We start from the raw sequence: 57,671 nt of genomic DNA, 5'->3' as shown, positions 1-57,671 counted from the left end.
ATCGTGTGCATACGGTTCTCCGCCTGATCGAAAGCGATGCAGGCTTTTGATTCGAAAACATCTTCGGTAACCTCAATGCCGTTGCGCAGCCCGAACTGCTCGGATACCTGTTTTCCGACTTTGGTGTCCGCGTTGTGGAAAGCCGGCAGGCAGTGCATGAACTTCACGTTCTTGTTGCCGGACTTTTTCATGAGCACCGGATTGACCTGGTAGGGTTTCAGCAGCTTTATGCGCTCCGCCCACACTTCCTTGGGTTCGCCCATCGAGACCCACACGTCGGTATGTATGAAGTCCACGCCCTTAACGGCCTGGGCGGCCTTATCGGTGACGGTAATGCGGGCGCCGGAAATCCTGGATATTTCTTTGCAGGTAGCTACAAGCCCGGCATCGGGCTGCAGGCCCTTGGGCGCGCCTATACGCACATCCATGCCGAGTATCGAGCCGATCACCAGCAGGGAGCGGCCCATGTTGAAGCGGGCATCTCCGACATAGGCATAAGAGATTTTCTCAAGCGGCTTGGGAGAGTGCTCCGTCATGGTCAGCACATCGGCCATCATCTGGGTCGGGTGCCATTCGTTCGTCAGTCCGTTCCATACGGGAACGCCGGCGAACCTGGCCAGTTCTTCCACTATCGCCTGACCGAAACCGCGGTATTCGATGCCGTCATACATCCTGCCCAGAACACGGGCGGTATCCTTAACCGTTTCCTTGTGTCCCATCTGGCTGCCTGTCGGTTCAAGGTAGGTCACATGGGCTCCCTGGTCGAGCGCGGCCACTTCAAAAGCGCAGCGCGTGCGGGTGGAGCTTTTTTCAAAGATCAGGGCTATGTTCTTGCCGGTAAGTCTCTGCTGTTCGGCGCCCGCGTATTTCGCGGCTTTGAAGTCTTTGGACAATTTCAGAAGGAAAACCAATTCTTCCTTTGTAAAGTCAAGTTCTTTGAGGAAGTTCCTGTTTTTCAGATTGAATCCCATTTTAATTCTCCTTAGGCGGGTAGGCCGATGTAAAAATTATATAAAACTTTGGCTTTGGGGAGGAAAAGCGTATGGCTTCCGCCTGAACCTGACCGCCCCGGGCATGGCGGGGGCGGGCGATGTCGTGAAAAAATTACAGGCCCTTACATTCCCGGTAAACTCATCTTTAGCGAGCCTTTTCAGGGCAAGCGTCAGAGAACTCCTCCCGCCGTTACCGTCCAGGCCGATAGCCGCTTCAACTCGGGTTCTGTCTGCGGCTCATATTATTCTGACGCGAACCCTAAAGTCCGCCCAAAGCCTTTTTAGCCATCTCGAAACCCGGCTCGATCTCCAGGGCCCTGAGATATGCGCCCTGCGCTTCCCGCTTATCCCCAAGCTCAAGCAGAACATTGCCAAGGTCGTAATAAGCCTGGTAGTTTTCCGGGAACAGTTTGACCAATTCCGTGAAAACCCCGCGCGCCGCGGGATAGTCGCCCATCTGAGCCAGGACAACGCCCAGGCGCAAGCGCAAATCCTCCCGATCCGGGGCAAGCTCAACGGCCTTCGCGTAAAGCAAGGCCGCTTCCTTAAAATCATTCCGCTGGAGGAACTCCGCCCCACCCGTTGAATAAGCCTGCAGGAATCCCAGCTTCATCTCTCTGCGGATGTCATTGATAAGCCGGCGCTGGTCCGGCCGTCTTTTGCGGATCAGCGTTTCCGGATCATGGAATTTGAAGTCCCATTTCCATGCGGGCTCCTCAATATGAGTTTCGGATATCCGAAAAACCATCCCGGCCGGACTAAACTGAACATTCGGCTGAGAACCCAGATGTTTGGGGATCAGAATGTAGGCGGGCCTGCCCGGGTTTCCGCGGATCAGGGCCATGGCATAATCTCCGGGGGAGTAATCCGAACCGGGAGGCGGCGCCCTGAGCCGGCCCCAGGAGAGATGCAGGTTCTTGTTCATGTGGTCGCGATACCACGGCGCCCAGAGAGCGTCTATATTTACCGCCGCCACGTCGCGCCGCAAATCCAAGGCGGCCTGTTCGTATAAGACCGTGCTTGATGGATTGTCTCCGCTGATAAAGAAGATAGCGCCGGGTCCGACCCCGCGCAGGATATTGGTCGCATAATCTTCAGCATCCCAATCTTTCGCGCGGTTCACGTCGGGCAAAGCTATGGTCAAAAGCAAACCCGGATAAACCAGTGCCAAAGCAAGCAGGAAGGCCCAGGGCATCCCCGGACGATCCGGCCATCGGGCATTGATCCTCTGGATCGCTTCGAAAGTCCCCTGGCCTGCCGCGATAGTAAAAACAATATAGGCAGGTATGAACCAACTCTCGAATTCCGCGGTCTGGTGATATAACATAGGCAGAAACAGGGCAAAGCCGCAGGCTATTGTAAGGCACCAGAACCAAAAATATTTTTTCCTGTGAAGGGCTATGCCGCCTATGAATCCGAGGGGTATGGCAACAGGCCCGAATTGAAGAAAAAAGAGCCGGAATAGATCAACGACCCGCATCCAGAAATCGTGGCCGAAAAAAGAATAAGACGCCTTTTCAGCGGTCCAATGAGTGGCTGAAATCAGATGGATGAATTTACCGAGCGTTTCCGGGTCTCCCCAGTCGGTCAGGGGATTGGCCCTTGACCGGAATGGAAAGTAAGCGTAAGGCAGAAGCCCGGCGAGCAGGAACACGGGAAAGACTTTCAGCCATGTCCTTGCCTTGTCCTTATGCTTCCATATGGCGAAACAGAGAACAGGCAGCATGCCCACTATCATGGGATGATTGGCAAATCCAAGACCCGCCACGCAAGCCAGGGGCCAAAGGGACCAGGCCAGGGAGGGATTTTCATCCAGCCTGAGAAGGAAATAAAGCATCAGGGCCACGATGAAAGCGTGGAGAGAATAAACCTCGGAGTTGACCGCCTGGCACCATAGGGCGAATGAAAATCCGGCGCCAAGCGCCATGATAAACGCCGCGCTTCTCTCCATCAAACCCGGCCGCTCCCCTTTAATTGACAATCTGACTACGGTCAGGTAGACGGCCAGGCAGGTTCCCGCGCCGGCTAAAGCGGAAACTGTATGGACCCGCTGGGCGAAAGTCCCAATAGGAACGAGTCCGGCCAGGTACGTCATGATCACATAAAGGGGGAATCCCGTCGGATAGGGAATACCGAATTCTCTGGCGGCAGCCAGGTAAATGCCTGAATCCTGCCAGAAGGCCGTCGGCGCCAGGGTGAGCAGGTACGCGGCAAGCGGCACAAAGAAGGCCGCGCAGGCGAACAACGCGGGGACGGCGGCGTTTCCGGGAGAAATGCTCAAAACCGAGAACGCCATGTCAAATCCGTCGCGAAGCATCCTCACCCGGGTCTGCTCGCTGTTTTCCCAGGTCACAGGGATCTCGACTATCTTTACGCCGGCCCGGCGGCAGAAAACGAGGAATTCCACGTCCCAGGCAAAGCGGTCGATCTTCAGTGAGGCAAAAATCTTTTCAACCTCCTGTCTTTTAAACAATTTAAACCCGCATTGCGTGTCCGTATAAGGCAGCCGGGTTAAAGCGCGGACAAGCAGGTTGAACGATTTTCCCAGCCTTTCCCTGAAAAAAGATTGGTGCTTGAGGATGTTGCTTTCCGGTAAGCCGCGGGAGCCGATGGCTCCGGAGGCCTTTTGTTGAAGGCAATGCAAAGCCAGCCGGCGGGCCTCGGTCCAGGGGGTCGACATGTCCGCGTCAGCCACCAGCACCCAGTCGGCGCTGGCTTGAAAAAACCCGGTCCTGACGGCATGGCCCTTTCCAAAATTCCTTTTGCTCTTTATGAGTTTCAGGTTCGGCAGGGAGGGCTTGAACTTTCGGACGACCGCCTCTGTCTCGTCGTTGGACCCGTCATCCGAGATTATAATTTCGCGAATGTCCAGCGGCTTGAGCGTTCCCTGCCTGATATGAGACGTCAAAGCCTCCAAAGTGGCTGAAATGCGCTTAGCTTCGTTATAAGCGGGAATGACAACCGCCGCGGTCAGGTGAAAGTTTTCAGGCATGGCAATAGAAGCGGCCGCAGTCGTGATGTAAGAAAGATAAAGACGATAACCGGATAAAAATATCCATGCAAGCCTGTGTCCGCGCCGTAAGGGCTGATCGCCGTCAAACGGCCGATTTTCGGGAATTCTTACTGATTTACGGCGCGATTTCCGTCGCAACCAGTATCGGGTTCCTTATGGGGGCTGCCCAATCATGCAGTTCCTTGTCGTTTATCCTGCACGGCAGCTTTGGTATCGCCTTCAGATATCCCTCCGTGGTAAGCTTGGGAACCGTCAAAGATTCAAAGTAATATTTTTTGCCGTCAACGCTTATCAGCCTGACGAATTTTATATCAGTCTCGTCTTCGATCGGATTTTGTTTTGCCTGTCCCGGAGCAAGCTCCTTCAGATTTTCTTCTATGAACGCGGCTTCAAAAGGCGACCACCTCTCCCAGGGCGCGGCTCCCGCCGCGGTCTGGGTATCCGCTTCCAGCGAATATGTCGCGGAGGAATAGGCGACATCCGGCGCCGAAGCTATGTCTTTAAACGGAACTCCTTTTACCACGTCCGTTGAGATTTTAGCGCGCAGACCATACGCCTTCTCCTGAACCTTGGGGTTGGACTTCACGAACTCGTGTATAAACTGCTGCACAAGAATGGGCCTGATAAATATCCTCTTGTAACGGCCGGTATCATCGCCGAAGTGCTTTTTTATGCAGGCAAGAATATCCGGAGCGCGGGTTTCGGAGTCTATTCTCTCGACTTCTTTTTTATAGTCTTCGGGAGTCAGGGGCCGCGCCGCCTGTTGCCGCAGCACTTCCTCCAGTATAGTGGCTTCGAACATCCGCATGAAACCCGCCCTGCGCGAAGTTAACGCGTCTTCCCCGTAGCAGGCCTGCGCCGCCTGCCAGTCCAGAATGTCCTGCTGGAGCACCGTGCCGCCGCCCGCAAGCGCGATTATCTCCGAATTGCCGGGCGTGGTTTGCCCCATAGCTTTTTTTGGGAAAAAAACTCCGCTGCCTAGAGCGTATAAAAAGAGAAATACTATGACAGTCGAGTTAAGCGCAAAAACTTCTTTTTCATTTTTCATGGAAAGCTTTATAAGCGGCAACCCCCTTTGGTACGCGATATTATATGAACGCGCGTATTAAATGAAGTTTAACAACATCTCACCCCATAAGTCAATTTGCGCGGCGGCAAACGCCGCCCGACGGTTTCTTTAAGGTTTTGAATTGCTAAAATATCACTAACGATTAAGACGAATAGCCGGGAATCGGTTGAACAGCCGCTAAGGGTCCGAAAAACCGTCATTTCGCGTTATCCGCCAATGGAGGGATATATTGTGAAAAATACAGCTTTCATGGTTTTTGCAGCGGCGGTGTTCGTATCCTGCCAGCCTGCTCACACTGACAGACCGGCTGCGGTTCCCGGTGTTCCGGCTTTTACGCTGTTTTCGGAGGATGTTAAAGACGGAGACGCGCTGGATGCTGTTTTTACCTGCGACGGGAAAAATGTTCCGCCCGGGCTTAAATGGAGCGGAGAGCCGGAAGGGACTAAAAGTTTCGCGCTTATTCTTGAAGACCCCGACGCGCCTATGGGCAATTTCACTCATTGGATAGTTGTGGATATCCCGGCAGGCGTACATTCTCTGGAGAGAGCCGGAAAATTCCCGGCTCCGTCCCGTGAACTTAAAAACAGCTTTGGGGAGTCCGGTTACGGCGGCCCATGCCCGCCTTCAGGCACGCACCGCTATATCTTCACGCTCTACGCGCTGTCCGCCGCGCGTCTTGAAGGCTCACAGCCTTCTATCCCAAAATTAATGCTTGCAAAAGCCGCGCTGACGTCGCGCTACGCCAGAAGATAAAAATGATAAAAAGAATAATTGAGGATGTGCGCACGGTTTTTAAAGAGGACCCGGCTGCCAGGGGTTTTGTCGAAGTTCTGTTGTGTTATCCGGGCCTGCATGCCGTGTGGGCGCACAGGCTGGCGCATTTTTTATGGAGGCTGGGGCTTTATTTGCCTGCGCGCCTTGTTTCTCACGCCGCAAGAGCGTTTACCGGCATTGAAATACATCCCGGCGCCGCTATAGGCCGCAGGTTTTTTATTGACCACGGCATGGGCGTGGTCATAGGCGAAACCGCTGAGATAGGCGATGATGTGCTGATGTACCAGGGCGTAGTGCTTGGCGGCACTTCGCTTGAGAAAAAAAAGCGCCACCCGACAATAGGCAACGGGGTTGTTATCGGTTCCGGGGCTATAATACTTGGCGCCATTAACATAGGCGATCATTCGCGCATCGGCGCGGGTTCTGTGGTGCTTAAAGAAGTGCCGCCGCAAACCACTGTTTTTGGCGTGCCGGCCAAGTCCAAAGAGGGCGGAATAGGTGAAACCTCCCAGCTGGACCATAACAAACTTTTTGACGTGTGCGGAGAGGAAATAAAAGTTTTACGCGCCGAAGTCGAAGAGCTGAAAAAAATAGCGGGAAGTAAACAGTGATTAAGCGATTTAATGTTCGAGTTTAGAAGCAGGGTGCTGTAAACATCCCCTGATCGCCATTCACTATTCGCTGTAACATGCACGTCTATGAAAAGTGAAGTATGCTTTCTGAGCGCTCCGGTAAACTCAGGTAAAACCGCTTTTATAAAGCGCCTGCTTAAGGCCCTTAAGGAAAAAAGAATTAAAACAGGCGGGGTTTACGCTATAAAGGAATTTAAGGGCTCCAGCCGATTGTACAGGGTTTTTGATATCCTTTCCGGAAAAAGCGTTCCGCTGCTTGAAGTTTCTAATGGCGTTATAGCCGCATCAAAGGCCGGGTTTTCTTTCGCCTCAAAAGCCATTCTTCAGGCAAAAGGCTGTGAAGTGGCGATCATAGACGAATTCGGGCCGCTTGAAGTCTCCGGCTATGGCTACGCGGCAGCGGTGAAAAAACTGATAAAGAGCCGGAACATGAAAATTTTTATTGTGGTCAGGAAAGGGCTTTGCAAGCAGGCGGCAGCTTCCCTTAATCTTAAAAAATACGCGGTAATTAAAGCGGAAAAGGTAAATTACAAAAAAGTTCTGGGTTTGTTATTGTCATGAATGGCCAGGAAGGCTAAAAGGTCGGGCCGCAGAAATAAGGATCTTCTCCCTAAACCCCTAGCCCCTGAACTCTAACCACTGCCTTTAACGAGGTTCCTATGAACAAGGGGAAACAAGTGAAAATTATCGGCCTTATGTCCGGCACTTCGGCTGACGGGCTTTCGATAGCGCTTTGTTCGCTTAATTCCGGCAAAAAAGAGCTTGCAACTCTGGCCTGTGAAACTTATCCGTATAGCGCGGGTCTCCGGGCTAAAATACTTTCCGCCAAAGAAATGAAGACACCGCGCCTTTCCGGGCTTAATTTCGAACTGGGCCGGACCTGGGCCGCTATGCTTATCAAGTTCGCCCGCCGCAACAGGGTGAATTTCAGGGATATTGCCGTCATCGGTTCCCACGGCCAGACAGTCTGCCATTATCCGGGGGGCGGTATTCCCAACACTTTACAGATAGGCGAGGCTTCTTTCCTGGCTGAAGCTTCCGGCATTCCGGTGGTTTCGGACTTCAGGCCGGCGGACATGGCGGCCGGCGGGGAGGGCGCTCCGCTTATCCCTTTTATGGATGAATATCTGTTCGGCGGGGGGCGGCCCGTCGCTTTGCAGAATGTCGGCGGCGTGGGAAATATCGCTTTCGTGGGCAGGAACTTGGTGACTACCGGCTTTGACACCGGCCCCGGAAACTCACTTATGGATACGGCGGTATCCCTGCTGACCGGCGGAAAAGAGGCTTTTGACCGTAACGGCCGCTGGGCCATGGCCGGGAAAGTGGACTATGCCATGGTCATGAAACTTATGAAGCTGCCTTTTTTCCGGTTAATGCCGCCTAAATCCCTGGATAGAGATGAATTCTCCGGTGTGTTCCTGAGGAAATATTTCTTAAACCGGCTTAATGTCCGGTCTAAACACGATCTTCTTGCCACGCTGAATTATTTCACCGCCGTGAGTATCGCCCTGGCGTTCCAAAGGCACGCCCCGGCCGGCACTGAAGAGCTTATAGTGAGCGGGGGAGGGGCGTTGAACCCCGCGCTTATGGCCAATCTTTCCGGACTTCTGGCCCCTGTAAAAGTTTACACCATCGCCCGCCGCGGCATACACCCGCTGGCAAAAGAGGCGGCCTGTTTCGCTTTGCTGGGGTGGCTGGCGCTTAACGGCGAAGTTAACCACTGCCCCTCCGCCACCGGCGCCAAAAGCGCGCGGGTATTGGGGAAGGTTATAAATTCATGCAGCGTCTAGACAGGCTTTTCCGGGCCTTAAAACACCGGAATTACCGCCTTTACTTTTCCGGGCAGATAATCTCGCTTGTGGGAACCTGGATGCAGACCGTGGCTCTGAGCTGGCTTGTTTACCGGCTGACCGGTTCCGCCATGCTGCTGGGTGTGGTCGGTTTCGTCAGCCAGATACCCAGTTTTCTTCTTGCGCCGTTTACCGGGGTTGTTGCCGACCGCTTCAACCGCCACCGGATAATTATATGTACCCAGACACTTGCCATGCTGCAGGCCTTTATACTTTCCATGCTGGTGCTTTCCGGCCGCATAGAGATATGGCATATAATCGCTTTAAGCGCTCTTTTGGGTATCGTCAACGCGTTTGACATGCCCGCCAGGCAGTCTTTTGTCATAGAGATAGTGGAGCGCAAAGAAGATCTGGCCAACGCCATAGCCCTTAATTCATCCATCTTCAATTCCGCCAGGCTCATTGGGCCAAGCGCTGCCGGAATACTTATAGCGGCATTCGGCGAAGGCCTCTGTTTCCTTCTGAATGCACTGTCCTACCTGGCGGTGATAGCCGCGCTGCTTGCAATGAAAATAAACAGGAAGCCAGCCGCCGCTGACGGGCGCAAAAAAGCGGGATCCGGCTTTAAAGAAGGGCTTTCGTACACTTTTGGGTTTACGCCTATAAGATACATACTCATGCTGCTGGCGCTTGGCAGCCTGTTGGGTATGCCGTATACGGTGCTTATGCCTGTATTCGTAAAAGGCGTGCTCAAGGGTGGGCCAAGGACGCTTGGTTTCCTGTTTGCCTGCTCGGGCGCGGGCGCTTTGTGCGCGGCCCTGCGCCTTGCCTGGCGGAAACATGTGCCGGGGCTTGAGCGGAAGATACCTGTTTTTTCCGGGCTGTTCGGAGCGGGCCTGATAGCTTTTTCTTTTTCCAGGGTTTTAGCCGTTTCGGCTGTCTGTATCGCGGCGGCCAGTTTCGGCCTTATAAGCCAGATGGCCTCCAGTAATACCGTAATACAGACTGTGGTGGAAGATGATAAGCGCGGCCGGGTAATGGCCTTGTATTCGCTGGCTTTCATGGGGATGGCGCCTTTCGGCAGCCTTTTGGCCGGCTGGATGGCCAGCCGTATCGGCGCCCCCTGGACAATTTTCCTGAGCGGGGCGGCGGTTATATGCGGGGCTATGGTTTTTAGAAGCAAGATCGGTGAGATAAGCGGCAGGGCACACCATGTTTACAGGGATCTGGGTCTGCTGGACAGTGAAGCGGCCGTCCTGGGAGATGCCGAGGGGCTTGAACGGACGGCGTTGTAGGGTTATCTAATTTTGTAGAATTTAGTAGCAACTCATATGGAAAAACACAGCCGCGTATTTGACGCGGATCTCAAGAGGATACTTAAAAATGTTTCCCGTACGTTTTATCTCAGCATTAACATTCTGCCGGATAGAACGCGGGCGGCAATGGCCATGGGCTATCTGCTTTGCCGCGCGCTTGACACGGTAACCGACTGTATAGGACCCGCTAACGGGCTTAAACGCGAAATTTTGGCCCTTTCACGGAGTTTGGATGACAAAAAAATATCCGCGGAGCTGTCTGAGAAAATAAAGCGGCTGGGAGCCTGCGCCGCAAATCCCAGGGAAAAAGAGCTGTTGCTCAGGTTTGATAAGCTTTTAGCCGTTTACCTCAAATTACCTGAAAGCGACCGCGTTTTGATCAATTTTGTCTGCGACGGCGTGGCCCGCGGCATGGAAATGGACCTGGAAATTTTCGCGGCTCCGGGCCTGTCCGCTTTTAAAACGGAGGAAGAGCTTAAAAAATATTGCGGCTGTATAGGCGGCATTCCGGGAATTTTCTGGGCCCGGCTTTACAGGGCGGCTATACGGCACAATAACATAAGCGCGGTAAAGTACCCTTCCGAACAAGCGGCGTTCGCCATAGGTTCCGCCCTCCAGATGACAAATATTCTCAAAGACATGAGCGCCGATCTTAAAGCCGGCCGGTGTTACCTGCCGCAATCGGATCTTTCGCCGCAAGATCTTCTGCCGCAGGACCTTTTTAATCCCATTAACATGGAAAGGCTTCAGGCTGTGGTTTATAAATGGATAGCATGGGCGGTGGATCAGCTGGATATGAGCGAGGAATTTGTGGCCTCCATCCCAAAGACCGAACTGGCCATGCGGGCCGCCGTTATTTGGCCCGTTTATTGGGCCATGGATACCCTTGCGGAGGTTGTCGACTCGAACTTGCTTGATCCCGCCGACCGTCCGCGTATTAAACGCAACAGAATTTATTCGACCATCGCCTTAACCCCGCCGCTGCTGTTAAGCAATACCGCTTTCGCCAGGGGCTACCGCTTCAGAAGGGAAACTCTGATAGTTTCCATAAATCAATCTCACTAAGGGTTGAAAGGCTTAAATTATGTATAAAAAACGCAATTATCATTTATATTTTCTGACTGTTATTGTTTTTGCATGCGCCTGTTTCGGGACCCGCCGGAGCGCGGCCGATATCGAGGAAGCCCGCCGCGCCAGACTTGAGCTTCAGTCCATAATGGATATGGTGTTTTCAAAACAAATACCCCCCATAGAATTCGAATCAGGTTCCGACAAGCTGCTTCCCGACTCCTTCCGTACGCTGGATATGGTGGCCGAGGTGCTTTTAAAGCACCGCACGCTTAAACTTTCGCTTGAGGGCCATACCGACGATGTCGGAGGGGAGGTTTACAACGAGAAGCTCTCTTTCATGCGGGCGGGGGCCGTAAAGTCCTACCTTGTTTTAAAGGGAGTATACCCCGATTTCATACGGATACGAGGCTACGGCAAGGGCCGGCTTTTGTTTACGGATACTTCCGATAAGGCCCGCGCGCTCAATAGAAGAGTGGAATTCACAATTACCACCAGAGATTGGGAAGCGATATATTAACAACAGAGGTTAGGGGTTGGAGGCCAGGGGATTGGGTTAGAGGGTGCTGGAATAAGGAACTCCTTCCCTAAACCCCTAGCCCCTATACGCTAGCCCCGCTCTATCTAATGTTCCTCGTATTTGTAGGCAAATTTGGCGTTTTTCTTCGGCCTGGTCCTTTGTATTTCCTCGGTCCACTCAAACTCCCTGCCGGCTATGCGCACGATCTCTCCTGCCCTTACGCCGTGCCGTTTAAGCATCTTGTCAACGCCTATCAGCTTGAAAATACGCCGCAGCCGGTTCAGTGAATCGGGCTGGGAAAAATTGACCATGGCCATGATTTTAAGCAGTTTCTCGCCGGTCAGTTCAAAAACACCGTCGGCGGAATGTCCCACCTTAAAGCCCGTGGGCAGAGGTTTGTTGACAAGGCCCGTGTCGGGTTCTTTTTTAGGGGCAAAAATCTCAGTTTCCTTTATTCGCGGCAGCAGCTTTATTATTGAGTCAAGCAGGTTTTTCGTTCCCGCGCCAGTGAAGGGGGAAATAAGGAAAATTTCCTGTTTTTTGAATTTCTTTGAAAGCGCAGTGAAAACTTTCTGCGCCTCAGGCAGGTCGCTCTTGGTTACGACCAGCAGCCGCGGTTTTTTAGCGAGTTTAGGGTGAAATTCTTTAAGCTCCCTTGCAATTACGCGCACCGATTGCTCAGGCGTGCAGTCTTTGAAGCCCTGGGGGTCCACTAACTGTATCAGCAGGCGGGTTCTTAAAATATGTTTAAGGAACTGGACGCCAAGACCTTTGCCTGAATGCGCCCCCTCGATCAGGCCGGGAATGTCCGCGGCCACAAATGAACTGCCTTTGTGGCGGATTACGCCGAGGCTGGGATGTAAAGTGGTAAAAGGATAAGAGGCTATTTTTGGCCGCGCGGCCGAAATACGCGCGAGCAGGGTGGATTTCCCGGCGTTCGGGAAGCCGACAAATCCCACATCGGCCAGAATGCTCAGCTCAAGCGTCGCTTCCAGGGCCTCTCCCGGCTCGCCTTTCTCTGAAATGTGCGGAGCCGTGTTGAATTTCGTTTTAAAAGAGAGGTTCCCCCGTCCGCCCCGTCCGCCCTTCGCGGCCAGGAATTTTTGCCCGGGAATTTTCAGGTCGGCTATCACTTTTCCCCCGACTTTGACAAGGGTTCCGCAGGGCACATATACCAGAATATCCTTTCCGGACAAACCTTCCATTTTCTTGCCCTTTCCCGGCGAACCGTCCGTGGCGAAAATGTGCGGGTGCGAGGCTATTTCGGAAAGGGTGTTTACATTATGCGTGGTTTCAAAATAAACATTGCCGCCCCGGCCGCCGTGCCCGCCGTCGGGCCCGCCGTAAGGCACGAATTTTTCCCGCCGGAACGACGAGCAGCCGTCGCCGCCGCTTCCGGCCCTGAGATAGACTTTAGCCGTATCTATGAAGTCCGGGGTCTTGCCTTTTTCTCTTGACATAAATTGAAATAAAAAACCTCCTAAAAAGTTTAGGAGGTTTTAGCCGGAAAAAACGCTATTTCGCGGCGGGGTAAACGCTGATCTGCTTTTTATCGCGTTTGGCCCACTCAAATTTAACCACACCCGTTATTTTGGCGAACAGCGTGTCGTCGGAACCCCTGCCCACATTGGCTCCGGGGAGGAACTTTGTGCCGCGCTGTCTTACCAGGATCTCACCGGCGTTTACGGCCTGGCTGCCGTAGCGCTTTACGCCAAGGCGCTGGCCCTGGCTGTCGCGCCCGTTGGTGCTTGAACCTTGTGCTTTTGTATGCGCCATAAACAAAAACCTCTTTTCTTGAAATTCGAAGCCAGCAACTATGACAACTGAATTTCTTTAACTTCTATTTCAGTCAGTTCCTGGCGGTGGCCTAAACTTCTTTCGTAAGCCTTTTTCGGCTTTTTACGGAAAACCAGTAATTTGGGGCCTTTGAGATGCCGCAGGACTTTGGCCGTTACTTTGGCTTCGGGGGACTTGGCGGCGGCGCTTTTTTCCTCCTGCGATGCCGACCATAAAGCCTTAAAAGTCACTTCCGCGCCTTTTTCGGCAGGGAGTTTCTCTATCTGCAAAATCTCTCCCGGGACTACCCAATATTGTTTTCCGCCTGTTTCTATTATTGCGTACATGATAGTGATATGATAGCAAAAACCCCGCCGCCGGTAAAGCAAAAAATTGCGGAAAAATCAACTCGCGGGATTCCCGGGCCGAGTGTCGTGTGTTTTTTTAATGCAGGCTCATCTGCGCCGGACCAGGGCCGCGCTTCTGAGGGGGAATCCACACCCGGCGTCCGCCAGGACAGAAGACCTATAGTTAAATGGGCCGTTGGGCCCAGTACAGAGCCGGTTTTATCGGCCATACTATATTCATGAACGCGCGAAGATCGGTTTCCCTGGCAGCGGCAACTATCCTCCTCTCTCTTTGCGCGGAGGGATTCGCCCGGACGCCGGCTCTGCAAAGTCTTTTGGACAGTGCAGGCGCCTCCAGTCAGGCGCAGATATCTTTTCCTGAACCCGAACAGCAGGTCGTATTTGCCAAACAGCGCCTGCCCGAAAACAACAATGAACCCGGTTTCACCTGGCCGCGGCAAAAGAGTGCGGATGTCGGGGACTATGTTCTTATCGGCGGGGCCACCGCCTTTCTTGCGGCTGGCGGCGTCAACTTGGACCAGCTTGAGGATGGGACAGGGAAATGCGCCCTTTCCCCGAACACCAGATATCCGACCGAGGCTGCGCCGGGATTTGAAAGCGAATATATGACCGTGGTTTTTAAGGAGCCCGTCCCCGGCTGCGCCCTGACGAAAGGCTATATCCTTATGACGCATGTCGCCGCCAGTTCCGCAGGAGGCGCATGGCAGCTCCCTAAAAATGTCCGCGCGTTCCTTGACACCCTGGCTTACGCCGAGGGTACCAGGGACAGATACAACTATATATTTACTTTCGCCACCTTTAAAAGCTATGCCGATCATCCCCGGAAGGTGAAGTGTCAGGGCGGGCTATGTTCAAGCGCGGCCGGACGATATCAGTTCCTTGCCTCGACCTGGGACCCCCTTGCCGGGGATCTTGAATTGAAAAATTTCACTCCGCCCAATCAGGATAAAGCCGCACTGGAAATTATCCGCAGAGCCGGCGCGTATCGCGCGGTGGAGAATTCCGCCGACTATAACAATTTCAAGAAAGCCATGGGTAAGCTCAACGACATATGGGCCTCTCTTCCCGGAAGCCCTTACGGCCAGCACACCTACTCCATGGCCGCCCTCTGGAAGCAATATAAGGCCTTTCTGGCCAAATACAAATAGCATTCACCCTGCCCTGCCCAAAGCCGCCGGCGATTTAACCCGAATTCTTAAGTCGGCCGTCTGACGCCATAGGCTTATAGAGTTACCTATGGCTTGAAACTTGCCGGATTTGCTCCCCGTTTCCCTCCCGTAAGGTCAAAGGACCTACCTTGATCAGGGCCGTTAGCCACTTACGCCGCGGAGATTTTTATGCCATAATTAAAATAAGAGCAAGTGGAGGATTACTCATGAAAAATTTTTTTAGCCTGCTGTTTTTCTTTTTAATCGTGCCCTTTTTCTTTTCATTTTTGTTCTCGCCCGCCGCTGTTTCCGCCTCCGGAGACCAGATTAAAACCAGGACCGGCGTCCTTTTTACCGGTTTGAAGGCCCCCGCGACCAATTATCTGAAACTAGACCGGACCGATCCCGCAGGCATAGCCTACGGCGATTTTGACGAATTCAGCAATATTAACGATCCGCTCTACAGGGAAGGCTCAAAGGAATTTTTAAAATCAAGCGTTTTGAGCGATAAAGCAGTTAAAACCCTGAAAGCTGTAACCTTGCGGGACGCCCCCGCGGACCCGGCCGGCTTAAAAAAACAAAACCCCAGGCAGAAAAATAAACCAGTCCTGAAGAAGCGGAAAACCGTAAAACCTTTACAGATAGATCCCCTGAAAAGCAAAAATACCATCTGAAATACAAAGCGCGAAATTACAGGCAATACTGCGTCATTTTGTGTTTTGAAATTTTTATTTTTTTGCTTTGTGCTTCCTGTTCAGCTTCGTGATTGAAAGCCGGCCGGATAATTAATAGAATAAGAAGCGGAGCGGTTGTTGATTTTTACGTTTACGGGGAAGGTATATGATCAAAGACGTGGCTGAACTTTTTACACATCCTGTGCTGAAAATATGGGGTGTTTTTGTCTCCTATGTTCCGAATATAATTGCGGCGCTTATCTTTGTCCTGGTCGGTCTTTTCGCCGCACGCATGGCCAGCTCGCTGCTTGAGCAGTTTTTGCGCAAAATTAAGTTTGACAGCTACACCAGCCGTGTCGGCATCAATGAGGTAATGACCCGTTTCGGCTTTGGAAAATCCGTGGTTACCATACTTGGCGTCCTGGTTTACTGGTCCATAATACTGGTTTTTTTCGTGTCCGCGGCCGACATCCTGAATCTGACCGCCGTCGCGCAGATACTTGAAAAGATACTCATCGTCTTTATCCCCAGGATCGCGGCGGCCATTTTTATAGCTTTCGGCGGACTGCTTTTTGCCAAATTTGTGGCCGATGTAGTGCTTAATTCCGCCACCGCGAACAATCTGCGCGGCGGCAAGTCGCTTTCAAAGATAGTTAACTTCGTGATACTGGTATTTACGGCCATTGCGGCCGTTGAACAGATGGGTATTGAAATGAAGGTCATCCGTTCCAGTATTAATATTCTGTTCGCTTCAATGGGCCTCGCGTTCGCTATTGCCGTGGGCCTGGGAGCGAAAGACATAGCCCACGAGATAATACAGGAGATGTTCACCGAGAAGAAAGACGAAAAGTGAGAAGTTGAGAGTGTAGAGTGTAGAGTCGATACTTGAATGCTTGCTTGTCAAAGAAAAGCCCCGGAAACTATCCGGGGCTTTTCTTTGGCTCTACACACTCTACACTATCTACTATCCACTCTCCTCAGTCCATGTAATCCCTCAGCATTTTGCTGCGGGAAGGATGGCGGAGCTTTCGTATGGCCTTGGCCTCTATCTGGCGCACCCGCTCCCTGGTAACGCGGAAGATCTTCCCCACTTCCTCAAGGGTGCGCGGATAACCGGACTCTATGCCGAAGCGGAGCTTTATTATTTTAGCTTCCCGTTCCGTGAGAGTGTCAAGTATTTTTGTCACCTCGCGTCTGCGCAAAAGCTCTATGGCCGAGTGGGAGGGGGGGAGCCCGGTCTTATCTTCGATAAAGTCCTCAAGATGAGAGTCCTCGTCTTCGCCGATGGGGGTGGAAAGCGAGATGGGATCCTGCATTATCTTCATGGCGTTTTTTACCTTGTCCATGGAGATATGCATGTGCTTTGAGTATTCCTCGATCTGGGGGTCCCTGCCGAATTCCTGACGGTACTTGCGGGTAACCTTCATTAATTTTGAAACCAGTTCTTTCATGTGCACGGGAATGCGGATGGTGCGCGCCTGGTCGGCGATGGCGCGGTTGATCGACTGGCGTATCCACCAGGTGGCGTAGGTGGAAAACTTAAAGCCGCGCTTGTATTCGAATTTCTCCACGGCTTTCATCAGGCCCAGTCCGCCTTCCTGTATCAGGTCTGAAAGCTCGAGGTTGGAATTCACGTGCTTTTTGGCGATCGAGACCACCAGTCGCAAATTGGCCTTTATGAGTTTGAGCTTGTCCTGCAGGATCTGGTCCTCAAGAAAGGTTATCTTTTCGTTCAGGGCCATAAACTCGTCCGGCTCTATAGGCAGAGTTTTTATGAGATGGCGCTCGCGCTCGCGGATGGCCTCGGCGTTTACCAGCGCGGCTTCAACCTCCGTGGTGTTGTAGCCCCACTTCGACCGGAAAGCTGCCGCTTTCATGCGGTTTTTGGCTACAAGCTCGTAATCCGCTTTCAGTTTTGTAAGGTCTCCGTAATGCTTCTCGTATTTTTCCAGCTCCTGGCGGTATTCCCTTATTTTATGGGCCAGGTTTTTTATTTTGTTGGTAAGACGCTTTATCTTTTCCTGGTTCAGATTGAGGTTGATGATATTGTTCACTATCTGCATGCGCTTGGAGTCAAGCACAGCTCCCAGCTTCTTCTTCAGTTCGTTTGAAATTCCGGGCGTCTCCATCCGCTCGCAGAGTTTTTCCATCTCACGTTCTATCCGGGTTATCAGGTGAGCCACATTTTTCATCTTCCTCTTCATGGCCGAAAGTTCCTGCGTGGATTTGCGGCCGCGCGGCATGAGCTCTTTGGTGGTCATTTCATCCTGCTCGATCAAAGTTTCCCAGTTGCGTATTTCCCGGAGCGTTATGGGGGATTCAAGCACCAGCATGCGCAGTTCACGCTCGCGTTCCCTGATATTTCGCGCCAGCGTCACCTCTTCGTCGCGCGTGAGCAGGGGAACTTTGCCCATCTCGGAAAGATACATGCGTATGGAGTTCGACACGTCGGGGGTCGCTCCCCATTCTTCCGTGTATGCTTCGCGCTCCGCCGCCGCCACCATCTTGAATTTCTTGCGGTCCACCACTTCAATGCCCAGGTCTTCCAGCGTGCCCATGAGGGTGTCTATTTCCTCGCTTGACATGGAGGCGTTCGTGAGCGAGCGGTTCATCTCCTCAAGGGTCACGTATCCGTGCTCCTTGCCCAGTTCCACCAGATCTCTTAAAGCCTTTCTAGGTTGTGCCATGTTTTTCTCCTTACTTGGACGGAAGGTTAAAGCTCGCCCGCCTTACCTCTTAACTCTGTCAGGTGTTTTAATTCCTCCAGTTGCGAGGGGGTAAGCGTTGAATAATTTTTGCTCAGCTCTTTGCGCCGCCTTTCGTGCGAATTTTTTTTAAGCATTTTAACTGTTTTTGCGGCGTTTTGGGCCGGATTTATGTCGCTTGGAATATCGGCCACGGCAAGCTTCATTATCAGGGACGCTTCCTCAGGGAGCCTGGCAATGAGCGCGGCCGCGGCCCGTGGCCGCTCTTCGGGTTTAAGATTTTTTATTTCAGAAAAAATCCTTTTTGCCAGCGGGTGTGAAAGGTCGCTTTCCTCCAGGCCTTCCGCGCAGACGGCGAGTTCGGGGTCTTTAAGAAGAAGCTGTATGAAGCCCAGTTCAAGCGCCGGCATGGACTGCGGGGCGGACGTCTCGTCCGGCTTTCTTTCTTTGCCGGGGACCTGGCTCTTTTTTTTAAGCTGTTGTAGGACCGAGATTTCCGAAACCTCAAAACGGAAAGCGATGTTTTTTACCCATTCGCTTTTAAGTATCTCATCGCCCTGTTTTAAAACCGTCTCAAGCAGCGCGTCTATGGCTCTGGCTTTGTCCTGCGAGGAAACCGCGGCCCTGTTTTTGAAAAACAGGTTCATCCTGAAATCCAGCGGGTCGGCCGCATCCGAAATTTTTTGGGCGAAGGCCTCCGGCCCGTTTTCATTGAGATATTCGTCCGGGTCGAGCCCGGCGTCAAGTTCGGCGATCCGCGAATACAGGCCGGCTTCCATAAAAATTTCCGCCGCCCGCACCGAGGCTTTTATACCGGCGGCGTCCGGGTCGAACATTATTATGGTGTCTTTCGCGTAACGCTTTATAAAGGAGGCGTGTTCCATGGTAAGCGCGGTGCCCAGCGGCGCCACGGCGAAATCCACTCCGTGCTGGTGGGCGCTTATAACATCCATGTAGCCCTCAAGCAGCAGAAGGCGGCCGCTTTTCCTTATGCCGGCCAGCGCCCTGTCAAGGCCGTACAGCGTTTTACGTTTTGAGAAAACCGGGGTTTCAGGGGAATTTAAGTATTTAGGCTCTCCCGAATCCAATATCCTGCCGCCGAAACCCGTTACCGTGCCTGTCTGCGTTTTTATCGGGAACATTATGCGTCCCCTGAAATAATCGTAGGGGCTGCCGTCCGAGTCCCTGAGCCCCGAGAGCCCGGCTCTTGAAAGCAGGTCCTTTGAGAAACCTTTGCCCAGCAGTTCCTGCGTCAGGGCGTTATCGCCTGATGGCGCGTATCCCAGGCCGAAGGCTTCTACGGTGGCCTTGTTTATTTTTCTGGCGCCAAGGTAAAGCCGGGCTTTTTCTCCGCCGGAAGAAAAAAGAAACTTTTTGTAAAACTCGCAGGCCGCCGCGAGGGCTTTTTTTATTTCAAGGTTTTCCCTGTCGGCGGCGCTTAACCCGGTAAAATGCCGGTCTTCCCAGCTTAGCCCCGCTTTTTGTGCGAGCTTGCGCGCCGCTTCGGGGAAGGTAAGCCCCTCTATTTTCATAACAAAGGTGAATATGTCGCCGCCTTCATTGCAGCCGAAACAATAAAAGATCTGCTTATCGGGGCTGACCGTGAAAGAGGGGGTTTTCTCGTTGTGAAACGGACAGGGTGCCTTGTAATTGCGGCCGGCGCGCCTGAGCGCGGGCACATAGTCTTTTACAACGTCCACTATATCCAGCTTTTCCCGTATTGATTCGATCGCTGAGTTTGAAGCCATGGTAAAAGGAAATTATATGAACGGAAAACCCCCGCGTCCCCTGAAGGGACGCGGGGCAATAAGAGCTGAAGTCCGAAGCTCTGAAGAACTGAAGTTTTGAAGCCTGGAAGTTTTTTACTTCAGCTCTTCAGCGCTTCAGTCGCGGACAGCGCCAAAGGTCCGCGACAGGCCAGTGTCACTAGCGCTTCAGTTCTAGTAGGATCGTCTGCCCTTGCGGATCTTGCGCCTTAGCTCTTCCGATTTGAGTTTTCTCTTGACGCTTGGCGGGAGGTAGTGCTCCCTGCGTTTTATGTCTTTAAGCACACCGCTGCGTTCGCACTCATGCTTGAAACGCCTGAGAGCTTCTTCTATGTTTTCCTCGTCTCTTAGCTTGATGAATACCACAAATATCACCACCTTTTAACGACAGCAAATAGCGAATAGTAAATAGGGAATAGCGATGGAGTTCCCACCCAACTTATCAACCGGGGGGCCACATCAGCCTTCTGCCGCCCAGAAGATGATAATGGATATGGTCCACCGTCTGTCCGGCCTTATGGCCGTTGTTAAGCACCAGCCTGAAGGCTTCGCCTATGCCAAGCTCACGCGCGATTTCTTTGGCGGCGTACTGCAGCTTGCCCAGAAGTTCAATGTCTTCCGCCTGGGCCTTGGCAAGGCACGCGATGTGTTTTTTCGGTATAAGTATTACATGCGTGGGGGCCTGCGGATTTAAATCGTAAATAGCCACCATGTCCGCGTCCTCGCGGATAATTCTTGCTTGTACTTCCTTTTCAATGATGCGGCAAAAAATGCAATCAGCCATTAGCTATATACATTCTATTAGTTTTCGGGGCGGCAGGCAAATGGGTGTTGCGGGAAAACGAGGCAGGGATCGAAAGTGTGGGGCGTAGAGTAAATAGTGCGGAGAAAATCAAAAACTCCTGTAAAGCTATATACTCTGCACTATCCACGCTACACTCGCCGTTTGCTATTTGCTCTCTTAAAACTCTGACAGCGGCAGTATGCGTTCCCTGAATTCGCCGGGGTTGTATAAGCAGTTATTTAAGGACTTTTTGTTTTTGCGTATCCTCACTGGCGTCACCCCGGCTTTTTTTGCCTGTATTACGCCTTCATCCGACGGTGTGAAATAAAATATGAAACGGCTTCGTTCAAGCAGCTCATATTTTTTGTTTTCGTCCGTGGTGAAATGAAAATAATCGGCCAGGGTTTTCCAGGAGTTTTCAAGGCTGTCTGAGCCTTCCTGCCCGCGGCCGCAGAAAATTTCCACCTTAAATCCCAGGACCTTGAAAAACCAGGCCGTCAACCAGGGGATGGGCTTGATATGCTCATATTTATACGCCCTGTTTACCGCGTTCCAATAATCCGCGCCCGATGCTATATCTTCGTCCGGCAATCCCCGCCCCTTTGTTTCCAGACCGTAACCGCCGGGCGAAATATACTCCGCGTCAGCGCGCTTTCCAGCGCTAAAAGAGAGGGGCAAGTCGCGCGCCGGCGCTATGGTGAGGGTGGCCGAAGGTTCGGCTTTGGAGCCCTGCGCGCTCTTAAAGGCCGGGGTTGAAAAAACCAGGCCGTCGTCGTATTCAAAGCCGACCTTGAAACCGATAAGCGTTATTACGCTGAAAAGTACGCCCCACGCGCCGGCCAACATCGCGAAGGCGCGCAGTCGCGCGAACCATTTTGAAAAGAAAGCCCCTATAGCCGCAAACATTTTATTCAGTGCCTTTTGTGCCGTGATTTTCAGGCTTATCCGTGTCCACGACGCCTGCCTGTCCTACGATGGCCGGCCCTTCCGCCTCCGGAGCGGGCGGGGGCTGGACGCTGGCCTGCCGCTGCGGCGTCCCTTCCGCGGGATGGCGTCCGCTGCCTTCGGCGCGCGCCCCGTTCGTGTCCCGCATTTCCGCCTCAGGCTCGGGGGCCGAGATCTTTCGCAACGAGAAACACCAGCCGAGTATTTCCCGCAAAAATCTTTTTGAATTTGCGAACTCCATGGCGTTAGGTAAAATGGGATAATCCGCGTTGTTTACGATGGAATCCGGCACCGCCAGACGATAGACATGGCCCGGCACAAGCGGGCCTGAGTCTGTTTCAACGCTTTTTATGCCGGTTTCCCCCGCAATTATTTTAAGGCCGGAAACGCTTATGTCCGAGAGGACCTTGTCCTCCAGCGCGTCTGCCAGTTCGGCGCCGCGTATTTTTACAAAAACCACGCTGGTGTCGTATGGCATAACCCTGTAGATATCTCCTACGGTAACAGGCCCGCTGGAAATCCCGGCGGCCAGGTCTGAATTTACAAGCAAAGCTGCATTTGAATGGGCCCAGCGTTTCATGCAGCCTGCGGCAAAATCACCCATGGCCGATCTTCCTCCGTCGCGCAGCTTAAGTTCTGTTGACAGAAAGCCTATGCGCCGCTCCATGTAGCGCGTAACCGAGTGTAAATGCCGGTTAACGACCTCCAGGGCGGCCGGGTCTTCTCCGTATTTGGCTTTGTCAAGCGGCAGCAGGTCCCAGTCTATGGCGGTGAGCGTCCCCGCGACGGGATCAATGTACAAGCGTATGCGCGCGGCGCTTGAGCCGAGGCCCGAAGGCACCACCCATGACTTGCCTGCCTTGAACGGCTTTTTTAAAGAAGGTTCGTCGGTGATTATGAGGTCTGTTTTAGGGAGTTTTTCAAGGAATTTACGGTAGAATTCCGGTTTTGCGGAGGCTTTGGGGTTGATGTTTAAAAGCATCACGGTAATTTTGGCGCCGCCATCCTTCAATGCTTTAAGTGCTTTTTCGATTTCGTAGCTTTCTTTTTCCAGGTGGTAGTTTAATAGATTTTTCGGCTGGTTCGCCTTTTGCGGATCCGCAACGTTAATTGCAAACACGCCTATCTTGTGTCCGCCGGCTTCAAGCAGGGCGAAGCCGCGCAGAAAATCCGGCTTCCTGTTGTTTTTCAGGTATAGATTTGAAGCCAGAAGCGGAAATGAGACTGTTTTTGAAAGCTTTTCAAGTTCCCTGGGGGCAAGGGCCAAATCACGGTAGCCGGGGGCGGCGGCCGAGTAGGGCACGGCATCCAGGCAGTCAAGCACCGCTTGCGCGCCCATTACCCGCCCTTCGGATGTTTCTGAAAGCCAGTTACCCATATCCAGCGCGAGTTTGGGCTTGCCTTCCAGTTTGTATAGGTTTTTGAAAACCGCCACCCCTCCGGCCAAGGCTCCCTTAAGGGCGGAATCCGGCTCGGCGCTTATGCGTCCTTCAAGTCGCGCGGTGACGAAAATTACCGCCTCTTCTTTTTTTGAACAGGAGCCTAAAATAAGGAAAAGGCCCAAAAGCGCCGCAGTTTTTAGGGTCATTTTAGAATTTAGTTATCCTGCCGCCCGCGGGCAGGGCCGTAACCGGGTTTTCCTTCAAATCTTTTACAAGCGCCTCGCGCACGGGGCGCATGGTATCCTGCATATTTCCGGTTTTAAGGAACACTTTACCGCCGGAGCCGCCGGTGGTCATATAATTGTTCGTGACCACGCTGAATTTATCCTCGGGCTTTATTTCTTTTCCGCTCTGTTCAAGGCGCAGTCCCGTCGTTTTGCCGTCCGGGCCTTCGTGGAATTTAACCGTTAGTCCTGAAACCTGCAGATAGCTTTTGCCGTGGTGCAGATTGTCGAGGAAAAGTTCTGAAAGCTGGGCGCCGGTCATCGTAAGGGTTACCAGGGTATTTTCAAAAGGCATTACCTGATAAATGTCGCGCATCGTTATGGATCCTTTGGTAAACCCGGCACGTATGCCCGGGCTGTTCTGGAAAGCCAGATCAGTGCCCGATTGTCTGCGCATGGCGTCGGTCATCCAGTTTCCTATGGGCGAATCAAGCCCTTCCTGGGAAAATGAAAGGTCAACGGCGGTTTTGCTTACCACCTTGTCCATTTCCTTGTTAACCTCCGCGCTTAAAGAGCTGACGGTTTTGAGTACCTCGGCGTCCTCTCCCGTTTTATCGGTCCAAAGGGGGATAAGTTCGGCTTTCGCGCCTTTAAATTTACCTGTGGCGTCGTCGAAGTCCAAGTCCACTTTGGTAAAATCCGTAAGGCCCCAGTAACTTTCGGCCACCAAAGTGGAGCTGGGCTTGTCGAAATAGCCCTTTAACAGGCCGGTGTGATTATGCCCGCCTATGACCACAGCGGCGTTTTTTGCGGCTCTTGCCACCGGGATAGTTCCGTAAGCGGTTTCTTCGTCCGTAAGCGTTACAGTTGAAAGATCGATTTTCCTGCCGCCAAAATCGCCGATGCCGATGTGCGCGAGCACTATAACGGCGTCCGGCTTCTGCTTTCTGATCTCTTCCATCCACCTGGCTGTTTCGGCTGGTTCGTCGGCGAACGTCAGATGCGCGACATTGGCCGGCAGAGTGGAGTGCGAGGTGTGCACTCCGGCGATGCCGAGCACCGCTATGCGCTCGCCCGCTTTTTCAATTATGGCGTAGGGTTTCAAATAGTCGACATTTTTCCCGGTGGCCTTGACATAGACATTCGCGCCAAGCACAGGAAAAGAGGCGCTTGATACCAGCGTTTTTAAATTCTCCTCGGTGTAGTCATAATCATGGTTGCCGACGAGCGCCGCCGTATAGCCCAGTTGGTTCATGATTATTATGCTGGCCATGCCTTTTGTGAAATTCCCTTCCGGCGTACCCTGGAACATATCGCCCGAATCAAGCAGAATGTAAGGATTCTTTTCAGCTTTTAAAAGCGAAGACAGGGCCGCGAACCCGCCGATGGTCCGGGTGGAGTTTTCCTTGTCCCATTTAGCGGGCCTGGCCGAATACCAGCCGTGCACGTCGCTTGTATGGTAAATGGAAATTGTTTTCGCGTTTACAACTTCGGCTGAAATCAGGAAACAGAGTATTATCATGGTTGCTTTTTTCATGTTTTTTATCTCCTAAGTCAGGGCTTGTTGCGCGCTGAAATTATGTTCTCTGAAAGCTTCTCCGCTTCGTATAACCACTTGTCAAAGTCGCTGTACAGGGTGGCAAGCTTCAGGTTTCCCAAAAAATCATCCGCCGCTGATAAGCGGCCTGCCCTGAAAAGCCCAAGCTGCTTTCTGCCGGCCGCTATAAGCTTGCCAGCCCGGGCGGCGGCTTCACCCTGCCCGAAAGAATGCCCTGTGAAGGCTTCGCCAAGAGCGTCCAAAAGGGAAAGATATAAGGCAAAGAACCAGACTATTTCCGGATTTCCCGCCAGCTTATAGTCCCTGATTTCCGAGAAACCCTTTTCAACCAGAGATAGTATCTGTTCTATATCGCGGATGAGCCGGATGCCGTTTGAGCTGCTGCGCCCGTTCCCGGCTTTTTGAAGTATATCCTGCAGCCGCGTTTTTGCCCTGTTGATTCTGCGCCGGTCAGGCGTTTTCTGCGCCAGGCAGTACACAAGTTTCCGCAATTCTTTCAGGGCAACGGCGGCTTGGTAAAGCCCCGGGTTACTGAAGCGTAATAACAAAGCGTGTATCATTGGTTTTTCAGCCGCTCAAGGCCGTTTAGGCTGAAAAGCGCCATATGCCGTAGGCCTTAAGCCATAAGCAGAAAGGCTGCCATAAGCTTATGGCCTAAAGCAGTTATTCCTACCTACTGCCTATCCGCCGGAGCAGTTATTAAATGATACAAAAAAACGCGGGGAGGATAAACCTCCCCGCGTTTTGAAGAAACTCCGCGAGACCGTCTGATGGCCAGAGGCAGGTATTACCTCTTGGAGAACTGGAATCTCTTTCTCGCTTTGGGCTGGCCGTATTTCTTTCTTTCCACCATGCGCGAGTCCCGGGTAAGGAATCCCGCTTTTTTCATGGAGGAGCGGAAGCTTGGGCCAAGGCTCGCGATAGCGCGTGAAATACCGTGGCGTATCGCGCCGGCCTGACTGGAAACGCCGCCGCCCTGCACCTTCACTATACAGTCGAATTTCTGGTCCTTGGCAAGGTCAAAGGGGGAGCTTATAACGGCCGCAAGCCGCGGGGTGTTGCCGAAATAATCTTTTAACTCCTTTGAGTTTACGGTCATTTTGCCTGTGCCGCCCTGCATGAGACGCACCTGCGCCACGGAAGTTTTTCTTCTGCCGGTGGCCAGTATTAAATTTTTGTTTTCCATAATATATCCTTTTTAGTTCAACCTGCCATAAGCCGTACGCTATACGCCATATGCTGCAAGGAATTCCTCAAAGCCTATGGCTTAAGGCTTATGGCGCTTTTTAACGCCGGGTTCGGGAACTGTGTTTGTTCAGCGGCAAAAATATTAAGCCGCTTCATGCGCCGATCCCTGAGCCTGTTATCGTCAAGCATACGCCGGACGGCCAGGTTCAGCACCTTGGTCGGATCATTTTCCATCTGCCGTTTGTAAGGTATAACCTTGGCGCCGCCGGCATAGCCGGAGTGCCGGAAGTAAAATTTATCCTCCAGCTTATTGCCGGTTACTTTTACTTTGGCTGCGTTGGTGACCACAACGAAGTCTCCGCAGTCCATGCTTGGGGTATATAGCCGTTTGTGCTTGCCGATTAAAAGGATGGCAATTCTGCTCGCAAGCCTGCCAAGAATCTGGCCGTCGGCGTCAAAAAAATGCCACTTTCTGGTTTTTTCAACTTCAGACACACTGGGCAAAGTAGTTTTCTGTATCATAGTAGGACTATGATAACAAATTTCCCCCCATTGTGTAAAATTATTTTTTCACGCCATTGCTCAACCATTCGCGTCATTCCCCGCCATAATCTCACATCCCAATCTTTCCTTTCTCGCAGAAGTGGCGTTGTTTGATGGCGCCGGAGCCGTGGGGAAAAGGTGCCTTTTTTACACGCCCCGGTTGACGATTGACCGACTCCTGAATCTTCCACCGCTCAACACTGGCGGCGGGGAAAACTTCAAAAAATTTAATAAAAAAGCCCCGCTTTTTGTATTATAGATAAAATGGACGGCGGGGATCGCTTGTTGTGAATTTTTTTACGAGGTCGAAAGCTTCAGGCAGGGGGGAACTAAAGATTAAGAAAAAGGCCCTTGTACCTTTTTCCCTAAGCCCATGAAAACTTTTATTGTCATTTCCCCGCAATACCCGCCGCGCCTGCGCTTTTTTATCAACAGGCTCAAAGCGCACGGTTTCATCGTGTTAGGCGTCGGAGACGCCGAATGGGGGGCCGTGGACGACGGGCTGAAAGCGGACCTTGCCGAGTATTGCCGGGCCGATCTTGCCTGTTATGCCGGAAATGAGGCCATCATTGATGAAAAATATGCCCCCATACGCGCAACCGTAGAGTATCTTAAAAACAAATACGGACCGCCGGAATACCTGGAATCCTTCAACGAGTGGTGGCTGCCCTTGGACGCGGCCCTCCGGCGGGACCTGGACATCCCGGGCATCAAACCGGCAGAACTTGCCCGCCTGGTCAGAAAATCGCTTATGAAGGGGCGTTTCATGCAGGCGGGGGTTGCGGTGGTGGACGGCGCGATGGTGACGGACCTTCAGAGTCTGCTCGCCTTCTTTGAAAAATCGGGGCGGGATATCGTTGTCAAGCCGGACCGGGGAGTAGGAGCTTCCGACACCTACCGGATACGTAACAGGGAGGAGGCGGAACATTTTTTTAATATCCGTAATCCCGCGTTCCCGTACTACATGGAAATGTTCATCGGGGACCCCGGGAGGGACCTGTATTCATTCGACGGTTTTACCGATGCTTCAGGGGAACCTGTGTTTTTTACCTGCCATCATTACAATGACGGCATCCTTGAGGTGGTGGAGGGAAATCCGCTCAGCTATCACAACCTGAGGGCGGAAGAAATACCGGCGGACCTGAAAGCGGCCGGCCTGTCGGCATTAAAAGCTTTTGACCTGAAAAAGAATTTTTTTCATATTGAATTCTTCCGGGTGAACGGCACTTGCTTCGGCCTGGAGATCAACGCGCGGCCTCCCGGTGTGCTGACCATGGACATGATCAACCATTCAAAGGGGATCGACTGCTGGGACCTTTACGCGCGGATGTGCGCGGGGGAAAAACCTGACGCGCGGTTCACGCGCGATATGGTCTGCACCTACGCGGCCAGGGTTCTTGACAGGCCCTACCAGTTGTCTCACGAGGAACTGCTGGCGTGCTACGGCCGCGAAATAGTTTTCCACATGCCCATGGACAGTAAAGTGATGGGCGACTACGCCTACCTGGTGCTGACGGAAACGCAGGAGCAAAGAATAGAAATCCTGGCCCGGATATCTGAACTGCGAAGCTGACGTTATGAAATACGGAAATTCCTGAACTCAGAAGGCGGCGGGGAAAACTTCAAAAAATTTAATAAAAAAACCCCGCTCTTTGTGTTGTTTTGCTGCAGATACGGATCCCCCGCCAGTCTTAAAAAGCCTGCCCTAATCTCCCATCCAGATCTTTCCTTTCTCGCAGAAGTGCCGTTGTTTGATGGCGCCGGAGCCGAAAAAGGCCGTGGAAGTTTCGCCTTCAGGGATATGAGTATCTCCTCTTCGGTAATTCTCTATATATATGGCAAGCTTGGTGGTGCCCTTCATGGAGCACAGGCTGGTATCGGGGATAGAACATAAAAAATATCTCCGGTATGTGGGCATTTTTATTATTTTCATGATGACAGTCGGCTCTTCCGTCAGCGTTTCTTCGGGGCAGGTGGTGGCTTTTGCGAGCCAGAGATATTCCGGTTCCGAAATTTCGCGATAGCCCTCTTTAAGCGCGGCTTCAATTTCTTTGTTCGTCTTCTCGGCCTGCGGGCTTGCAGGAACCGCTTCATATATCAGCAGCCAGGATTTCTTCCCGCTTTTGGCCAGGCGCAGCGCGGCGTCGCCCTCCGCCGTCAATTTGCCCGCTTTGTCAAAAAGGGGCGCCCCCGAATTATCGCGCAGCGCGAAGACGTCTCTAAGCGTCATCGGCTGGGCTTCAAAAAAAGCCACCGCGTCCCTGGATAAATAGGAAAGGTAAAGCCTGTAGCCGGCGCCAGTCAAGAAAAGTTTGGGGCCCTTCCCGCTTTGTTTCTCCAGAACCAGCCCGTTTAAAGCGTGGTTCTTCATTTTAAGGTAATCCACGGCGCCGTTCCTTTCGGCGACCGTAATATCCTTGAACAATTTCAGGTCTTCGGGAGCGGGCGAAGTTTTTTTCAGATCAACCGCCTGGCGTTCTTTTAACGCGGCAAGCGCCTGTTCCGGGAGGGTAAGCCCTGCCTCGATTTCAGCCAGGCGCGAGCGCGCCCTGGCGTTGCCCGGTTCGGCCGAAAGTATTTTTTCATAAACGCCGGAGGCCGACTTTAAATCTCCCCGCGTCTCAAAAATCCCGGCCAGACCGTTGAGGGCGGTTAAATCAGCGGGACTTGTTTTAAGGGCGGTTACATACGCTTTTTCCGCGTCCGCTTCCCGGCCCAGCTTAATTAAAGTTTCAGCCTTTTTAACCAGGCAAAAAGCCGCCATCGGACTGTTTTTGTAAAGTTCCGCAGCCCTGTTATATTCTTTCACGGCGTCTTCGTAGTGGCCAAGACGTATAAGCAGGCCGGCGCGGTCCTTGCACAGTTCGGGGTCTGAGGGGGTGAGTTTTAAACAGGCGCCGCTTGAGCGCTCTGCCGCTTCAAGGTTGCCGGCGGCAAGCTCGGAGCGGAAGGTCCGCGCGCATTTTTCAGCGTCCGCGGCGGATACTCTGACGGTGCGTACCTGCTGTCCGGACGGAGGCGCGCTTACGGCCTGCGGTTTTTGCGAGCCCGCGATTTTCCGGCCAGGCGCCGGCTGCGAAAGTTTTTTTATTTTTGCGTTTATAAACGCGGTATCCAGCCCCTGCCCCGCGCTTTTATTTTTTTTAAGCAAGGCAAGGGCTTTAATGTAATCCGCAAGGGCTGTTTTTGTTTCCCCGAATTGTTCCCTGACCGCGGCCCGGCTAAGGTAAGCCTTGCAATTGTCGGAGGATAATTCCACGCCTTGTGAAAGCATTTCTTCCGCTTTTGATTTATTTCCGGCTTTTGCCCAGGTAAGGCCGAATTCGCGGTAAACCGGATAAGGCGTTGCGTCAAGCTCCATAGCTTTTCTGCAGTTGGACAGCGCTGCCTGGGTTTCGCCTCCATTTCTATGTATTTTGCAGAGGCCGAGGTAATAACCGTAATAATCCTTATCTTTTTCCAGAACCTGGAAGGTGATGATTTTAAAAGCCATGGTTTGTTTTGTGACACCGGCTTGCTGCGGGCCTGCTTTTACCGGGGTTTCGGGTAAAAGTTCAAGCGTGTGAAGGTAAAGGTCTTTATCTGACGGGTTTTTTTTAAGCGCCGCAATGGCCGTATCAAGCGCACTGTCGGAAGGACCGGCGGCTTGAAGCTCTTTTGCCCGCTTGAGCGGGGCCGCTTTGTGGGCCAGCGGCCTTTGGAACGGCACCTCTGAAGGATTGGCCGGCTTTTGGCCAGTAGCCGCAAAAACCAATCCCGCCCCGGCCAGACAAGCCGGCGCAAGGCAGAAAAAAATAATTTTTTTACCGGCCGTTGACATGTTTCAGCCTTTTGTTAACTTAAAAGTGGTTCGGTAGAGTGGAAAGATTTGCTGTCGTGGCATATGGTATAAGGAGATCCTTCCCTAACCTCTAACCGCTAGCCTCTATCCCCTTTTTCCAGAAATTATCCTTGGAAGCGTAACGCCGCGCTGCGACTGGTATTTGCCTTTCCTGTCCTTGTAGGATATCTCGCATATCTTGTCGCTCTCAAGGAAAATCAGCTGCGCTATCCCCTCGTTCGAGTAAATTTTCGCCGGCAGGGGAGTGGTATTTGAAATTTCAAGGGTCAGGTGCCCCTCCCACTCCGGCTCAAGCGGGGTGATGTTCACCACTATTCCGCAGCGGGCGTAAGTGCTTTTGCCTATGCAGAGGCCGATAACGCCGCGCGGTATCCGGAAATATTCCACGGAGCGCGAGAGCGCGAAGGAATGAGCCGGCACTATGCAGTACGGAGCACGGATATCCACGAAAGATTTGGAGTTGAATTCTTTGGGATCCACCACGCAGTTATGCACGTCGGTGAAAACTTTATACTCATTTGCCACACGAATATCGTAACCGTAGGAGGAAAGCCCGTAGGAAATGCGGCCTTTAGCCACAAGTTTTTCCACAAAGGGGGAGATCATTTTGTTTTTCAGGCAATTCTCGCGTATCCACGAATCAGATTTGAGCATAATTCCTCCAGGCCCTGTAAAGCGCCTTCATTTTTTCAAATTTATTCAGGCGTATCCTGCCCCGCTTTACCCTGAAACCCGATGCGGTGATTTTTTCGAGCAGGGTTTCATAAACGGCCGCCATTACGAACGCGCTGAACAGTTTTTTTTTGCCGGCGGGATTTATCAGGGCGCGCGCTTTGGCGTAATAAGCCCTGGCTCTGCCGGCTTCAAAGCTCATCAATTCTATAAAATTGGGGGGATAATTCAAATCAAGCAGGTCATTCGCGCGGCAGCCGAATCTTCGCATGTCCTCGGAGGGAAGATAAAAGCGTCCGGCCAGCGCATCTTCCCTCGCGTCCCTTATGATATTGGTGAGCTGTACGGCATAGCCGAGGTTTTCGGCATATTCTCCGGCCCTCTGATCTTCGTAGCCGAAAATAGCAAGGCAGGTCAGCCCTACGGCTGAGGCTACCTTATACATATAGCTCTCAAGCTCGGCTATGGTGGAATAGGCGGTTTTATCAAGGTCCCGGCTTACGCCTTCAAGGACCAGCAGAAAATGTTCTTTTTTAAGAGGGAAAGTCGAAACAGCTTCTTTAAGACCCTGTATCGTTCCGGTTCCTTCTCCTGAAAAAAGCGCCTCTATTTCCATTTTCCAGGAGGCAAGCGCCGCGAGTTTCTTGCTTTTATCAGGCGCGGGGTCGTCGGCTATATCGTCAACGGCTCTCGCGTAAGCATAGAAAGCGGACAGCGCCCTGCGCTGGGCGCCGCCCAGAAACATGAATGCCGCGCTGAAATTAGAGGTTTTGTATGCCGGTCCCGTCATCACTTCAGGGCTTCCAGATACTTCATGAATTTCTGCCAGCCTGCCGCCTTTTCAAAGGCCAGTTCGCCGTAGGTGTCGTTGTATTCTACCAGGGTCCCGGGCTTTCCGGGAATATCTATGGAAATCCCGTGGGTGTTGGAATAATCCTTGCCCGTGCGGTCTTTGCCCTGGTAGACATTTTTTATTACAAGCTCGTCGGTTATGAATTTCTTGAGGTCTTCTCCGGCCGCCCTGAATTTGCCTGCCCCTGGAAGGGAGGTGTTCAGGCTGATGTTGACGAGCTCCACAAAATTGTAGAGGTCGCCGTAAAAAGATATCTGCTTGTCCGGGTCCGTTACTTCGTCTCCCACCTCAAAGCGCAGCAGGCCCTCTTTCGCTTTTTTATAAGCCCCGGTATCATTGACTTCCATGGCAAGCGCGGCCCAGTTTTTGGCTTTCCGGGCGAAAGCGGCAAGCTTATCGGGTCTGATGGCCGAGAGCTGGGTTCCGTACTTCGACTTTTCAAGCATGTCGGCATACTCGGGCCTCGAGTACATCTCTTTAAAAGTGTCCACAAGATAAAGGCCGGCTTTATACGCGGAGGCTTCGGGAGTTTTAAGCATCAGCGCGAAAAAATCCTCAAAATTAAAACTGGGCAGCTGTATAACCTCTTCCGACCCCACGATGATATCCGCGCCGTCCTTGATCTCATAGGCCACTTCCGCCATCTGCATGAAGCAGGCCATCGAGGCGTAAAGGTCGACTTTGCCCGCTTCCTTGAATATCTTTCCCAGGTCCGTAGTCTTTATATAGTTGCCGGTGACAAAATCGTGGGAAATGGATTTGGATGGCGTGCTCGCGTCGTCCACGTGGTTCGCGCCGAAATTTTTGGGGTCCAGCCAGCCCCAGCCGTGGTCCCATATGATGAGCATATAGCGTTTCGAACTGTAATTTCCCCTGGCCCATTTAACGAAAGAAACCACTTCCTTGTAATCGCCCATGTCAGCCCTGCCCAGGTCCATAAGCACGGGCGAGGTTATGTGGTCCTTGTCGGCGTCCTTGACCACCAGATATCTTCTTACGCCGTCCCAGTCGCCGTCGGCCTGTGTGTCGTTCTCCAGGCCTTTTGAGCGGCCGAGTTCCACAACAATGTTGACCTTATCGCTTGAGCCCACGGTTTCAAAGCGGTTAAAGTCGCCCAGCGCGAAGGGCTCTATGTTGCTTTTGCCGTTCATGAATACCATGATGGTCCAGTCTTTGATATTTTCCGTTTTTGCTTTTCCGGCCTGAGGATCGTATGAGGATACAGCGGGTGAAGATGAAATCTGCGCCGCGTTCAGCGAGTTAAGTTTAAAATCAGGCAGGCCGTCCGGTAAGGACATGGATGGTAAGGCGGCCGATAGCGGGGGCACAAATCCGGATAAAGCTGTCAGCAAAGCGGCGAGTTTAAGCATGATGGCTCCTTAAGTCTTACGCGCGTTATAATATTATTGACCGAAAGAGCCTGTAAAGTCAAGGGACAAAAGGCCCAGAGAGAGGGAGTAATTTAGTAATCAAGACGGTAAAGCGGCTGGGAATCCGGGCCTTTACCCCATATATTTCAGTTTTTCCTCGCTAAGGTGGTCGTAATATTCCAGCAGGCTTTCTCTTGCGGAGGTCGCCTTGTAAATTTTTCCGATCGGGAAAATAAATGTTTTCCAGGGCGTTTGCATGGACCATAAACCGTCGTTGCCTTCCACGTTGTACCAGGAAGCCTTAAAGTCTTTCGTCAGGGTTCCCGCCAGAATATGACCGTAGCAGCGCAGAAGTTTCCAGCCGTCGGCGGTGGGCGGGACATTGGGGTGAAAACTATTTTTTAAGATTTGCTCCAGTTTTATCAGGCCGGTGCGCCCTGTTTCTATATAGCTGGTTTCGCCCAGGGATGAGGCTAAAATAAGAATGCGTTTATGCTCGGTTTGGGCTTCGGTTATTTTTTCCGGATGGCTCATAACCCTGGAGCGTACCGCGACCACTCCCTGCAGCTTTGCGCCCGGAGCGGAGTTCAGCTCTTCTTCCATATAGTGCAGATATTTTATCAGCCAGCCGGGTTCAGGCAGGTCGTCCTGCCAGAGCAGTTTCCACACGCGTTCTACAGGATAACTTGTAATCTTCCTTGAGGGCTGCTCAAAGATCATAGGCCAGCCCCACGGGTCAAAGTCCTGGAATTTTATCAGCCGGCCTTTAAGCCGTTCCTGCAGGACATAGCAAAGAAAAGCGGAGCAATCCTTAACCGCATTCAATCTCTCCTGCGGATTATCTTTGGTCTTAATGAAAGTAAGGCGGAGTTTCCGTTCAATCTGCGTAAGACCGTCCGCGTTAAAATAGATTTTTTCCCCGAACTGGTCCTCCAGGTCCGAGGCGAGCGTGAAAGCGCGCGACAGGAAAGAATCTTTTTTAGTTTCCTCTTGGGAGGCGCTGTGAGACGATAATATGCCTTTGAACGTTTCCAGTTTTGTGTCCGGCGCGTTTGCCTGGCTGCGTTTCGCGTCAGCGGACGCGTCCTTGCCTCCTCCCGGCAAGCCGGTCTGCCTGCCTGGTTGCGGCTGCGGCACACCGGCGGGCGGGGCGCTTTTTACCGGCTTGGAGGCGGATGCATTGACGCTTCTGGAACTTATCTTCGGTGCGGCGGCTTCAAGTGAAACTGTGGCTTCCTCGGTTTTGACGCCGCCGTCCGCTTGTCCGCCTGCGGGCGTGCCCGGTTTTTGAGCCGGAAGCTTATCAGCCGTGCTGTTTGGCTGAGTCGGAGTGCCGCCAGTACCCATTTCTGACGGCTGCGGCTCTGAGCTGTCGCGGGCCTCTGGCGCCAGAGCGGGCGGCGGGGCGACGCTCTCCGCCGGCGCGTACGGTGTTTGCACGGCGGGGACCGGAGATCCTTTTGCCGCGGGCGGCGGGGAGGGAGGCTTTGCCTCCAAAATTGAGCGAAAGGCGTTTTTAAAAAGCCACTGGACTTTATCTTTTGGAAATTGCGCGGCCAGGCGTCCGACCGAGGCCGGTTCAGTAAGGGCTAGTTCAGCGGCGATAGCCGCGGCCTCCTCTAATTCATTCCCTTTAAGCAGGGCCAGAACCAGATTCGCCCTTGCCTGCGGCGAGGGGAAAAGGCGTGACGATTCTCTGTAGCAGATCTCGGCGCGGGCTGAGCGGCCTAAACGTAAAAAAAAGTTTCCGGCGTAAAAAAACATTCTGGAACTTACTTTTAAATGGCTTTCAAGTGCGGCTTCAAAAGCCGCGACAGCCTCTCGGAGGACATCGGGGTCTTCGGTCTTCATTACCTTGCCGGCGCCCGCAAGCGCCAGGCCGAAAAGCGCTTCCTGCCGTTCATCCCCTGCGTCCAGGAGAGTTCCAAATATGCGTTGAGCCTCGGCAGTTTTTCCTTCGTCCAGATCAAGCCAGGCGGTCTCAAGACTTTTTTTACGGTCCAGGCCGGTGCCCTGCGGGATGGACAGGAGTATCTCACGGGCTTTGCGCGGATTGTCGGTCCGGCGGTAAATTTCGGCCAGCAGGCATAACGCCCGCGGACTTCTATCGTCCTTCAGCAGATCATAGGCGTCCTGGTAAAGGTCAAGTTCCGCGAGCGCGGCCGCTTTTATGAAATTTGCCTGCGGCCCGGCGCCCGCGAACGAGGCCATGTAATAAGCGCTGTGCGGCCGTATCTGCTCTAAAGACCGCGTAGCCAGCCTAACGGAATTGGAGGGGTTGTATCCTTTGCCTGTTTCAGCGGCGGACGGTTCCAACGGGGGATAAGCCAGTGTTTCAAGCGCGCCTATTATCAGGGAAAGCTGAAGCCGGTTAAGGCGAACTTCAGGCCCCGCGGCGCCGGAACTGCCGCCTGACGGGTTGAATGTGAAAAAATCCGCGTTCTGGGAATGAAAATAGAAGTTGAGGAGTTCCAGCGGAGACTTTATCGCAAAAGGAGGTTTGGGCAGACGCGCGTCGGTGAATGCCGGCAGCAGGGTATAATTTTGATCCTTGTAAACAGGGATGGTGAAAAGACGGATTCCGGCGGAATTTATTTCAACCAGCGGGGCGGCCAGTTCATGAAAAGACTTGAAGCTTTCGATGATGTCCCCGAAAGAAGCCTGCCCCGGCTTAAAAATGTTAAAATCATATTGCTTGTCCGGTGTCATAGCGGATATTTTACATTTTTAAACCCGGATTTTGCGCTTGAAGTTTGTGTTATTTCAAAATGGCGGATATAAAAGGCAAATACTCAGGTGGCCGGAAATCGGGCCGTCTGATAGACATAGCCCCGCTCTTTTGGATTAAAGTTCAACCAAAAGGGCGGGAGATAGCCCTTGTTACGACACAGCCATCGGCCAGAATTCAGGAGTCGGAATTGGGGAGCTGGAATCTAAAACTTAGAATCTAAACTCTAAAATCTGAATTCTGTCTGCCAGGATAGTAATGATAAATTATGAAAATAGTTCTGGCTACCCGCAATCCCAATAAATCAGGCGAGATCCTGCAGATATTCGGCAAGTCCGATTTTGAATTTAAAACTCTGGCGGATTTCGCGGGTGCGCCGGAAGTCGATGAGGACGGATCCACGCTTGAAGAAAATGCCTTAAAGAAGGCTCGCTCCGCGGCGGGGTTTACCGGCCTGCCGGCGCTGGCCGACGATACGGGGCTTGAGGTGGACGCTCTTGGCGGCGCGCCGGGGGTTTTTTCCGCGCGCTACGCGGGCCCCGGCTGTTCTTACGAGGAAAACAATAAAAAACTGCTGGAAGCCCTTTCCGGCCTGCCTGCCGCGAAAAGAAGCGCCCGCTTCAGGTGCGTGGTGGCGCTTGTTTATCCTGATGGGAAATCTCTTATGGCGCAAGGGCAGCTTGAGGGTTTTATAACCCGCAGAGCCAGGGGAAAGGACGGCTTTGGCTACGACCCCGTTTTTGAGGTGAATGCTCTTGGAAAAACCCTGGCGGAGCTCGCGCCGGAGGAAAAAAATTCCATAAGCCACAGGGCCGCGGCGCTGCGCGCCATGATTAACCTGCTCAAAAACCGGTGAAGGCGGGCAGACTGAAGGTTGAAGATTTACCCCGCACTTTTTCCCAACAGGTAGGGGAAACCGCCATGCGGTGTCACTTAAGGAGTTGGGAAGGGGTCGTCTACTAAGGGCCTATGTCCACCAGACGGCCAACTTCAGCCTTTAGCTCTAAACCTTCAGCCTTCCGAAAGTTGCATTTTTTTTGTTCAGCCCCTGTCCCAATATGGAGTAAAAGTAATTGCAACTTTCGGAGTAATGCTATAATATTCCCGTGAAGATAAGGATTTTTCATAAGTTCGTGGCGGTAATGCTTGCCATTTCCGTCATTCCTCTTTCGTTGCTTGGCTGGCGGCTCATAAACATGGGCCAGCTTGGCGTGCAGACCGCTATCCTTGAATTGCACCTGAACATCGCCGAAAGAATAGCTTCCGGCTTCCGTTCCCGTATCTCTTCCACCGACTCCGAACTGCGCTTTGTGCTGGACGCCCTGGCTCAAATGGATTGGGAAAATAAACAGACGCTTATGGCCTCTTTCCTGCAAACCGACCGGGATATGCTGGAAGTGTCGGTGCTTTCTCCCGAAGGACAGGAGGTGCTTAAGGCTATAAGCCCTTTTGTCAAGGGCGGGGGGACATTGGTTTCTCACGGTTCCGAGCCCGGCTTTAAGGAACTGCGCAAGACCGGCCGGCGCGTTATAAATTTCAGCCTGGCCGGCGGGTCAAAAAAACTGATCCTTTACTACCCGTTCGGAAAACAGATGGCTCTTAGGGCGGAGCTTGATATGGCAGGCTTCATGAATTCTCTTGATCTGCGCAAGCTTGGCAGCGGCGGGTTCCCCGTGATCCTTAACTCCGAGGGCAGGGCCATTGCGTATCCGGGCGATATTGATCCCGAGGAGGTGAGAGAGGCCGGCCTTTGGCAGATTTCCAAAACCGCGCTTACTTCTCTCTCATCCGGCTCGTCCGAATTTAAGGATTCCCGCGGTAAAAAGTTTCTTGGCGCCTATGCGCCGATCCCTGAAATAGGAGGAGCGGTTATAGTCAGACAGCCGCAAGAAGTCGCTTTCCGCTACGCCAGTTTCATGCGGGAGCAGGCGCTTTATTGGGTGATCGTTTTCGTGCTGCTCGCGGTGGCCGCGGCCTGGCTGATGTCCAGGAACCTTTCAAGACCCATCACCAAATTGACGGAAGTAGCCGCCGGCGTTGCCGCCGGGGATTTTTCAAGGACCGTGACTGTTACCACCGCGGACGAACTGCGCGACCTGGCGGAAACTTTCAATAACATGGTGCGCCGCCTTAAAACCTATTCCGATATGCAGGTGGACCGCATTATCCGGGAGCAAAAAAACACTGAAGCCGTGCTTTTTTCTACGGAGGACGGCATAGTGATGATAGACAAGGAGCGTAATGTTCAGCTGGTCAACCGCCGCGCGCGTTCGGTGCTTGGGCTTAGCGCCGACGGACAGTTTGAGGGAAAAGCTCTTTTGCAGCTTATAAGCGACGCTAAAATAAAAGAGCTTATCGCCGAGGTGCTTGAGAGTAAAAAAGAGGATTTCTCAAGCGTTTTTGAAGTTGATCTGCAACATTCCAGGCGTTTTTTTAAATGCTTCGTGCGGCCCATAACCGCCCCGGGAAAAGCGGAGGAGCTCGGCACGCTGGTCGCTTTCTCCGATATCACGCTTGACAGGGAACTTGCGAGGATAAAGGACGAATTCCTTCACTCCATTACCCATGATCTGCGCAATCCCATGGGAGCCATAAAAGGTTTTATCGAATTTATGCTGAAGGAAATTCCCGGCCCGGTAAACGAGTCCCAGCGTAAAATGCTGGTGTCAATGGATAAGGCCGCGTTCAGACTGCTTGGGATGATAAATAATATTCTCGACATCGCCAAGATGGAGGCGGGTAAGATGGAACCGAAACTGACCCCCGTCAATTTAAACGAGGTCGGGCAGAGAGTTATTGAACTGATGGAGTCTTTGGGCCAGCGAAAGAATATCAAGTTCATCCTTGAGGCAAAAAAAACGGTGACGCTCACGGCCGACTCGGTCCTTATGGAGAGAATGTTTACGAACCTCATCGGAAACGCCATCAAATTCAGCCCTGAAAACGGCTCTATTACGCTGGGGCTGGAAGATGGGGACGGTCAAATAACGGCTTTTGTCCAGGATACGGGCGATGGCATTCCCCTCGAATACCTTGATAAAATATTTGAAAAATTTGAACAGGTCAAGGGCCAGAAAGCGGGCGGTACGGGCCTTGGACTTACTATCTGCAAGTACATCTCCGCCGCGCACCAGGGGCGCATCTGGGTGGAGTCTGAACCCGGCAAGGGAGCTAAATTTATTTTTACCGTGCCCAAAAATCTGACCTCCGATGATAACGGCAAAGTGTCGGTGAGGACGGAGGCCGGATGACCGGGCAATCTGTCACCCCGCCACCTGCTTCGGTACCGAGGGGGCCCGGCAAAGCCGGGCAAGCCCCGCCCTTTTGGGGCAATGTAACGGGTTATTGACGAAATTATGTCTAAAGACGATAGCATACGAACCAAAAGAGCGGGACAAGCACGTGGTGGGGCCAAAGCCGGGCGTTCAGACGGCGGGGGTATGCCGGAGACAGGCGTGTGGTCTTTCCTGCTGGGGCTTTGCCTTTCCCTTTTTGCCGGCAGGGCATCGGCCCAGGAGCTGCAGAATATTGTGGTGCGCCCCGGCGATACGCTTTGGAGCCTTTCACAAACTTACCTGAAAGACCCGACCAGGTGGAATGAACTGCTCAAATATAACAAACTGCCTTCCTCCGACCCCTCAATCGCGCTGCCGGGCATGGCTCTCAGGGTGCCGACAGTCCTTATAAAGGAGCAGTATCGGGCGGCCAAGCTTATCAATTACATCAACGAGGTCCTTCTCAGGCCCAACGGCTCCGCCGATTGGAAGGCTGTGGAAGCTAAGATGGAACTTTTTAAAAACGACACTCTGCGCACCACCGTGAACGCCAGGGCCGATGTCAGATTTTACACCGGCGAAATCCTTAACCTGTATCCCAATTCCATAGCGGTTCTGCGTCCGCCCAATAAACAGGCGGATGTCGAGCTGCTGAGCGGGGAAATGCGCGGGATGCGTTCTAGGGTCGTAACTACTTCCGCGAGAATAATCCCCAAAACTAAAAATACCGAATTCGGCGCCAAAATAAAAGATGATCTGACCACGCTTGTGCAGGTTTATACCGGCCGCGCCTCCGTAGAATCTCAAGGCAAGACGGTGGAAGTGCCGGCGGGTTTCGCCTCCGAGGTTAAACTTGATATGCCGCCATCACAGCCGATAAAGCTTCCTCCGCCGCCGGAATTTGAACAGGGCGGAACCCCCACCCTGGCTGGCGCGGGAAATGGGCCGCAGATAAAATTGGAAGGCGGGCTCATTTCCTTTAAAATGGGGCGGACGGAAAAAACAGGAACGCAGACGCAGCAGGGAGATAAAAACCCCGATTTTATACCAGGCGTGCCCAAGGTGGCTGACCCGAACTACAGGGCTATAAAAAACGAAGATCTGGTAAAGATGATCTCAGTGGCCAGCCCGGTGCAGGCCTACCATATACAGATAGCCGTCGATCAGAGTTTCACAAAGATCGTGTTGGACCGGCAATATGACGCGTTAGACACCATAGACCTTAATAAACAGCTGCCGCCGGGAGTTTACTGGATGAGGGTTTCTTATGTTGACCTGCTTGGCTTTGAAGGGAAATTTAACGCTCCGCGGCAGATAACACTGGGGCAGGCGGGTACCCGGTAATAAGAGTATGCGGTCACAAGATTATATTCAGGATTTAAGATTTAAAATTAGAATACAATCTCCAAATTTCCCCTGATTTTTACTTTTTCCTGCTTATCCGGTCTTGAATCCTAAATCTTGAGTCTTCAGTTTTCCCTCCAGCAGCTTGATTGTCCTTGTTGTGCCTTTAACCATAGGCCTTGACAAGTCAAGGGATATGTGGTATAAGATAGTTGTGGTTTACTATTATGTGTATCTGAGGGAGGCATGCGGCGGCAGGCCGCGGTAGTTGTTGCGTTGCGTACAATAGGGAGCACGAAAAGGCATCTGGCAGGCGCAATCTTTTCGTGCTCCCTTTCTTTTTGCCTGTTTTTGCCTTACTGGGTCGTTCAAACCTTCCATAATCTTAAAACCAGCTTGTCTTTCATCTGGTTTCCTTTTATTACTTTTAATTAATATAATCCATTTATCGTATGCCACTTCCGGCCGCCATACTTGTCTGCTTTCTTCTTTTGCGCGGATCAGCATTTGCCTCGCTTGAAAACACGCAGGTAAAAACCGTGTGGGACAGACTGATGGAGGAACAGAGCTCCCTTAACCTGCGCAAAGGTTACGCTTTAATGAACTCCGAACGATATCCCGAAGCTGCGGATGAATTCTTGAAAGCGCTTGAAAAAACCCCCGACGATCCAAGCGCCCTCGTGCTTTACGGCGCCAGCCTCTATTGGCTAGGGGAGCCTCAAAAAGCGGTGGAAGAATTTGATTCCGCTTTGAAACGTGATCCCCGGAATGCCATGGCTTTTCAGCTTAAGGGTATAGTGCGCGCCTGGCAGGGCGATTACGAAGGGGCGCTTGATAATTTTACCAGGTCGGACGCTATAGCGGGCGACCGCGCGGATATAAAAATGAATATCGGTTCGATTTATCATTCCATGGGTTTATACGAGAAGGCGCTTGATTACTCGAGGCTCGCGGTTTCGCTTGAGCCCGATAACCCTCTTTACCGTTTTCAAATCGGTCTTCTTTACTCGCGGCTGGGGCGTTATGACCAGGCGGCGGCGGAATTAAAAAAAGCGCTTTCTATTTATCCGGATTACGAGGATGCAATGCTCGAACTGGCCGCTTTATACGACAGGCGCGGTGATTACGGCGCGGCCGTAAAGCTTTACAGAAAGGCTTTGGTTTTAAAACCCGGCGATTCGGTGGTGCGCTTCCGTCTGGCCTGGACGCTTTTGAAAACCGGCGAACGCAGCGGCGGGGAAATAAAAAAAGTTTTGGAGGGGGCGTTTTTGCTTACTCCTAAAAATGACAAGGGAGGCATTTCCATAACGCTTGCCTACGCGGGCGGCGGCGGGCCCGGCTCGGAAACCCATGAAAACACAAGCGCCGGAGACAGCCCGCTTGAAAACGCCGTGGCTAAAATTCCGGAAGACGAGGATGTAAAGATAAAGGTCGAAATCCTGGAACTTCCAAAAACCGGGCTTGTTAAAATAGACCCGGAAAAGCCAAGCGCCCTTAAAGACCAGCTGTCGGCCGCTTACAAAAGACCGCGTCTTTCCTACACGAAAAAGGAATATTTTATGGCGGCCGGGAAGTCCGCCGGAAGGCTTGAAAAAGCGGCCGCTATTTCAGCTGAAGTAAAAAAAATGATGCAGGACGTTTCCCCCGGAAACGACGCGAAGCTTTCTTTGAACATTGAAACGCATAAAAGCGCCGGCAGCCGGGAGGCAGCCGGCGCGCCCGGGGCCGGCGGGCCAAGGGCCGCTGAAGTCAGCTACAAGCCCAGAAATGTCGGCAATGACATGGGGCTTTGGGTTATGGGCGACAACTGGCTTGAAAATGTTTCCGACGCGGTTGAAGAGATGGAGAACCCGGCGCTTGCCGCGAATACGGCGGCGGGGCAGCCTCGCGGGTCTGGACCTGAAACAGTTCCGGAGTTCGGCGCGGTGCTGGGCCTCGGCTATCTGTTGCTTGGCCGCGCTGATTCCGCCCTGGATGAATTTGACGTGAAAAGCGGTGTTCTATCCGACTTGGGCAGGACCGCGGCATTAGTGGAAAAGGGAGATGAGGCCGGAGGCCTTAAAGCCTGCCGTGAGGCGCTCAAAAAAGAACCTGAAAATCAAACAGCCCTCTCCAATATCAAATGGCTTTCGGGAGGCGGGTTAAAGCAGGGGGAAGAGGCACAGAGCGGAAAAGGTTCAAAGTTATAAATAGCTCCTTCACTTTATGCATATGCGCCTTTTGTCTTGTTCACAATGAAAAAAAATCTGGCTATAGCCTTCAGGAGTTACAGCCTTAAAGAGATCTTTGTGGCGAAACTTTTTTTCAGCTACAATTACTGGCTCTCCGGTTTCCGCACTATTGAGAAAAGGGAGGCCGGTTCGCGTTTGGGCTTTACTCTTGAAACCGCGCGCGGACAGCGCTTTGAACTGGCTTCAAAAAATCTGTTCGGTCCGGCGCGGCTGAATAAATACGGAGTGAATCTGCCCGGACTTGAGACGGCTTTCAAAGAGGCCTTTGAGTCTGCCGCGAAGGATAAAAAAATACTGTTCCTTGATGAGCTTGGCCCGATGACCCTGCTTTCGCCTGCCGTCCGGCGTATGGCGGCGGAGGCGCTTGTCTCCTCCGTGCCCTGCCTGGTTTTTTTCAGGCGCGGGGCTAAAAGTTTTGAAGGGACGCTTTCGGGGCTTGATAATACGGCGGTGGCCGATCTGAACCCGGACGCCGTCAGGCTGCGGCAGCAGACCGAAAGCTGGTTTGAGGAATGCATTCGCGGATTGAAGGAGCTGTAAAATGAATTTCACGCTTGATTTTTCGCTTGAGGAAATAAAAAAAGTTCACTTTATAGGCATCGGCGGCATAGGCATGAGCGGCATAGCCCGGCTGCTGCTCGCGGCCGGCTTTGAGGTGTCCGGTTCCGACTTGAACGACTCCGAGATAACAAAAGGATTAAAGGCCGAGGGCGCGGAGGTTTTCGCGGGGCATAAGGCGGGCAACCTCGGCGCGAGCGATATCGTGGTAGTCAGTTCCGCCATCGGGCCGGACAACCCGGAGCTTAAGCGCGCATACGCCGCCGGTGTGAAAGTCGTTCAACGGGCGCGGATGCTTTCAAAAATCGCTGAACTGAAAAAGACCGTGGCGGTAAGCGGTACGCACGGAAAAACCACCACCACTTCCATGACGGCCGCGGCCCTGCACGCGGCAGGAGCCGACGCCACCGCGGTGGTGGGGGGGATTTTTAAAAACGCCGGCTCTAACATACGGCTGGGCAAAAGCGAATATTTTGTCATCGAGGCCGATGAATCGGACGGCTCCTTCCTTTATTTCTCCCCCTTGGTCGCCTGCATTACCAACATCGACTCCGACCATCTTGAGCATTACGGGAATATGGACAACCTGAAAAACGCGTTCCTGGCTTACGCGTCCAAACCGCCGTTTTACGGGACAGCCGTCCTTTGCGCCGATGATGCTAACGTCCTTGAAATGGCCCGAAAGCTAAAGGGGCCATTTTTAACCTACGGCCTTAAAAACCGCTCCGACTGGACGGCGAAAGACATGAGGCAGCTTGAGGGGGGGGGCACGGCTTATACGGCGGTTTTCAAGGGAGCCGAAAAAGGCAGAGTGCGCCTGCGCGCGCCGGGGCGGCATAATCTGCTTAATTCCCTTTGCGCCATGGCCGCCGGCAGTTACCTGGGTTTTGATTTTAACAAGCTGGCCGGGGGCCTCGCGGATTTTAGCGGAGTGAAACGCCGCCTGGAACGCCTTGGAACGGTCTCCGGCGTGGAGTTCCTTGACGATTACGGCCACCATCCCACCGAGATAAAAGCCACGCTTGATACGGCGGCTGAACTTTTCAAAGGACGCAGGCTGGTGGTTTTATTTCAGCCGCACCGCTACTCAAGGACCAGACTTCTTTTCCGCCAATTCCCGCCCGCATTCGCGAGCGCGGGCAAGGTTTATGTAATGGAAATTTATCCGGCGGGGGAGAAACCTATTCCTGGAGTCACTTCCCGGCTGCTGCTTGACGGGCTTAGAAAAACCGGCATTGCAGCTTCGGAATTCCCGGGGGCACTCGAATTGTCCAAAGAATTGCGTCCGGGAGATGTTTTAATAACAGTCGGGGCCGGGGATGTGTGGAAAACAGGCGCTGAAGTGAGAATGAGGCTGGGGTAGGTGGGATATAGGCTGGAGGCGAGCGGTTAGCGCCATTAAGGAACTCATTCCCTAACCCCTAGCCGCTTTCCCCTATCCGCTGCTCTTAAACTATGCCTAAATACAGCCAGGTGTTTTTAACAGACAAGCGGGTTTGCGCTGAAATAGTTTCCGCTCTTGACGGGGAGAAATTTGAAAATCTGGTGGAAATAGGGCCCGGCCGCGGCGCCCTTACGGATTTCCTTTATCCCAGATACGGGCCGCGTTTTAAAGCGGTGGAAATTGACCCCGAGATGGCTGATTTCCTGCGCGGAAAATATCCCGGCATAAGCCTGGTTAACCGGGATTTTCTTGAACTGGACCTCGCTGCGGAAATGCGCGGGGCAAAGACGGCTTTCATAGGGAATCTCCCGTACTCCTGCTCCACCCCGATACTTGAGCGGGTCCTCCGCCTTGAAAATTTTGCGCTTGCGGTTTTTATGTTCCAGAAAGAGGTGGCCCGCAAGCTGACCGCGGAGCGCGGTACACACGACTACGGCTATCTTTCTATTTCCGCGCAGGCGCGCGCCGATATTACTTTACTGGCTGACGTGGGGGCGGCCAGCTTCCAGCCGGAGCCGGAAGTGGATTCTTCCGTGCTTGTTTTAAGGCCGCGGAAGTTTTTGGCCGCGGAGCTTGAAAAAGAACTTTTCAGCTTACTAAAATCCGCTTTCTCGCACAGAAGAAAAACCCTGGTTAATTCACTCGCTCTTTCGGGCAGGTTCTCAAAGACAGCCGTAGAAAGCGCGCTTTCAAAAATCAACCTGGAATCCAGAGTCAGGCCTCAGGAGTTGTCGCTTGAAGATTACCTGAAACTAATCGCGGAGTTAAGGGCTCGTTAAACCGAGCCCTAAGACCCCCCTACCCTTTTTAAAATTGTATAATTACGGTATCAGGACGAATATTTTTTCATGAGAGGGCCGCGCATGAACTTTTACGCTAGAAGAATCAAAGATTTGCAGGGGCTTCTTAAAGACGATAAAATTGACGCTTTGGTGGTGACGCGTCCGCTTGAAACCGCTTTCCTGACCGGATTCTCCATGGACGGCTACATTATGCTTGTTTCAAGGACTGATGCCTGGGCTTTTATGCCTAAAATGCTGCTGGAGCAGTTTAATTCAAAAGCCCCGTTCATAAACGCCGCCTCCTGCGATAACACGCTTGAAGCGGTTATTTCCAAGGTGAAAGAACAGAAATTAAAAAAAACCGCCTTTGAACCTGAGACAGAAACATATTTGCGCGGGCAATTTTGGGCAAAACAGGGTTGTCTGGAGAAAAAGGGGCTTACCGCTTCTCTGCGGCTCATAAAAGAGGGGGAGGAGGTAACCGCGCTCAGGCATTCCTGCCGCATAGCGGCGGAGGCTTTCAAACGCATAAAACCCCGAGTGAAACGGGGTAGAACGGAAATTTCGGTTTCCAGAGAGCTTGAGGACCTTATGCAGGCTATGGGCGCTAAAGGGCCTTCTTTTAACCTTATCATCGGTTTCGGTCCCGACTCAGCCCTGCCGCACCATGAGAGTTCGGAGCGCGAACTTAAAAATAACGAGGCGGTATTGATCGATTTCGGCTGCATTTACAAAGGCTATTGTTCCGACATAACCCGCACTTTCTTCTACGGCAGGCCTACCCCGGAATTTCTTAAAATCCATTCCATTGTGGCCGCGTCCCAAAAAGCGGGAGTTAAGGCCGTCAAGGCAGGAGTAAAGGCCCGGCTTGTGGACAAGGTCTGCAGGGACCATATCGCGGATGCCGGTTACGGCCAGTATTTTATACATGGCACCGGTCACGGCGTGGGGCTGGAGATCCATGAGGCGCCCACCCTTAATACCAAGTCGGAAGAAACCTTAAAGGCGGGCATGGCGGTTACGGTGGAGCCCGGCATTTATCTCAGCGGCAAATTCGGCGTGAGAATAGAAGATTCTGTGCTGGTGAAAAAAAACGGTTGTGAAATACTGACAAAATAAAGGAGGAAATATATGGTTGTATTAGCGGTTGTTTTGTTGCTTTTGGGTTTTGGAGTAGTGGCCATTTTTAACAGCCTCATAAGGCTCAGGAATCAGGTGGCTAACGCCTTCAAACAGATAGATGTGCAGCTTAAAAGGCGCCACGATCTTATTCCCAATCTGGTCGCCTCCGTCCAGGGAGAAATGAAGTTTGAAAAGGAAACCCTTACAGGAGTCATACAGGCCCGCGCGGCCGCGGTTTCAGCCGGGCAGGGCGGCAATCCCGGCGACATTATGGCCAAGGAAGGCATGCTCACGCAGGCCCTGGGCAGATTGATGGCCGTGGCGGAAAATTACCCCAACCTCAAGGCCAACGAATCCGTTAAATCGCTTATGGAAGAGCTGACCCACACTGAAAATCAGATCGGTTTTTCCCGCCAGTTCTATAACGATGTGGTAACCAGCTTCAATAACCGGCAGCAGACATTCCCCGCCAATGTGTTAGCCTCTATGATGGGCTTCTCTGCAGCGACGCTTTGGGAACTGCCGGCCGACTCCCCCGAACGGGAAACCCCCAAGGTGGACCTGACGGTATAAAAGACAGGGTATAGCGGATAGCGGTTGGCGGATGGGGAATGAGCTCTTTAAGCAAAAACTTAGTATTCCGCCGCTGATCTCTATCCGCTAGCCCCCAGCCTCTGCATTATGAACCTCTTCGAACAACAGGCGCACAACAGACGGATGACGGCTTTCATTATGAGCGTCTTTGTGGCGCTGTTTTTATTCATAGGGCTTGGGTTTGACTTTTTTTATCTTAGCTTTAATCCCGCGCCGGACCCGAAATATAACCTGACCTCGTCCGGTTATTACGAGGCCGACACCCACACCGCCCAGCCGATCCCATACGGCACAATAATAGCGCTCCTCATCGGTTTGGGTATGGCTGCCAACAGCATGCTGAACGGCCCGGCCATGGTGCTCAAGTCCACTATGGCCAGGCGCGCCGTGTCTACGGATGAAAAAGAAAAGCAGCTGATAAATATAGTTGAGGAGATGGCCACGGCGGCGGGGCTGCCGCCTCCTACGGTCTATATAGTTCCGGACCCTGACCTGAACGCGTTTGCCACCGGCACGAATCCAGCCAATTCCGTTATTGCCGTCACCGAGGGGCTCTTGGGTTCGCTCAACCGCGAGGAGATGCAGGGCGTGGTGGCTCACGAGATGAGCCACATAAGGAATTACGACATGCGCCTTATGACGGTGACTGCGGCGCTCATCGGAGCTATCGGCCTCTTAAGCGATTTCGCCGGCAGAAGTACGCGCTACTCAAGGGTTTCTACCGGCGGCGGCTCCTCATCTTCCTCTTCTTCAGGCGGGGGCTCAAAAAAGGGGTTGGGACCGCTGATGCTGGTCTTGTTCGTTTTATGGATAGCGCTTGTGATACTTGCGCCTATTCTCTCGCGGCTTCTTGCCATGGCGGTTTCGCGCGAGCGTGAATATCTGGCCGACGCTTCCGGCGCCGAGCTGACCAGAAATCCGCTTTCACTCGCGTCTGCGCTTGAAAAAATACGTAACGCCGTCATGCCCACTTACGCCATAAACAACGGAGTGGCGCATATGTGCATAACGGACCCGCGCGGCAGCCTGATAGAGGAAAAAATGGGCCTCGCGGCTGACCTTTTCGCCACCCATCCCCCCATGGAAAAACGGATACTGGCATTAAAGGCAATGGCGTACCAAAGCAGCAGGGGGCAAACTACAGGGTAGAGGGGCTAGGGTTGAGGGTAGAGGTTGCAGAAATAAGGAATTGCTTCCCTAAACCCTAACCCATCGCCCCTAACCCCTGAGCGAAATCGATATTGAAGGAGATCACGAAATGATACTAGCTACTGAATTCAAAGAAGGCGACATCTTCATAAATGAGAACGGCCAGACCGTCGAGGTTCTTACTCATCAGCATCACCGCAAGTCCCAGGCCAGGGCCGTGGTTCGCGTCAAGCTGCGAAACCTTGATACCGGCTCGGTAATTGAAACCGCTTACAGGCCCGAGGACAAATTTAAGGAAGTTATGGTGGAAAAACGTCCGAAAACCTACATGTATAACGATGGAACGATGGCCTATTTCATGGATAATGCGAATTATGAACAGTTGGGCCTGAGCATGGAAAAAATAGGCAGCCTCATGCAGTTTCTCAGCGATAACATGGAAGTGCAGGGTCTTTATCTTGACGAAAGGTTTTACAATATAGAGCTGCCGGCAAATTTAGTGATGGTAGTCACCGAGACGGTAGCCGGCGTTAAAGGTGATACGGTTTCCAATGTCACCAAACCCGCCAAAGTGTCGACCGGTCTTGAAGTTAAAGTGCCGCTTTTTGTGAACGAAGGCGATAAAATACGGGTGGATACCAGAACATTTGAATACGTTGAAAGGGTGACAGAGCCGAGAAAGTAGCCTGAGGCTACCTTCTCGGCGCCATAAGCCATAAGCCATAAGCCAAAGGCCATAAGTTACAAGGAAACTCCTAAAAAGCATATGGCATAAAACTTATGGCAATAGAAGTTAAGGAATTATGATAAAAGCCGTAATTTTTGACATCGACAATACCCTCATGGATTTCATGCGTATGAAGCGCGCCTCCGTGGACGCGGCTGTGGACGCCATGATAGACGCGGGCTTGAGCACGCCGAAAGATAAAATGGTGGACAAAATTTTCAAGGTCTATTGGGCGGAAGGGATAGAGGATCAGAATATCTTCGATAAGGTTCTTACCAGCGAGTTCGGCCAGATAGATTACAAAATTTTAGCCGCGGGGATCATCGGCTACAAGCGGGCCAAAGAGGGACACATGACCCTCTACCCGCATGTAAAACTCACCCTCACCGAGCTTTTAAAGGCCGGGGTTAAAATGGGCGTGGTTTCGGACGCCCCGCGCCTGCCTGTCTGGCTGCGCATAGTCGGTTTAGGCCTTCACCACTATTTTGACCATGTGGTCACCTTGGACGATACGGGCGAGAAAAAACCCTCTCCCAAGCCTTTCAAAAAAATACTTGAACTTTTAAAGGTAAAACCCGCGGAGGCGGTGATGGTCGGCGATTGGGCCGAACGAGACATTACAGGCGCCAAAAATCTTGGTATCCAGACGGCCTGGGCTAAATATGGCAATGAGTTCGACACCAAGGTTTCCGGAGCCGATTACGAGCTGGACGATATCCATGATCTGCTTGCGGTCATAAGGGGGATGAATGAAAAGTAAAACCGTTTTTTTTCTGGCTTTTTTTTTCGTCACGGTCAGTGCGCCGGCGCTTGAGGTCGTAAAATTAAGCACCGTTCCCGTAGCCGCTATTGTCTTTTCCGGTGTTATTGAAGTGAAGGGGATAAGTTGGCGGAAAAATGCCGTGGTAATGCCGGTCACCGAATATAAGGAACGCACCTACGAAGACATAAAACTTCTTTCAAAGGGCCTTTACGCCAAAATAGAGGCCTGCCTTTCCAAAGGCGTATGCAAAAACCCGCCCGGCGCCGAACCAAAAATAAGCGTGACAGGCGTTAAAATGCTTAAATCAAAAACCCGCCTTGCCAACGCTGACACGGCCTTTGACGGGGAATTGCTGGTGACGGCCGGCGTAATGAATTCTTCGCGCGAGCCCGGCGGGTTATGGATCGGCTGGCCTGAAGACTTTAAAATAAACGACTCCGCGTTAAAAGCCAAAGCCGAAAAGCTCATTAAAGAGGCCTATGCCAAAGCGCTGAAAAATCCCAGGAAAAAGCAGTAACCGGTAATCGGTAGGAGCAAAGATGACTTTTTTTGCCGCATTGCCGTTTGCCGTTTTTTGTTCCGTATACTCCTTTTGTTCCCTGCCATTCAGATCCCAACCGGGCAGTAGTATGGCCGGAATGCGGCGGATACTCGCCGCTTTTCTGGCTCTTTTATGCTGTCTTGAGCCGGCTTGCTTCGCTCTCAAAACAGAGAAACTCTTTCCGGCTTACCCGGCGGTTTCAGGCCATGCCAGAGTCGCGGTTGAAGCGGCAAGCGGAATGATCTTTGCCCGCTTTAAGGCGGGAACCGACGCTGAAACTAAAAAAAAACACCTTGCATCCGCCGGTCTTGCCGTTCTTAAGGAATTCGACTCTACCGGTTGGACGCTTGTCGGCCTGCCTGACGGCATGACGGTAACGCGGGGACTCGCCCTGGCAAAAAATGTCACCGGTCTTGAAGCTGCGGAGCCGGACCGGGCCTACAGGGTAAAAAAGACTCCAAACGACCCTTTACTTTCTTCCCAGTACGCGCTTGTGAACGTGCTTGCAACTTCCGCATGGGAATTCGATACCGGCTCATCCAATACAATCACAGTCGCCATTCTTGATACCGGTATAGACGGGACGCATCCGGATCTTTCCGGCAAGCTTACCGGCCAAAGCCAATTTTTTGATCCCAACCAGTTAAGCGCCCAGAGCCCGAACGCGCCCACCCCCGCCTGTAATCATGCCACTCATGCCGCGGGGGTGGCCGCCGCCTCCACCGACAACGGCATCGGCATAGCCGGAATGTCCTGGGGGGCGAAGCTGCTTTCTCTTAAGGTCTTTAGCGATAATGACTGTACGCCAAACTGCGGCGATAAAAGCGGAACCGGCTCCTGTTCCACGGACGACGCCACCATATCCGCGGCTATAAATTATGCCGTCACCCAGAATAATTCGCCCGGTATCGGCAGAATAATAATCAATATGAGCCTTGGTTCGCCCGGCACTTGTGATTCCTCCGGACAGTTGCAGGCGGCGGTAAATTCCGCTTACGCAGCAGGGCTGCTTATTGTGGCGGCCGGCGGCAATGAGTCTTCTTATGTCGATTCTCCGGCTAATTGCTCGCATGTAATTCCGGTAGGGGCTACTGACTCAGGCGACAATCTGGCTTCTTTCTCAAATTACGGTTCAGAGATGACCCAGGGCGGGCTTACGGCGCCTGGCGATAATCTTTTAACCACGGATCTAGCCGGCGCCTACACCTACGCTTCCGGCACTTCATTTTCGGCCCCCATGGTTTCGGGACTTGCGGCGCTTATCTGGTCAGCCAAACCGGGACTTTCTCCCGGCCAAGTTTGGGATATAATGAAAAATTCCGCTGACGATCTTGGCATGCCGGGGGCCGACCAGTACTTTGGTTTCGGCCGTATAAACGCTTTGAAAGCTATGCGTCTTGCCGTTAATAATACATATGCGGATTTTAAAGGCGCCTTTAAATCGCTGCCTTTACCAAATCCTTTCCGGCCTAAAACCGACAAAACTATTGTTTTTACCATTCCGACTGAACTTTTGGCGGGAAATGTTGAGCTTAGAATTTACACCCAGGAAGGTGAACTTGTGAAAAAACTTTCAAGCCCCGGTTGGGATGGGAAAAACGAGTCGGGGTTTTTCGTGGCAAGCGGCGTTTATGTTTTTCACCTTAAAACCGACAAAGGAAGCGCGAAAGGCAAGTTCGCCGTGATAAGGTAAGCGGGTAACAGGCAGCAGGAAACACTAAGAACTTAAGCTGCGGGATTGCCCTCTGCCTGTCACCTGTAACCTGTTGCCTGCAACCTTTCAGAGGAGATGTTTAAATGATCGTTTTCAACCTTACAAGAAATCTGTCCGTGGTTTCACAGGCCCGGAAAGCGGATACTTTTTCAAGCCGGCTTTTTGGCCTTATTCCGCGCCGTTCCATTGGCGAAGAGGAGGGGCTGTGGCTTTTCCCGTGCGCCATGATACATATGTGTTTCATGAGCTTCGCCATAGACGCCGTATTTTTGGATGAAAATCTAAAAACACTCAGGGTCGTTGAAAATCTGAAGCCATGGCGCTTCTCGCCGTGGGTTTACGGGGCAAAAAGCGTGCTGGAGCTTAACGCGGGCCGCTGCGGGGGCAGGCTGGCAGTCGGCGACCAGTTGGCCTTCCGGTAAACCAGTCCTGAAGTTCTGAAGCCCTGAAGCGCTGAAGTTCCGGAAGGCCGTTTGTCGGCCACAGATCCATGGCCGACAAACGGCCTCTTCAAATTTAGTTAACTTCAGACTTCAGAGCTTCTAGCGCCTCAGCGCTATCATAGCATTGCAAAAGCCGGCGAATATGTTTATAATTATAAACTGATATGATTTTGGCTAAAGGACTTCAGCGAAAAAGGAATGTGAGGGAAATCCTCATAGAGGAGAAGCTTGTCCCTGAGGATAAGGTGACGGCCGCTGAGGAAACCGCCAAAAAAGAAAACAAATCTTTAATGCAGGTCCTGGCCGAATTAGGGCTTATTCCGGAACTCAAGCTTCTTAAAATCCTTGCCGCCGAATGGGGATTCAAAGCCATAGATCTGTCTAAAGTAAATCCTTCCAAGGAAATTGTGCGGCTTGTGCCCGAGGCTATGGCCAGGAAGCAGCTTTGCGTGCCTTTCGCGCACCAGGATAATAAGTTGTTTTTGGCGATGGCTGACCCGAGGGATTTTTTGGTGGTGGAAGATATCGGTTTGCGCACCGGGCTTGAAGTGGAGGCCTTCCTCGCGCTCCCCCAGATAATCACCAGATTGCTTGAAAATGTTTACGGCCGCGGCGACAGCGCCGCGGTAAACAAGCTGGTGGAATCCGTGGCCGCCAAGGTTCCCGATGAAGAGGGGTTTTCGCTGGCGGGGGACGATTCAAAAAAAGACATCTCGGATGTGGACGCCAACGCTCCCGAGGTGGAAAAGCTGGTAAACGCAATAATACTGGGAGCCCTTAACTTAAAGGCCTCCGATATACATATAGAGCCTTTTGAAGATGCCACCGGAAAAAACAGCAAGGTGCTTATACGTTACCGCGTGGATGGCATGCTGCATGCGGCCTCTTTTCTTATACCCTGGGCTTACCGCAACGCCGTAACCGCCAAGATAAAAATTCTCACAAACTCAATGGACATAACCGAGCGCCGCATTCCGCAGAGCGGCCGCATACAGATAATAGCCAAGGGGAACCCTATAGAGTTCCGCGTTGAAATGATCCCCACGGTTTATGGCGAGTCGTGCGTAATGCGTATCCTTGACCGCGCCTCAGTGCGCGTTGACATAAAGGTAATGGGCTTTTTGCCGGACACGGAAAAGAAACTTTTGGCGCAGTTTCAGGGCATAGGAGGCAAAAAGAATTTCGGCCTGGTGCTCGTGTGCGGGCCCACGGGCTCGGGCAAATCAACCACGCTTTACGGCTGCCTGAACTATGTAAACCGCCCCGACATTAAAATACTCACGGCGGAAAACCCCGTGGAATACAACATCGACGGCATAGTGCAGGTGCCGGTAAATCCCGAGATCAAGCTCGGGGTGGATAAAATATTCGATTTTGCCTCGGCGCTCCGCTCTTTTATGCGCCTTGACCCGGATGTCATAATGGTGGGGGAAATACGCGATGGTGAAACCGCCCGCATAGCCCTTGAAGCCGCCATGACGGGGCACTTGGTTTTTTCAACCATACACACCAACGATTCTCCTTCGGCGCTGGAGCGCCTTACCCAGATGGGGCTGCCGCCGTTCGTTGTGGCAAATACCATGAAAGCTGTGCTTGCCCAGCGTCTGGCAAGGCGGCTTTGCAAATGCAAGGAAGAAGCCGAAATTTCCCCGGAAGAGCGCGCGGTGTTTGAAGCTTGTAATGTGACTATTCCGCCGGGCAGGAAAATTTTCAGGCCGAAGGGCTGCGACGAGTGCAAGAGCAGCGGCTACAAAGGGCGCGTGGGTATGCACGAACTTCTTATACTGGATGACGGAATCCGCGCGCAGATACTTAAAGATCCTTCCGCCATACCGATTAAAAATTTGGCCATGAAAGGCGGCATGCGCACCATCGCCATGGATGGGCTTGAAAAGGTGCTTCTTGGACTTACCACGGTGAAGGAAGTCCTTGGCGGCGCGTCGTAATCTGAAAAGTTCTTGCCCTGGAAGCCGCAGGAACAAGGTTTTAAACGATGAAAAAAATATTTTTTGCGGCTTGTGCGCTATGCATGCTGGCTCCGGCGGCGGTTTCGGCTGCCGGTTATACAAATTTTCTTTTCGCGTTGAAGTCGGACCTTAAGCCTTTTGCCAGAGATTTAGGAGGTCTGCTCGGGTCCGGCTCAAACCAGACCGCGCGCTCTCTCGGTTTTTCAGGTTTTGACATAGGTATTAAAAGCTCCATGCAGTTCGCGCCTGAAAAGAATGACACTATTCTGGAAAACGATCATCCGTTCGGGCTTACCCTGGTGCAGGCCGATATAGGCATGCCCTACCGCCTGGACGGGTTTATACGCGCAGGATCCCATCAGGGGCTTACTGTCGCCGGCGGGGGGCTTCGTTACGGCCTCAGGAAAGTTTCAGACGCGCCTCATTATATGCAGATGATGCTTATTACTATGGGCGACCTGGCTGTTTATAAGTTTTTTTACGCCGTGCACTTTAACTCAGGCCTCATGTTTTCCCTTAATGCCGCGCATGTGGCTCCGTACTTCGGAGCCGGTTTTGACTATACGCAATTGACGCCACAAAACACGAATAATACGGCGTTTATCGGCAAAACAATATATGTTTTTGAACCCCGCTATACTTTTGGTTTGAAAGTTAAATTGAATTTGGCTTATCTGTCAGGCGGATTGACTTTCACGCACGGCCGCACACTGGCTAACGCCAGTACGGGATTGAGGTTCTAGGCGGAGATTCCCGCTATAACAGACAGCGGATAAAACGACATGATTACAACGATGAACCAACAATTCGTTAATCTCTGCGCCATCATCTCTTCCCCATCGCTGTAATCTCTTCTTTACCCTTTAAATTTATCGCCCAACTCCCTGCGAAGTTCGCGGTCTATATCCCGTTTCTTTATTTGCTCGTGGCGGTCGGAGGCGTTTTTGCCCTTGGCAAGCCCCAAAAGCACTTTGGCCCAGCCTTTCTTGAAATAAACTTCAAGCGCTACCAGCGTATTCCCCTTGATGGCGGTGGCATTGCCCAGTTTGTGTATTTCACCGCGTTTTAATAGCAGCTTGCGGGCTCTTAGCGGATCAATGTCTTTCATCGTATTATAGGCATAGGGCGCTATGTGCAGACCGTAAAGCAAAACCGAGCCGTTTTCAACCCGGGCGAATCCCTGTGTAATGACAGCCTGCTTAAGGCGCAGGGATTTAACCTCGGGCCCTTCAAGCGCGATACCGGCCTCAAAGGTTTCAAGGATAAAATAATCGTGGCGGGCTTTACGGTTGGTGGCCACAAGTTCAATGGTTTCTTTCTTTTTCACTGTATTTATACTATCAAATATCATAAAATTAAAAAACAGAGCATTTTTCCGCCCCACATCTGCCGCAGGTGAGGGGTATGATATGCCCGCGCGATCACCTTCGTTAGTGAGCGCGGGGACCTTATAGAAGGGGTTCAGTAAGCGGGCCGCCAAAAGCGGCAAAGCGAACGATGAAGGGGAGCTTAGCTCCACCCCTTCCCAACAGCTGAGGGGACACCGCAGTAGCGGTTTCCCCTCATGGAGCGCCGGCCGTTACCGCTTAAAGGCCGGTTGCTAATCAACCCTGAGCGTGAGTATGCGAAGGGCGCGACAGATGGAAAGGTGGCCGAGTGGTTGAAGGCGCAGACCTGGAAAGTCTGTATACCTCAAAAGGGTATCGAGGGTTCGAATCCCTCCCTTTCCGAAGTTTTTCACTTTTAAAAAAATCGGCAGAAAAATTATTATTTTCTGCGCGCGCAGAATTAAAATTAAATATAAATTCCCAAGGTTTTTTGAACTCGACGGAAAGCCGCCGCCTGCCGATACGGAAGTTCGAACCGATCTTTTTCAACTTTTCCCGGTTTTCCTCCGCTTTTCCGCTCTCCGCCAATTCCCCGACGTGAACCGCCTCGCGATATAGTTCTAGCTCCGGTTCGAACCGATTGGCTCCCTGCCGGGCAAAAGCTGCGAGTTTGTTTTCAATTTCCTTTTTCCCATTGACCAATTGGGCTTTACGTTCAGCGTACTCGGACTGTGTAAGGTGGCCTTGCAGTACCAAATCCAGCAACTTGCCCAATTGGTCTGTAAGGATAACCAACTCACCTCGCAGCTTTTGCCGGGCACTATCCCCGGCCTGGGCAAACGCGGCTCGTTCCTTTTCCGCCATCAGGATGAGCCCGTTTGCCAGGGCCGGGGGTAAGGAAACAGATTTTAGTTCTCCTTTTATCTGTTCCTCTATAACTTCCTCGCGTACAAAGTGTTCGTCGCAAGGCCCTTTCCGTTTGGTACAGCGGAGATAATTATGGGACTTCTGTGTTTCCGTAGTAATGAAGCAGCCACAAGTGGAACAGTGGAAGACCCCACGATAGGTGTACGGCTTCAACCTTGGCCCCTTGGGCTTGCTTTTACGGAGCATTACGGCCTGGCACGTATCAAATAGAGCCTTGGTTATGATCGGCTCGTGCTTTCCCTCGTAGAGTTCGCCCTTATACCTTATAAGCCCGTAATAGACGGGGTTCTTGAGCATATACTGATAGTTCCCTACTGAAAGGGCGGTATGCCGCCCTTTCAGTCCAACCTCGTTCATTATGCGCCGCACTTCGGCCAACGGGTAATCGCCGGTAGCATAAAGCTCAAAGGTCTTCCGGATAAAGACCGCCCGGTCTTTATCCGGATATATCGTCTTGGTGTTCTTATCGTTCAGGTAGCCGAGCGGTGCACAACAGGGCCAGATACCATTGCGGAGTTTTTGACGGAAGCCGCGCCGGATATTTTCCGAAAGGTTATCGACGTAGTATTTGGACTGGCCGAACGCGATTGAGAGCATGAACTTGCCCTGTGGCGTGGGGTCAAACCAAAAAGTAGGGAACTTTAGAGCTGTTATCTTGCCTGTGTCTACAAGGTAGATAATTTTTCCGCCGTCGATGGAATTGCGGCAAAGCCTGTCCGGGTGCCAGGCGATTATGCCCTGCGCCTTGCCGTCTTCCATGGAGGCTATCATCGTATTGAAGATTTCGCGGCCGGGCTCCTTGGCGGTCTTGCTCTCGATGAACTCTTTGACTATGAGAAGCCCTTCTTTCAGGGCGTACTCCCGGAGCTCGGCAAGCTGCGCCTCTATGGATAGGATTTGCCTATCAGGTTCGTCCGTGGACTTTCTGGCATAAAGGAAATACCGCATGTCTTGGTTTTGCATAAGACCTCCCATACCTTGCGCTTAATGCCGGTTTGGCCCAGCAGGGCGGAACCGGCATTAAGGGCTAACTCCGCAACTCTCCGCCGCGCGTAAGGCCGGC

General features: G+C 52.4%; 51 protein-coding genes and 1 tRNA gene (1 of these 52 running past the window's edge). 29 read left to right on the top strand and 23 right to left on the bottom strand.

Annotation, left to right across the window (positions count from 1 at the left end; translation table 11 throughout):
• From NTX59_12505 to NTX59_12495, 3 genes are all read right to left on the bottom strand, one after another.
• Nucleotides 1–971: the 5' portion of an ornithine carbamoyltransferase gene (locus NTX59_12505; GenBank protein MCX5786497.1), read on the bottom strand. It extends 34 nt beyond the left edge of the window; only the first 971 of its 1,005 coding nucleotides appear in the window; its start codon is at nucleotides 969–971; its stop codon lies beyond the left edge, outside the window.
• A gap of 280 nt (nucleotides 972–1,251) precedes the next feature.
• Nucleotides 1,252–3,984: a DUF2723 domain-containing protein gene (locus NTX59_12500; protein MCX5786496.1), complete on the bottom strand. Its 2,733-nt coding sequence runs from the start codon at nucleotides 3,982–3,984 to the stop codon at nucleotides 1,252–1,254.
• A gap of 136 nt (nucleotides 3,985–4,120) precedes the next feature.
• Nucleotides 4,121–5,053 carry a hypothetical protein gene (locus tag NTX59_12495; GenBank protein ID MCX5786495.1) on the bottom strand — a complete coding sequence of 311 codons (933 nt, stop codon included), beginning with the start codon at nucleotides 5,051–5,053 and terminating at the stop codon, nucleotides 4,121–4,123.
• 252 nt (nucleotides 5,054–5,305) lie between these two features.
• Between NTX59_12495 and NTX59_12490 the strand changes: the two genes are divergently transcribed.
• From NTX59_12490 to NTX59_12460, 7 genes are all read left to right on the top strand, one after another.
• Nucleotides 5,306–5,827 (top strand): YbhB/YbcL family Raf kinase inhibitor-like protein, encoded by a 522-nt coding sequence (locus NTX59_12490; GenBank protein ID MCX5786494.1) that lies wholly within the window; start codon nucleotides 5,306–5,308, stop codon nucleotides 5,825–5,827.
• Nucleotides 5,828–5,829: 2 nt separating this feature from the next.
• The gene (cysE, locus tag NTX59_12485) at nucleotides 5,830–6,459 is read left to right on the top strand and encodes a serine O-acetyltransferase (protein MCX5786493.1); all 630 of its coding nucleotides are present in this window, start codon (nucleotides 5,830–5,832) and stop codon (nucleotides 6,457–6,459) included.
• A gap of 87 nt (nucleotides 6,460–6,546) precedes the next feature.
• Nucleotides 6,547–7,041, top strand: coding sequence for a hypothetical protein (locus tag NTX59_12480; protein ID MCX5786492.1), 495 nt, complete (start codon nucleotides 6,547–6,549; stop codon nucleotides 7,039–7,041).
• A 98-nt stretch (nucleotides 7,042–7,139) separates the two neighbouring features.
• Nucleotides 7,140–8,270 (top strand): anhydro-N-acetylmuramic acid kinase, encoded by a 1,131-nt coding sequence (locus NTX59_12475; GenBank protein MCX5786491.1) that lies wholly within the window; start codon nucleotides 7,140–7,142, stop codon nucleotides 8,268–8,270.
• Complete coding sequence (locus NTX59_12470) at nucleotides 8,258–9,565, top strand: MFS transporter (GenBank protein MCX5786490.1); 1,308 nt, start codon at nucleotides 8,258–8,260, stop codon at nucleotides 9,563–9,565. The genes NTX59_12475 and NTX59_12470 overlap by 13 nt, the downstream gene beginning before the upstream one ends.
• A gap of 36 nt (nucleotides 9,566–9,601) precedes the next feature.
• A complete protein-coding gene (locus tag NTX59_12465; protein ID MCX5786489.1) occupies nucleotides 9,602–10,651 on the top strand; it encodes a squalene/phytoene synthase family protein in 1,050 nt (349 codons plus the stop codon).
• Nucleotides 10,652–10,670: 19 nt separating this feature from the next.
• Nucleotides 10,671–11,174 carry an OmpA family protein gene (locus NTX59_12460; GenBank protein ID MCX5786488.1) on the top strand — a complete coding sequence of 168 codons (504 nt, stop codon included), beginning with the start codon at nucleotides 10,671–10,673 and terminating at the stop codon, nucleotides 11,172–11,174.
• A 104-nt stretch (nucleotides 11,175–11,278) separates the two neighbouring features.
• On the opposite strand, the gene obgE is transcribed toward NTX59_12460, so the two are convergent.
• From obgE to rplU, 3 genes are read right to left on the bottom strand one after another with little or no spacing between them, the layout of a single operon-like run.
• Entirely contained in the window at nucleotides 11,279–12,634 is a 1,356-nt protein-coding gene (obgE, locus tag NTX59_12455) for a GTPase ObgE (GenBank protein ID MCX5786487.1), read from the bottom strand.
• Nucleotides 12,635–12,689: 55 nt separating this feature from the next.
• Entirely contained in the window at nucleotides 12,690–12,950 is a 261-nt protein-coding gene (rpmA, locus tag NTX59_12450; GenBank protein ID MCX5786486.1) for a 50S ribosomal protein L27, read from the bottom strand.
• Nucleotides 12,951–12,988: 38 nt separating this feature from the next.
• Nucleotides 12,989–13,297, bottom strand: a complete 309-nt coding sequence (gene rplU / locus NTX59_12445) for a 50S ribosomal protein L21 (GenBank protein MCX5786485.1) — start codon at nucleotides 13,295–13,297, stop codon at nucleotides 12,989–12,991.
• Between the two features lie 188 nt (nucleotides 13,298–13,485).
• Here rplU and NTX59_12440 point away from each other — a divergent pair, with 188 nt between their 5' ends.
• The 3 genes from NTX59_12440 to NTX59_12430 all read left to right on the top strand — a co-directional run bounded on the left by NTX59_12440 (nucleotide 13,486) and on the right by NTX59_12430 (nucleotide 15,993).
• Nucleotides 13,486–14,466 carry a glycoside hydrolase family 104 protein gene (locus NTX59_12440; protein ID MCX5786484.1) on the top strand — a complete coding sequence of 327 codons (981 nt, stop codon included), beginning with the start codon at nucleotides 13,486–13,488 and terminating at the stop codon, nucleotides 14,464–14,466.
• Nucleotides 14,467–14,693: 227 nt separating this feature from the next.
• Nucleotides 14,694–15,140: a hypothetical protein gene (locus NTX59_12435; GenBank protein ID MCX5786483.1), complete on the top strand. Its 447-nt coding sequence runs from the start codon at nucleotides 14,694–14,696 to the stop codon at nucleotides 15,138–15,140.
• 166 nt (nucleotides 15,141–15,306) lie between these two features.
• On the top strand, nucleotides 15,307–15,993 hold the full coding sequence (locus NTX59_12430) for a hypothetical protein (protein MCX5786482.1): 687 nt from the start codon (nucleotides 15,307–15,309) through the stop codon (nucleotides 15,991–15,993).
• 124 nt (nucleotides 15,994–16,117) lie between these two features.
• On the opposite strand, the gene NTX59_12425 is transcribed toward NTX59_12430, so the two are convergent.
• The 10 genes from NTX59_12425 to rplM all read right to left on the bottom strand — a co-directional run bounded on the left by NTX59_12425 (nucleotide 16,118) and on the right by rplM (nucleotide 26,214).
• On the bottom strand, nucleotides 16,118–17,827 hold the full coding sequence (locus NTX59_12425) for a sigma-70 family RNA polymerase sigma factor (GenBank protein MCX5786481.1): 1,710 nt from the start codon (nucleotides 17,825–17,827) through the stop codon (nucleotides 16,118–16,120).
• A gap of 26 nt (nucleotides 17,828–17,853) precedes the next feature.
• The gene (gene dnaG / locus NTX59_12420; GenBank protein MCX5786480.1) at nucleotides 17,854–19,593 is read right to left on the bottom strand and encodes a DNA primase; all 1,740 of its coding nucleotides are present in this window, start codon (nucleotides 19,591–19,593) and stop codon (nucleotides 17,854–17,856) included.
• A 192-nt stretch (nucleotides 19,594–19,785) separates the two neighbouring features.
• Nucleotides 19,786–19,977 carry a 30S ribosomal protein S21 gene (gene rpsU / locus NTX59_12415; GenBank protein MCX5786479.1) on the bottom strand — a complete coding sequence of 64 codons (192 nt, stop codon included), beginning with the start codon at nucleotides 19,975–19,977 and terminating at the stop codon, nucleotides 19,786–19,788.
• A gap of 76 nt (nucleotides 19,978–20,053) precedes the next feature.
• Nucleotides 20,054–20,395, bottom strand: a complete 342-nt coding sequence (locus NTX59_12410) for a histidine triad nucleotide-binding protein (protein ID MCX5786478.1) — start codon at nucleotides 20,393–20,395, stop codon at nucleotides 20,054–20,056.
• Nucleotides 20,396–20,572: 177 nt separating this feature from the next.
• Entirely contained in the window at nucleotides 20,573–21,301 is a 729-nt protein-coding gene (locus NTX59_12405) for a hypothetical protein (GenBank protein ID MCX5786477.1), read from the bottom strand.
• 1 nt (nucleotide 21,302) lies between these two features.
• A complete protein-coding gene (locus tag NTX59_12400) occupies nucleotides 21,303–22,928 on the bottom strand; it encodes a 5'-nucleotidase C-terminal domain-containing protein (GenBank protein ID MCX5786476.1) in 1,626 nt (541 codons plus the stop codon).
• 1 nt (nucleotide 22,929) lies between these two features.
• Entirely contained in the window at nucleotides 22,930–24,483 is a 1,554-nt protein-coding gene (locus NTX59_12395; GenBank protein MCX5786475.1) for a bifunctional UDP-sugar hydrolase/5'-nucleotidase, read from the bottom strand.
• Between the two features lie 17 nt (nucleotides 24,484–24,500).
• Nucleotides 24,501–25,064, bottom strand: a complete 564-nt coding sequence (locus tag NTX59_12390; GenBank protein ID MCX5786474.1) for a hypothetical protein — start codon at nucleotides 25,062–25,064, stop codon at nucleotides 24,501–24,503.
• Between the two features lie 227 nt (nucleotides 25,065–25,291).
• Complete coding sequence (gene rpsI / locus NTX59_12385) at nucleotides 25,292–25,690, bottom strand: 30S ribosomal protein S9 (protein MCX5786473.1); 399 nt, start codon at nucleotides 25,688–25,690, stop codon at nucleotides 25,292–25,294.
• Between the two features lie 74 nt (nucleotides 25,691–25,764).
• A complete protein-coding gene (rplM, locus tag NTX59_12380; protein MCX5786472.1) occupies nucleotides 25,765–26,214 on the bottom strand; it encodes a 50S ribosomal protein L13 in 450 nt (149 codons plus the stop codon).
• A gap of 394 nt (nucleotides 26,215–26,608) precedes the next feature.
• Here rplM and NTX59_12375 point away from each other — a divergent pair, with 394 nt between their 5' ends.
• A complete protein-coding gene (locus tag NTX59_12375; GenBank protein MCX5786471.1) occupies nucleotides 26,609–27,808 on the top strand; it encodes a hypothetical protein in 1,200 nt (399 codons plus the stop codon).
• A 132-nt stretch (nucleotides 27,809–27,940) separates the two neighbouring features.
• Here NTX59_12375 and NTX59_12370 read toward each other — a convergent pair whose 3' ends face one another.
• The 5 genes from NTX59_12370 to NTX59_12350 form a co-directional block, all read right to left on the bottom strand.
• The gene (locus tag NTX59_12370; GenBank protein ID MCX5786470.1) at nucleotides 27,941–30,055 is read right to left on the bottom strand and encodes a tetratricopeptide repeat protein; all 2,115 of its coding nucleotides are present in this window, start codon (nucleotides 30,053–30,055) and stop codon (nucleotides 27,941–27,943) included.
• Between the two features lie 105 nt (nucleotides 30,056–30,160).
• A complete protein-coding gene (gene dcd / locus NTX59_12365) occupies nucleotides 30,161–30,733 on the bottom strand; it encodes a dCTP deaminase (protein MCX5786469.1) in 573 nt (190 codons plus the stop codon).
• A complete protein-coding gene (locus tag NTX59_12360; GenBank protein ID MCX5786468.1) occupies nucleotides 30,717–31,538 on the bottom strand; it encodes a squalene/phytoene synthase family protein in 822 nt (273 codons plus the stop codon). Before NTX59_12360 ends, dcd begins: the two co-directional genes overlap by 17 nt.
• Entirely contained in the window at nucleotides 31,538–32,971 is a 1,434-nt protein-coding gene (locus NTX59_12355; GenBank protein ID MCX5786467.1) for a clostripain-related cysteine peptidase, read from the bottom strand. The genes NTX59_12360 and NTX59_12355 overlap by 1 nt, the downstream gene beginning before the upstream one ends.
• 132 nt (nucleotides 32,972–33,103) lie before the next feature.
• Nucleotides 33,104–35,680, bottom strand: a complete 2,577-nt coding sequence (locus tag NTX59_12350; protein ID MCX5786466.1) for a hypothetical protein — start codon at nucleotides 35,678–35,680, stop codon at nucleotides 33,104–33,106.
• 287 nt (nucleotides 35,681–35,967) lie between these two features.
• On the opposite strand from NTX59_12350, the gene NTX59_12345 reads away from it, so the two are divergent.
• The 3 genes from NTX59_12345 to NTX59_12335 all read left to right on the top strand — a co-directional run bounded on the left by NTX59_12345 (nucleotide 35,968) and on the right by NTX59_12335 (nucleotide 40,318).
• Entirely contained in the window at nucleotides 35,968–36,555 is a 588-nt protein-coding gene (locus NTX59_12345) for an XTP/dITP diphosphatase (protein MCX5786465.1), read from the top strand.
• 250 nt (nucleotides 36,556–36,805) lie between these two features.
• A complete protein-coding gene (locus NTX59_12340) occupies nucleotides 36,806–38,950 on the top strand; it encodes an ATP-binding protein (GenBank protein ID MCX5786464.1) in 2,145 nt (714 codons plus the stop codon).
• A 105-nt stretch (nucleotides 38,951–39,055) separates the two neighbouring features.
• A complete protein-coding gene (locus NTX59_12335) occupies nucleotides 39,056–40,318 on the top strand; it encodes a LysM peptidoglycan-binding domain-containing protein (protein ID MCX5786463.1) in 1,263 nt (420 codons plus the stop codon).
• A 225-nt stretch (nucleotides 40,319–40,543) separates the two neighbouring features.
• On the opposite strand, the gene NTX59_12330 is transcribed toward NTX59_12335, so the two are convergent.
• The gene (locus tag NTX59_12330) at nucleotides 40,544–40,825 is read right to left on the bottom strand and encodes a hypothetical protein (GenBank protein MCX5786462.1); all 282 of its coding nucleotides are present in this window, start codon (nucleotides 40,823–40,825) and stop codon (nucleotides 40,544–40,546) included.
• Here NTX59_12330 and NTX59_12325 point away from each other — a divergent pair.
• The 14 genes from NTX59_12325 to NTX59_12260 all read left to right on the top strand — a co-directional run bounded on the left by NTX59_12325 (nucleotide 40,810) and on the right by NTX59_12260 (nucleotide 55,096).
• Entirely contained in the window at nucleotides 40,810–42,507 is a 1,698-nt protein-coding gene (locus tag NTX59_12325; GenBank protein ID MCX5786461.1) for a tetratricopeptide repeat protein, read from the top strand. The two genes, NTX59_12330 and NTX59_12325, sit on opposite strands and share 16 nt — an antisense overlap.
• A 45-nt stretch (nucleotides 42,508–42,552) precedes the next feature.
• Nucleotides 42,553–43,089, top strand: a complete 537-nt coding sequence (locus NTX59_12320) for a hypothetical protein (protein ID MCX5786460.1) — start codon at nucleotides 42,553–42,555, stop codon at nucleotides 43,087–43,089.
• A 1-nt stretch (nucleotide 43,090) separates the two neighbouring features.
• The gene (murC, locus tag NTX59_12315) at nucleotides 43,091–44,470 is read left to right on the top strand and encodes a UDP-N-acetylmuramate--L-alanine ligase (GenBank protein ID MCX5786459.1); all 1,380 of its coding nucleotides are present in this window, start codon (nucleotides 43,091–43,093) and stop codon (nucleotides 44,468–44,470) included.
• Between the two features lie 92 nt (nucleotides 44,471–44,562).
• The gene (gene rsmA, locus NTX59_12310; GenBank protein MCX5786458.1) at nucleotides 44,563–45,330 is read left to right on the top strand and encodes a 16S rRNA (adenine(1518)-N(6)/adenine(1519)-N(6))-dimethyltransferase RsmA; all 768 of its coding nucleotides are present in this window, start codon (nucleotides 44,563–44,565) and stop codon (nucleotides 45,328–45,330) included.
• Between the two features lie 84 nt (nucleotides 45,331–45,414).
• Entirely contained in the window at nucleotides 45,415–46,452 is a 1,038-nt protein-coding gene (locus NTX59_12305) for an aminopeptidase P family protein (GenBank protein ID MCX5786457.1), read from the top strand.
• A 12-nt stretch (nucleotides 46,453–46,464) separates the two neighbouring features.
• The gene (locus NTX59_12300; GenBank protein ID MCX5786456.1) at nucleotides 46,465–47,028 is read left to right on the top strand and encodes a LemA family protein; all 564 of its coding nucleotides are present in this window, start codon (nucleotides 46,465–46,467) and stop codon (nucleotides 47,026–47,028) included.
• A gap of 108 nt (nucleotides 47,029–47,136) precedes the next feature.
• Nucleotides 47,137–48,198 (top strand): M48 family metallopeptidase, encoded by a 1,062-nt coding sequence (locus NTX59_12295; GenBank protein MCX5786455.1) that lies wholly within the window; start codon nucleotides 47,137–47,139, stop codon nucleotides 48,196–48,198.
• Nucleotides 48,199–48,307: 109 nt separating this feature from the next.
• Nucleotides 48,308–48,883: an elongation factor P gene (efp, locus tag NTX59_12290; GenBank protein ID MCX5786454.1), complete on the top strand. Its 576-nt coding sequence runs from the start codon at nucleotides 48,308–48,310 to the stop codon at nucleotides 48,881–48,883.
• A 118-nt stretch (nucleotides 48,884–49,001) separates the two neighbouring features.
• The gene (locus tag NTX59_12285; GenBank protein ID MCX5786453.1) at nucleotides 49,002–49,685 is read left to right on the top strand and encodes a TIGR02253 family HAD-type hydrolase; all 684 of its coding nucleotides are present in this window, start codon (nucleotides 49,002–49,004) and stop codon (nucleotides 49,683–49,685) included.
• Nucleotides 49,675–50,205 (top strand): hypothetical protein, encoded by a 531-nt coding sequence (locus NTX59_12280; GenBank protein ID MCX5786452.1) that lies wholly within the window; start codon nucleotides 49,675–49,677, stop codon nucleotides 50,203–50,205. The genes NTX59_12285 and NTX59_12280 overlap by 11 nt, the downstream gene beginning before the upstream one ends.
• Before the next feature lie 112 nt (nucleotides 50,206–50,317).
• Nucleotides 50,318–51,922 (top strand): S8 family serine peptidase, encoded by a 1,605-nt coding sequence (locus tag NTX59_12275; GenBank protein MCX5786451.1) that lies wholly within the window; start codon nucleotides 50,318–50,320, stop codon nucleotides 51,920–51,922.
• Nucleotides 51,923–52,026: 104 nt separating this feature from the next.
• Nucleotides 52,027–52,365, top strand: coding sequence for a DUF192 domain-containing protein (locus tag NTX59_12270; GenBank protein MCX5786450.1), 339 nt, complete (start codon nucleotides 52,027–52,029; stop codon nucleotides 52,363–52,365).
• A gap of 191 nt (nucleotides 52,366–52,556) precedes the next feature.
• Nucleotides 52,557–54,332 (top strand): ATPase, T2SS/T4P/T4SS family, encoded by a 1,776-nt coding sequence (locus tag NTX59_12265; GenBank protein MCX5786449.1) that lies wholly within the window; start codon nucleotides 52,557–52,559, stop codon nucleotides 54,330–54,332.
• A 47-nt stretch (nucleotides 54,333–54,379) separates the two neighbouring features.
• Nucleotides 54,380–55,096 (top strand): hypothetical protein, encoded by a 717-nt coding sequence (locus NTX59_12260; protein MCX5786448.1) that lies wholly within the window; start codon nucleotides 54,380–54,382, stop codon nucleotides 55,094–55,096.
• A gap of 113 nt (nucleotides 55,097–55,209) precedes the next feature.
• Here NTX59_12260 and smpB read toward each other — a convergent pair whose 3' ends face one another.
• Nucleotides 55,210–55,680: an SsrA-binding protein SmpB gene (gene smpB, locus NTX59_12255; GenBank protein ID MCX5786447.1), complete on the bottom strand. Its 471-nt coding sequence runs from the start codon at nucleotides 55,678–55,680 to the stop codon at nucleotides 55,210–55,212.
• Between the two features lie 315 nt (nucleotides 55,681–55,995).
• Between smpB and NTX59_12250 the strand changes: the two genes are divergently transcribed.
• Nucleotides 55,996–56,083: transfer RNA gene (locus NTX59_12250), tRNA-Ser, on the top strand.
• Nucleotides 56,084–57,671: the final 1,588 nt, after the last annotated feature.

The sequence above is a fragment of the Elusimicrobiota bacterium genome (assembly GCA_026388155.1).
GTDB lineage: Bacteria > Elusimicrobiota > Elusimicrobia > Elusimicrobiales > UBA9959 > UBA9634.
Note: the sequence above shows the minus strand (reverse complement) of the source record. Positions and strands in the feature narration are given on the sequence as shown.

Bases quoted from the DNA above. Each gene is read 5' to 3' on its own strand.
- NTX59_12500 (MCX5786496.1), bottom strand. From the start codon at position 3,984: ATGCCTGAAAACTTTCACCTGACCGCGGCGGTTGTCATTCCCGCTTAT.
- NTX59_12495 (MCX5786495.1), bottom strand. From the start codon at position 5,053: ATGAAAAATGAAAAAGAAGTTTTTGCGCTTAACTCGACTGTCATAGTA.
- cysE (MCX5786493.1), top strand. From the start codon at position 5,830: ATGATAAAAAGAATAATTGAGGATGTGCGCACGGTTTTTAAAGAGGAC.
- NTX59_12480 (MCX5786492.1), top strand. From the start codon at position 6,547: ATGAAAAGTGAAGTATGCTTTCTGAGCGCTCCGGTAAACTCAGGTAAA.
- NTX59_12475 (MCX5786491.1), top strand. From the start codon at position 7,140: ATGAACAAGGGGAAACAAGTGAAAATTATCGGCCTTATGTCCGGCACT.
- NTX59_12470 (MCX5786490.1), top strand. From the start codon at position 8,258: ATGCAGCGTCTAGACAGGCTTTTCCGGGCCTTAAAACACCGGAATTAC.
- NTX59_12465 (MCX5786489.1), top strand. From the start codon at position 9,602: ATGGAAAAACACAGCCGCGTATTTGACGCGGATCTCAAGAGGATACTT.
- NTX59_12460 (MCX5786488.1), top strand. From the start codon at position 10,671: ATGTATAAAAAACGCAATTATCATTTATATTTTCTGACTGTTATTGTT.
- obgE (MCX5786487.1), bottom strand. From the start codon at position 12,634: ATGTCAAGAGAAAAAGGCAAGACCCCGGACTTCATAGATACGGCTAAA.
- rpmA (MCX5786486.1), bottom strand. From the start codon at position 12,950: ATGGCGCATACAAAAGCACAAGGTTCAAGCACCAACGGGCGCGACAGC.
- rplU (MCX5786485.1), bottom strand. From the start codon at position 13,297: ATGTACGCAATAATAGAAACAGGCGGAAAACAATATTGGGTAGTCCCG.
- NTX59_12440 (MCX5786484.1), top strand. From the start codon at position 13,486: ATGGGCCGTTGGGCCCAGTACAGAGCCGGTTTTATCGGCCATACTATA.
- NTX59_12435 (MCX5786483.1), top strand. From the start codon at position 14,694: ATGAAAAATTTTTTTAGCCTGCTGTTTTTCTTTTTAATCGTGCCCTTT.
- NTX59_12430 (MCX5786482.1), top strand. From the start codon at position 15,307: ATGATCAAAGACGTGGCTGAACTTTTTACACATCCTGTGCTGAAAATA.
- NTX59_12425 (MCX5786481.1), bottom strand. From the start codon at position 17,827: ATGGCACAACCTAGAAAGGCTTTAAGAGATCTGGTGGAACTGGGCAAG.
- dnaG (MCX5786480.1), bottom strand. From the start codon at position 19,593: ATGGCTTCAAACTCAGCGATCGAATCAATACGGGAAAAGCTGGATATA.
- NTX59_12410 (MCX5786478.1), bottom strand. From the start codon at position 20,395: ATGGCTGATTGCATTTTTTGCCGCATCATTGAAAAGGAAGTACAAGCA.
- NTX59_12405 (MCX5786477.1), bottom strand. From the start codon at position 21,301: ATGTTTGCGGCTATAGGGGCTTTCTTTTCAAAATGGTTCGCGCGACTG.
- NTX59_12400 (MCX5786476.1), bottom strand. From the start codon at position 22,928: ATGACCCTAAAAACTGCGGCGCTTTTGGGCCTTTTCCTTATTTTAGGC.
- NTX59_12395 (MCX5786475.1), bottom strand. From the start codon at position 24,483: ATGAAAAAAGCAACCATGATAATACTCTGTTTCCTGATTTCAGCCGAA.
- NTX59_12390 (MCX5786474.1), bottom strand. From the start codon at position 25,064: ATGATACACGCTTTGTTATTACGCTTCAGTAACCCGGGGCTTTACCAA.
- rpsI (MCX5786473.1), bottom strand. From the start codon at position 25,690: ATGGAAAACAAAAATTTAATACTGGCCACCGGCAGAAGAAAAACTTCC.
- rplM (MCX5786472.1), bottom strand. From the start codon at position 26,214: ATGATACAGAAAACTACTTTGCCCAGTGTGTCTGAAGTTGAAAAAACC.
- NTX59_12375 (MCX5786471.1), top strand. From the start codon at position 26,609: ATGAAAACTTTTATTGTCATTTCCCCGCAATACCCGCCGCGCCTGCGC.
- NTX59_12370 (MCX5786470.1), bottom strand. From the start codon at position 30,055: ATGTCAACGGCCGGTAAAAAAATTATTTTTTTCTGCCTTGCGCCGGCT.
- NTX59_12360 (MCX5786468.1), bottom strand. From the start codon at position 31,538: ATGACGGGACCGGCATACAAAACCTCTAATTTCAGCGCGGCATTCATG.
- NTX59_12355 (MCX5786467.1), bottom strand. From the start codon at position 32,971: ATGCTTAAACTCGCCGCTTTGCTGACAGCTTTATCCGGATTTGTGCCC.
- NTX59_12350 (MCX5786466.1), bottom strand. From the start codon at position 35,680: ATGACACCGGACAAGCAATATGATTTTAACATTTTTAAGCCGGGGCAG.
- NTX59_12345 (MCX5786465.1), top strand. From the start codon at position 35,968: ATGAAAATAGTTCTGGCTACCCGCAATCCCAATAAATCAGGCGAGATC.
- NTX59_12335 (MCX5786463.1), top strand. From the start codon at position 39,056: ATGTCTAAAGACGATAGCATACGAACCAAAAGAGCGGGACAAGCACGT.
- NTX59_12330 (MCX5786462.1), bottom strand. From the start codon at position 40,825: ATGCTGATCCGCGCAAAAGAAGAAAGCAGACAAGTATGGCGGCCGGAA.
- NTX59_12320 (MCX5786460.1), top strand. From the start codon at position 42,553: ATGAAAAAAAATCTGGCTATAGCCTTCAGGAGTTACAGCCTTAAAGAG.
- murC (MCX5786459.1), top strand. From the start codon at position 43,091: ATGAATTTCACGCTTGATTTTTCGCTTGAGGAAATAAAAAAAGTTCAC.
- rsmA (MCX5786458.1), top strand. From the start codon at position 44,563: ATGCCTAAATACAGCCAGGTGTTTTTAACAGACAAGCGGGTTTGCGCT.
- NTX59_12305 (MCX5786457.1), top strand. From the start codon at position 45,415: ATGAACTTTTACGCTAGAAGAATCAAAGATTTGCAGGGGCTTCTTAAA.
- NTX59_12300 (MCX5786456.1), top strand. From the start codon at position 46,465: ATGGTTGTATTAGCGGTTGTTTTGTTGCTTTTGGGTTTTGGAGTAGTG.
- NTX59_12295 (MCX5786455.1), top strand. From the start codon at position 47,137: ATGAACCTCTTCGAACAACAGGCGCACAACAGACGGATGACGGCTTTC.
- efp (MCX5786454.1), top strand. From the start codon at position 48,308: ATGATACTAGCTACTGAATTCAAAGAAGGCGACATCTTCATAAATGAG.
- NTX59_12285 (MCX5786453.1), top strand. From the start codon at position 49,002: ATGATAAAAGCCGTAATTTTTGACATCGACAATACCCTCATGGATTTC.
- NTX59_12280 (MCX5786452.1), top strand. From the start codon at position 49,675: ATGAAAAGTAAAACCGTTTTTTTTCTGGCTTTTTTTTTCGTCACGGTC.
- NTX59_12275 (MCX5786451.1), top strand. From the start codon at position 50,318: ATGGCCGGAATGCGGCGGATACTCGCCGCTTTTCTGGCTCTTTTATGC.
- NTX59_12270 (MCX5786450.1), top strand. From the start codon at position 52,027: ATGATCGTTTTCAACCTTACAAGAAATCTGTCCGTGGTTTCACAGGCC.
- NTX59_12260 (MCX5786448.1), top strand. From the start codon at position 54,380: ATGAAAAAAATATTTTTTGCGGCTTGTGCGCTATGCATGCTGGCTCCG.